Source organism: Hwangdonia sp., assembly GCF_048381975.1.
Lineage (GTDB): Bacteria > Bacteroidota > Bacteroidia > Flavobacteriales > Flavobacteriaceae > Hwangdonia > Hwangdonia seohaensis.
Map to the genome: position 1 here is coordinate 1 of NZ_JBLWYT010000012.1, position 57,671 is coordinate 57,671.

Here is a 57,671-nt window from a genome sequence, read left to right on the forward strand (position 1 = left end):
TCATTTCTGAGAGGTTTAAAACCACAAACTTGCAGTTAAAAAGTGCGGGCGGGGAGACTCGAACTCCCACACCTCGCGGCACTAGATCCTAAGTCTAGCGTGTCTACCAATTCCACCACGCCCGCTTTTACTCCGATAAATATCGGGATGCAAATATAAACAAGATTTTTAAATTGCAAACTTCTTTACCACTAAAAACATTCTTTTTTTATACTTTTGGAAATAACTTTATAAACTCACTATGACCAACGTAAAATCATACATTAAAGAACATAAACAACGCTTTTTAAACGAACTTATCGAGCTGTTAAAAATCCCATCGATTAGTGCAGATTCAGCCTATAAAAACGATGTACTTAAAACTGCAGACGAAATTAAAATCAGTCTTGAAAAAGCGGGATGCGACCATGTGGAAATTTGCAAAACCGCGGGCTACCCCATAGTTTACGGCGAAAAAACAATAGACAAGAATTTACCAACCGTTCTGGTTTACGGGCATTACGATGTGCAACCACCAGACCCCTTAGATTTATGGCACTCACCACCTTTTGAGCCCATTATCAAAAAAACCGAAACACACCCCGAAGGCGCTATTTTTGCGCGAGGCGCTTGCGACGACAAAGGCCAAATGTACATGCACGTAAAAGCCATGGAGTTTATGACTACCACCAACCAACTGCCCTGCAACGTTAAATTTATGATTGAGGGCGAAGAAGAAGTGGGCAGCTCAAACCTTGCCATATTTGTAAAAGAAAACCAGGAGAAATTAAAAAACGATGTCATTCTTATTTCCGATACGGGAATGATTGCGCCCGATGTACCATCCATCACAACCGGACTTCGAGGGTTGAGCTATGTTGAAGTTGAAGTTACGGGCCCAAACCGCGACTTGCACTCAGGCTTGTATGGCGGTGCCGTGGCAAACCCTATCAATGTATTGGCTAAAATGATTGCATCGCTTCACGACGAAAACAATCACATCACGATCCCGGGATTTTACGATAAAGTTGAAGAACTCTCTAAACAAGAACGCCAGCACATGGCAAAAGCACCTTTCAATTTAGAAGAATATAAAAAAGCATTGGATATAAATGCGGTTTACGGCGAAGCAGGCTACACCACAAACGAGCGCAATTCCATCCGCCCAACCCTAGATGTTAACGGTATTTGGGGCGGTTACACGGGCGAAGGCGCCAAAACCGTAATTGCCAGTAAAGCTTTTGCCAAAATATCCATGCGCTTAGTGCCCCATCAAAATTGGGAAGAGATCACCCAACTGTTTAAAACCCATTTCGAAAGTATAGCGCCCCCAGGCGTAACCGTAAAAGTAAAGCCGCACCACGGCGGGCAAGGGTACGTTACCCCAATCGATAGCATCGGTTATCAGGCGGCAAGCAAAGCCTATCAAGACACGTTTGGCAAAACCCCAATTCCGCAACGCAGCGGCGGCAGCATCCCCATTGTATCGCTGTTCGAGCAGGAATTAAAAAGCAAAACCATTTTAATGGGCTTCGGGCTAGACAGCGACGCCATCCATTCACCAAACGAACATTTCGGCATTTTCAACTATTTAAAAGGCATCGAAACCATCCCATTGTTTTATAAATATTTCACCGAATTATCTAAATAATTTTTTGGGTGTTACCCCGCTTTTAATGGCGGGGTCGCGCTTTCCACTATATCTTTTTAAAAGGTCATTGCGAAAAAAGAACATCTGTGGCAATCTGCTTAATTTTAGTTTTATGCTAACTTGTTTACTATCAATTTTTAAAAAGGATGCCGTTTCAATCGCTAACACGACAGCCATTACCTAATGAAAAACCAACACAACCAACATCTTTTTCTACTTGTTTTAGCAACACTTTTTATAAGTACTTCGGGCGCATTGGGCAAACATATCGATATGCCAACTCCTGTTATTATTTGGTGGCGTGCCAGTATTGCCGGGGTTATTCTATATGTGTTTTGCAGATATAAAAAAATTAGTTTAAAAATAAATTCAAAAAAAGACCTAGTTCTTTTTATTTTAAGCGCCCTACTTATGGCAGGGCATTGGCTTACGTATTTCTATGCCTTAAAACTGTCAAACGTCGCCATTGGTATGCTATCATTATTTGTTTATCCAATACTTACGGCATTTTTAGAACCGCTATTCTTTAAAATAAAATTCGATTCCATTTATATATTCCTCGGAATTTTGGTGCTCGTTGGTATTTATATATTAGCTCCAGAATTTGATTTGGAAAGCACACACGTAAAAGGTATTTTATTCGGGTTGGTTTCGGCCTTAATGTATGCGTTGCGCAATATTGTTTCAAAAAAACTGATAAGCAATCAGTACCATGGCACCTCAATAATGCTATATCAAATTGGTATTGTTACTTTGGTTTTGTCCCCTGTTTTGGTTTTTATGGACACCTCCGGTATAATAACTCAGTACCCCTATGTTTTAACTTTAGCTATTTTAACTACCGCCATTGGGCATAGCATGTTGGTTAATAGTTTAAAACATTTTACGGTAAGTACCGCCAGCATAATTAGCAGCATTCAACCCATTTTAGGAATTGTAATTGCTTTCATTTTTTTAAATGAAATACCAACTTGGAACACCTTTTTTGGCGGACTCATTATTCTTTCAACCGTAGCTATTGAAAGTGTGAGATCAAGCAGAAAATAGATATCCTACTTCAAATCCCACAGGTCTTTTTCCAATGATAAACCATGTTTTTTTTACTCTACAGTTGTAGAATTAAAATTTTTATTCTACATTTGTAGAGTTAACTCTAATAGTGTAGAACATGCAACTTTCAAAAACCGAAGAAGATTTAATGAATTATTTATGGAAGCTCGAAAAAGCTTTTATGAAGGACTTACTGGACGCTTATCCAGAGCCAAAACCAGCAACCACAACCGTCGCCACCCTTTTAAAACGGATGACAGACAAGGGTTTTATCGCTTATAACTTATTTGGAAAATCTCGCGAATATTATCCGTTGGTTAAAAAGAAAGACTATTTCTCAAAACATGTAAACGGACTGATTAAAAACTTTTTTAACGATTCCGCAAGTCAGTTTGCATCGTTTTTTACCAAAGAGACGAATTTATCGAAAGAAGAATTAGAGCATTTAAAAGCCCTAATTGATAGCGAAATTAAAAAGAAGTAAATTATGGTATTATTCATCCTAAAATCCAGTGCCTGTTTAGCTGTTTTTATGCTGTTTTACAAGTTGTTTCTTGAAAAAGAAAGCGTGCATCATTTTAAACGTTTTTATCTTTTGGGTGCTTTGTTGGTTTCCATGGTTATTCCGTTTATAACCTTTACAGAATATGTTCAAGTTGAACCCGTTCAAGAATTTATGCCGTTTCAACCCTTAGCATTTACCGATGCTACTGTTGAAAAAAATACGTCATGGCAAGATTATACTCCAAACATTTTATGGAGTATTTATGCTTTGGGAGTCATTATATTTTCAATTCGATTCTTAAAAAATCTATTTCAATTATTCCAAAAAATAAAAACCAATCCCAAATTTAAAAATCAAAGTTTCATTAATGTTTTATTAGTCGATTTAGTACATCCGCATACCTTTTTTAATTACATCTTTTTAAATAAAAACAAATACGAGCACAATCGTATTCCAAACGAAGTGTTATGGCACGAACAAACGCACGCCAAACAAAAACACGCTTTGGATATTTTATGTATTGAGCTGCTCCATATTATATTTTGGTTTAATCCGTTGCTTTATTATATAAAAAAGGACATCAAACTCAATCATGAGTTTTTAGCAGATCAGGCCGTTTTAAAACAGGGTATCGACACTAAAAATTATCAACAGTTATTGCTCGCATACTCATCTCCCAATAACTATCGGAATGCTAGAACTAATCAGCTAGCAAATGCCATCAATTATTCATTAATCAAAAAACGATTTACAGTTATGAAAACACAAACATCAAAAAAAGCCTTTTGGCTTAAAGGATTACTTATTTTGCCCATTCTCGCTATTTTAATTTATGGTTTCAGCAAAAAAGAAATTGTTGAAAAAGAAGTAGCTTCATTTGAAACCTTAACGACCCAGGAAACCAAAAAAGGTGCTACCGAAGCTATGATAACGGAATACCGAGCGTTTATTACCGAATTTGAAAAAACAAATACTGTTTGGGCACCTAAATTAAATAGAGCTATTGCCATTTATGATTTAATGACGGACGAACAACGCGCAACCGTTAAAAAATATCCAGAATCGCCGCTTGCTAATTTGGCCACGATAAAATCAAAAATCCCAACCGAAGCCTTATTCAATTCATGGAAAAACAAAACAGAATTTGCCATTTGGATTGATAGCAAACATGTACCCAATGAAACTTTAAACAATTACAAAGCTTCAGATTTTAAATATTACACCAGCAGTTTTGTATATAATAATTCTAGAAGCGAAAAATTCCCTCAACCCTATCAAAATCATTTATACACAAAAAAAGGTTTTGAAGCATCTTATTTAAAAAAGAATGTAGCTCATTATAACAGTCTGAAAAACGACTATTTAAAAGCTGAAAAAGAATTTATAAATTCTGGCAAGAAGGATGATTCTGAATTACGGATTTTAAAAGTTAGATTGAATAAAGTTTACAATAAACTTTCTAATGCTGAGATTAAGAAATATGATGTTAAAGAGGTAACCACACAAAAGCAATCATCTGTTTATCAACAACAAGCAACCTCTAAACAAATTGCCGAATACAACAAACTAGCTAAACAAATTAGCAAACAAATAAAAAATAAAGGAACCATCAAGCTCCAACAAGTAAAAACGCTAAAGCATCTTTTTAGCTTAATGAGCAATAGCCAAAAAGAACAAGCGGAGCCTTACCCAGATTTATCTTTGTTACCACCACCTCCACCACCAGTTCCAAAACCCGCGAAAGCAGAAGGAACTGAAGTCCCAGCGGCTCCACCACATGCTCCAAAGCCTCCAAAATCGGAAAAAGCAAGAGAAATTACCGAGGTTCCGCCACCGCCTCCTCCAGTAATGAAAAATGCGGATGATAATATGAGCAATCATTCTAAAGAATTACAAAAAGCATGGAAAAAATTTAAAACAGAAGGCGATAAATATGGAAATGCTGTAAATAATTATTTAAAAAATAAAGAAGGAACATCAAGCGCGTTAAAAGAACAATACAAAGAAGTTATGAAACTTTACAATGCCTACCATGACATTGCAAAAAAGGAAAAGGCACATACGGTACCGCCACCGCCGCCTACAATGGACTCAATTTCTACTTACAATAGCCTAGCGCAAAGAACTAAATTTATTCCTACAAATAGAGAAAATAACATGTTGCGTTTAAGGTTACTTTATGATAAAATGTCGGATTTAAAAAAACCCAAAGTTGAATCCCCAAGCAGCATCGACAATTATATCTTACGATTAAATAGTTTAACAGAAGAACAAACTAAAAAAATCTACGAACATTTAAACAGTATAAATAAAAAAGCTAAATCTGAAGGTAGGAGATTTTATTCGGCAAAAGAATACAAAAAATTAGAAAAACTTTATTCAAGTTTTCTTATGGAAAGAAATTAAGATTAACCCATAGGTTAATCAAAACAAATAAACACTAGACCTGTTAGTTTATAAATCTAACAGGCTTTTTTTGTTAAAACATGTAACAAAACCATACTTTTTGCGTTCTAATAAGCATCAATCAAAAAATCAATCAAATCATGTTAAAGCGCTTTTTTATTATCTGCTCGGGCAGCGATACCGATATTTTAAATTCCTGTTCGGTTGGCGAACAAAACAAATACGCCGGCATTGGCGCTACCGTTTTCTTTACAGCCGTTATGGCGTTTATCGCGGGCAGTTATGCTCTTTACACGGTTTTCGACAACCTTTATACAGCCGTTTTCTTTGGCGTCATTTGGGGCTTGCTCATTTTTAATTTAGACCGCTATATTGTTTCAACCATAAAAAAAACGGGGAATGTTATCGATGAAATCATTCAAGCGTCACCAAGAATTATTTTGGCCATTATTATAGCCATTGTGATTGCAAAACCTTTAGAATTAAAAATTTTCGAAAAAGAAATCAATCAAGTGTTATTGGAACAAAAAAACGAACTCACTTTAGCCAATCAAAATCAAATAGCACAACAATTCACGCCAAATATCGCAGCACTCCAAAGCGACATAACAAGTTTACAGCAGCAAGTAGACACCAAAGAAGCCGAGGTTAATGCACTGTACGACACGTATATTGCCGAGGCAGAAGGAACAGCAGGTACCAAACTATTGGGCAAAGGGCCGGTTTATAAAGAGAAGCGGGAAAAACACGATGCTTTATTAGCGGAATTACAACAGTTAAAAACCGAGAACAAAGCCAAAATTGCCAACATTGAAAATGAAATTACCACACTTAAGGGTACTTATGAAACACAGGTTGCAAATACCCAACCCATCATCAGTAATTTTGATGGTTTAATGGCACGTGTAAATGCTTTAGGCGAGTTGCCTTGGCTGCCATCTTTCTTTATATTCTTATTGTTTTTAGCTATTGAAACCTCCCCTATTTTTGCGAAATTGTTATCGCCAAAGGGCGCTTACGATTTTAAACTTGAAGACCAAGAAACCGCTATAAAAACCACAGTGCTTCAAAATAAAAACCAACGTGAAACCTTGTTAAAAACAGATTCTGCCATAAACGACCGTATTTATAGCGATATTGAAAATGAGGAAGAATTATATACTTACAAGCGCAAAAAAGCTAGAGAGCTCATGCAGCTGCAAGCCGATGCTTTTATTAGACATCAAAAAAATGCGCTGTAACAACTATGCCGCGGTACCTGATGCGTCCGATTTAAAATGCTCGTATAAATCCTTGCAACCCAATCCGATTATCGACATCTTCTTGTTTTTAGATAAGGCTTCGTAATGCAATTGCGCCAAGGCGTCTACACCGTATTTATCCATCCACTCAATATTTTCAATGCTAATTGTAAGGGCATCTACGCGCTCGAAAACATTATCGAACGCTCTTTTAAACACATCTAAATTGCGCTTATTAAGAATGCCTTTCATTTTAAAAAAGTTGTTGTAGCTTGTAATTTCCAATTCCATAACTAAGTTGTTTTAAGTAGTTTAACAATAAATCTGAGGGAGACTAATCAACTGATTATCAAATAAAAGTATATAACTTTAAACGGAATTGCAGTATTTAATCGATGAATAGATTTCAACTTTAGATAAAAATATAATAAATGTCAAAATAATCGATGAGCAACCACTTTTAAAATAAGATTTTGCTATTTTTACTCTTATAAAAAACACTTTTATGAAACATATTATATTATTATTATGCCTAGTTTCTTTTTTGAATGGCACTGCACAAGCAACAGAAGATGAAGACAAAAAAAGCATTGAAAAAGTTTTAAAAAAGCAAAGAATTGCCTGGTCTAAAAATAATATCGAAGAGTTTATGGAGGGCTATTGGAAAAGCGATTCGCTTAAATTCTATGGCAAAAACGGTGTAACTTATGGTTGGTACGATACTTTAGATCGCTATAAAAAGGCCTATCCCACCGAAGACCACACCGGTAAATTAAGTTTTAAATTAAACGATATTTCTAAAATAAACGACGGAGCATATTTTGTTTTGGGCGAATATCATTTAAAGCGAAACGTTGGAAACGCAACCGGGATTTTTATGGTAATATTTAAAAAAATCAATGGGGAATGGAAAATTATTGCCGATACATCGAGTTAAATTATGCACCCAATAGTTAGAAAAGCGACTTTAAAAGATGTCCCTCTTTTATTAGAGTTTGAACAAGGTGTTATTGAAGCCGAAAGACCTTTTGACCCCACCATAAAAACTGGTCATATTACTTATTACAACATTCCTGAATTAATTACAAGCCCTACATCCGATGTTTTTGTTGTTGAAATTGAGAACGACATTGTGGCTTCCGGCTATGCAAAAATTAAATCGGATAGGCATTACTTAAAACATAAAAAGCAAGGGTATTTGGGGTTTATGTTTGTTTCGGAAAAACACAGAGGCAAACAGCTTAACCAACTTATAATTGATGCCTTATTAAAATGGTGTAAAACTCGTGATGTTTTCGAAATTAAATTGGATGTCTATCAAGATAATATACCGGCAATTAAAGCGTATGAAAAAGCAGGTTTTATAAAACACATGATTAATATGCGCTTGGATATTACGGATTTGGATTTATAACAGCCGCTAGTCTTCTTTTATAGGATAAATTTCCACATCATCTCCCAACCACGCGCTTAGTTTATCATATATTTTTTGTTGGTCGTTCTCTGAAAAATCTTTAATTCTAGTTCCGTGATGCCCGCCTTCCAAAACCATTTTTAAAGCATCCACACTGGGTTTTGGCGTTGGCGCACAGGCACCCCAAGGGTCGTTAGCCCCATAAATATATAAAATATGATCGCCTTTGTTTTCAACAAAATCCCTGACGTTTTTAATGTATTCCGGATTATAGGTTAAATCGACATCATCTGGCGCAAATCGCATATTTGAAGACGATTTTACAACTTTAAGCAAATCCTTTACAGGCTCTAAATCAAAACCATAATAGCCCAATTCTACCATATGCTGATAAAAAGACGGCAAATAATGATGGAACCCTTTATCGTTATACAAACCCATGCCGGAAATTTTAATTAAATACTGAAAACGTTCGTTTGCCGTAGCCGCCTCAGTTGGAATATCCTCACAATTACCGCCCCATTGCCAAAACGAAAACGGAAATTCCAACACCGCATATTCCAAAGCTTCTTCCATAGGCACTTTGGTAAATTGCATGGCTTCCTTTTCAGCGTAAGCTTTCAACGCTTTTAAAACAGTGTCTCTTTGTTTTAAAATAGCTCTTTGAAATGCTACAATCTTATTTCGACATTCATCAGTTCCGACAGAATTTATTAAATTTTCAGTTCTAATATCTTCTTGGGTGTTTATTAAAGGCGCTACGTAAGGCACCGCTACATCCACATCGTTTGGGTATTTTGATTTATAGATTAAAACCGTTTCGCCGCCTTTACTTATGCCTGTGGAAATCCATTTATTTGTGTAAAGCTGTTTTAATTTCGAAACGATGCTGTGGTAATCTTCAATCGCTTGATCGTTTTTTAAATACTGCCACGGAATGGGTTCTGGTCTGGATTTTCCGTAAAACCGATACTCAACCATAACCTGATTGGATTGTAAAACCTTGCTCAACTCGTACGTTTTATGTTTTGCATTATAGCCTTCAGTCACTAAAACGGTAGGTTTCGAATAATCGGTATGCGACACATACACAAAGTGATTAAAAGTGCCCGCTTCTAAATTATTATGATTTAAAGGTTGCTTTATAATAAGCTGATAGGCTTTTTTAAAATGGTCTTCAACTTTTATCGGACTGATTTCTGCTGAAGGAAATAACACTTTTAACTGTTCTTCGAAAGCCAATCCTTCTAATTTAACTCCAGATTCTTTACAGGAATTTATAGCTAAACTTACTAAAAACAGAATGAGTATTTTTTTTATGGCATGCATTGTTAATCGTTTTAAGTTTTAAAGATAAGCTATTATAAAAAGTAGATGCCTGTACTATATTATCCAAAACAAGTATGATTTTAGTAGATTGATAAATAATATTGAATTAAGATACCGAATTTGGTTATTTTTAACTTATGGAAAATATTTTACAAATAGACACCGATTTTATTGAAAATAACACGGTGTTTTCTGAGTTAATTGAAGCGTTAAAAAAAGGATTTTGTAACGATAACACCATGATTCCCATGCGGCATCATCACGATTTCCCGAACCCAGAAGTTAATGCCGATTCTACGTTGTTATTAATGCCGGCATGGAACCCAAGTAAGGATGCCGGTGTAAAAATAGTTACGGTAAGTCCAGAAAACGGACAGTTTAATTTACCATCAATTCAAGGCACATACATTTATTTTGATGCCGTAAAAGGCAGTATAAAAGCCATTTTAGAAGCTAAGAGTTTAACCGTAAAACGAACGGCTGCGGCATCAGCTTTAGCCTCATCGTTTTTATCGCGAAAAGATTCAAAGTCCATGTTAATGATTGGCACGGGCGCTTTATCAATCAACCTCATCAAAGCCCATGCAGCGGTACGCCCCATAAAACAAGTGTTTATTTGGGGGCGAAATTTAGAAAAAGCACAAGCCATCGCTTCTTCATTAAAAAATGAAAACTTTAGCGTACACGCCATTGAAACCATAGAAGAAAAAATAGCTGAAGTTGATATTATTTCAAGTGCCACACTATCTAAAGCACCATTGGTTTTTGGCAAATATTTAAACGCAGGACAGCATATTGATTTGGTGGGCGCCTATAAAAAAGATATGCGCGAAGCAGATGATGAAGCCATTAGCAAAGCCTCCGTTTTTATTGATACATTTCAGGGCGGATTAAAAGAAAGTGGCGATATTGTTATCCCGATAGAAAATGGCGTTCTTAATAAAGAAGCTATAAAAGCAGATTTATTTCAGTTGTGTTCAAATAAAAAGAACGGTCGCACTTCCGAAAAGGAAATCACCGTTTTCAAATCGGTTGGTCACGCCCTCGAAGATTTAGTCGCCGCTGGGTATTATTACAATAAATTTAAAAATGAATAACACCTATCAAAATATTTTAGATAAAACCAATTTTGAACCTCCAAAAGATTGGTTGCAAATTAAAACCATCGACATGCATACCGGAGGTGAACCGCTACGAGTTATTGTGGATGGTTTCCCCGAATTAAAAGGCAATTCCGTTTTAGAATACCGTAGATATTGTAAAGAAAATTTTGATTATTTACGTGCTACCTTAATGTTTGAACCGCGTGGGCATGCCGATATGTACGGTTGTATTTTACTGCCACCAAACGACGATGATGGTGATTTCGGAATTATTTTTCTGCATAACGAGGGCTATTCCACCATGTGTGGACATGCCATTATTGCCATTTCCACCTTGGCCGTCGAGATGCAATGGATTGCCGTAAAAGAAGGTGATAACCTAATCAAAATTGATGCGCCTTGTGGCAGGATTACGTCGTTTGCACATGTTAAAAACGGAAAGGTAACTGGAGTTCGGTTCCACTGTGTGCCCAGTTTTGTGGTTGGATTGGACAGAACGGTTTATGTTGAAGGCTTGGGAAAAGTAACTTACGATTTGGCCTATGGCGGTGCTTTTTACGCCTATGTCGATATGGCTAAAAATGATTTTAATTTCAATTTAAAACCAGAATCTTACCGTACTTTAATTGCAAAGGGTATGGCTATTAAACGTGCCGTTATGACAGCGGATAAAGAAATTTTACATCCTTTTGAAGACGACTTAAGTTTTCTTTACGGCACTATTTTTATAGACAACAAAAAACAGATGTCGGGCAACGACAGCAGAAATGTTTGTGTTTTTGCCGAAGGCGAAGTCGATAGATGTCCCACAGGCTCAGGCGTTTCGGGCAGAATGGCCATTCATAGATTAAGAAATGAAATCGATTTTGGCGAAACCATGACCATTGAAAGCATTACGGATTCCGTGTTTAAAGGCTCTGTTGTTTCAGAGAAAGATTACGGCCCTTTTAAAGCCGTTATTCCTCAAGTTGAAGGAACAGCGCATATTACCGGCATGCAGACCTTTGTTATTGACCCCAACGACCCTATGAAAGACGGTTTTATTTTAAGGTGAACGAGCTACGATATACCAAACGGATTTTCGATACTATGCATGGGCTTTGTAAACCATTTTGGGCCTGCTTCGGTCATATAAATATGATCTTCATGACGAACACCAAACTCATTTGGAACGCAAATCATGGGCTCGTTGCTAAAACACATTCCTGGTTTTAAAACAGTTTCATCGCCTTTAACAATATACGGGTATTCATGAATATCCAAACCTATGCCATGACCTGTTCTATGCGGCAATCCAGGAAGTTTATAACCCGGTCCCAAACCATGAGATTCCAACATTTTTCTGGATGCCAAATCTACGGAAGCGCAGGTGTTTCCCAACTTCGCAGCATCAAAAGCGGCTTGTTGCGTTTCTTTTTCTATATGCCAAATGCGACGTTGCAAATCATTCGCTTCTCCAAAAACATAAGTTCGGGTAATATCGGATAAATAGTCATGTAGCATACAGCCCGTATCGACAAGTACCATATCGTTCATTTCCAAGTTTTTTGGCGACTTTACACCATGCGGAAATGAAGAATCTACGCCAAAAAGCACGATGCAAAAATAAGAGCCCGATGGAATGCCGTAGTGTTTATGGGCTTCATTGATAAAATCCGTAACCTCTTTGGTGCTAATACCAACCCTTAAAATTCTAGCCACTGCCTTTTGAACTTCTAAAGTTATATTCATAGCATGTTGTATAATGGCTATTTCTGCATCCGACTTAATCATTCTACAACCCGATATAATGGGTTTTGCATTGTTTAACGTGTAATCAGATGTTGCTTTTAGAATACCGTTGGTAATAAAAAAAGGTGTTGTTTCATCAATAAAAATAGTGCCTTTTGTCACACCATTATTTTTAAGAATTTGATTAAATAATTGATAAGGGCTCTCGTGCTCTTCCCAACAATGGACGTCGCCTTCAATAATCATAAAATCTAAAACAGTGCCTTTTTCGAATAGAGGTGCTATGTAGTGAACTTCTCTATTTGGAAACAATAATGCACCAACCATTCGCTCGCTGGGATTCCAACGCGTTCCAGTAAAATAATACAAACTGGTTCCGGCATTCAGGTAAATCGCTTGAACATTTTGGGCTTGCATAAGTTTGCACGCTTTATTTATTCGAGCTTGATATTCTTCTTTTTGAATGGGTTTTACTAAATGTGCCTTAGGGGTAATGGCATCTAATTCGGCTTCAATGGTAGATCCTCCAATTCCTTTTATATTCATCATATCATCTTTTTAATTATTCATTAAAGCTTCAATAACTTCAATTTCAATAGGCATCGCTTCGGTTAAATTAATGTTTCCGTTTTCCGTGATTAAATAATCGTTTTCCAAACGGCAACCAATGCCTTCTTCCGCAATGTAAATTCCGGGTTCGCAGGTTAATACCATGCCCGCTTCAAGGGGGCGCGAATACAAACCAACGTCGTGTACATCTAACCCAATGTGGTGCGCGGTACCATGCATAAAATATTTTTTATACAAGGGTTTTTCCGGGTCTTGTTTTAAAACATCTTCGGCATTTAACAGGCCTAATTTTATCAGTTCCGTTTCAATTAAACTGGCCATTTGTTGCTCATATTCAGATGGTATCACTCCCGGTTTCAACAATTTACTACCTGCCTTTAAACAATGTAAAACCGAGGCATACACTTCTTTTTGTCTGTCGGAAAACTTACCGTTTACAGGAAAACAACGCGTCGTATCACTATTGTAATTGGCGTAACAAACGCCAAAGTCCATTAAAATCATATCGCCATCTTTACAAGTAGCATCGTTGGTGTTGTAATGCAGTGCACAAGCGTTTTTACCCGAGGCCACAATGGGTTGAAAAGCGTGTCTTTTCCCACCAGACTTAATTAAATTATACGTTAATTCGGCTTCCAATTCGTATTCCTTAATATTGGGTTTGCAAGTTTTTAAAACACGTTTAAAGGATTCAACACTTATATCCGCAGCTTTTTTTATCAACTCAATTTCTACATCAGATTTAATTTGACGCAACGCTCTTGTAATTTTGGCAGCCCTAAAATAATCGTGCAAAGGGTATTTTTCTTTACACCAAGCAATCATTCTATCTTGCTGTGTTTGCTGGTTTTTGGTTACGCGCTTTGCATGTTCGTTATGGCCTAAATAAAACCCATCGGCCTCAAAAGCCATGTATTGCAACACCATTTCGAAATCCTGAATCCACTCTATGCGCTTAATCCCTGAGATTTCGGTAGCCTGTTCTTTCGTTAATTTTTCACCATCCCAAATTTTAATATGTTCGTTAGTTTCTTTTATGAATAAAATTTCCCGGTTTTCTTTTTTGTAAGCTTCCGGATATAACACCAATATGGTTTCCTCTTGGTCAATTCCAGAAAGATAAAACAAATCGTTGTTTTGGGTAAATCCCATCACATCATCAGCATTGTTGTGCTGCACATCATTTGATGTTAAAATGGCAATGGTGTTTGAATTCATTTTATAACAAAAACGTGTTCTGTTTTTAATAAATAAGGCGTTTGAAATTTGATTGTATCGCATAATTTAAAATTTTCTATCGGGATGATAATGAGCTAGTTCCAATGATGGTTTTTGTTCTGAAATAATTTCAGAAACCAGTTTCCCGGTTGCTGTTCCCATGCTCCAACCCATCATCGCATGACCTGCGGCAATGGTTAAATTTTTACATTTTGATGATTTACCAATATACGGCAAACCATCGGGAGACACAGGGCGTAAACCACAAGTGGCATGGTTTTTTTCTTCTGATGTTAAATTGATTTCAGGGTAATATCGTTTAGCGGCATCAGCAATAGCTTCAACCCGTGTTTTATTTATTTTGTGGTTAATTCCAGCTATTTCCATGGTGCCGGCAAATCGTGTAAATCCATGCATAGGGGTTACGGCTACTTTGGCTTCGGTTAAAATGGCAGGCATTAAAATACGGGTTGGCTTGGTTGTATTTATGCTATAACCTTTTCCTGCTTGAACCAGTAATTTCAGTCCTAATTTTTTATTTAAAAAAGCACTCCAAGAACCTGTTGCCAAAACAAATTCGTCGGCCTCTAAAACTTTTTTGTTCGTTTTAATAGCTGAAATTTTATGATTTTTAAAGTCTATGTCCTCAACCTTTTCATTTGTATAAAAAACAACACCATTGGTTTTTAAATAGGTTTTCATGTCGCCCATAAACTCATGTGGCGTGGTATGCGAATCGCATTTATAATAGGTCGCTCCTTTAATATTCAACTCGACATGAGGCTCTAATTGTTTTATTTGTTCAAGCTTTAAAACTTGGGCATCCAAACCTTCTTGCTTTGCTAAATTTGCTGTTTTAATTTCGTCCTCTAAGGCTTTATCCGTTTGGCACAGCATGAGCAAGCCTTTCTTTTCGTAATGAAATGAAAAATTTTCATCGCGCTTAATATCATCGTATAAATCTTGACTTAAAAGCGAAATGGCTTTGATTGTTGGAATGGCTTTCTCAACGTGTTTTGAGTTGCACGATTTATTAAAAGCCAAGGTCCATTTTAAAAAATCCAGATCTAACCGCGGTTTTATATAAAGTGGACTCGATTTATTGAACATCCATTTCAGCCCTTTTTTCATCACACCCGGAGCAGATAACGGGATAATATGGCTAGGAGCCAAATAACCCGCATTAATATATGAAGCACCGGAATCTAAATTTGACTGATCGACAATAGTAACTTGATGCCCTTCTTTTTGAAGATAGTAGGCAGAACATAAACCTATAATGCCGCCGCCAATTACTATAACACTTTTACTCATTTATTCCCATTTAAAATCCCAAATTGGTTTTGTATCCAAAAGGTGTTCGATAAAATAATTCCACCTTTTTTTAATAAAATAATGTCTCGCTTTACCTTGAAAACCATGTCTTTGACTTGGCAATATTAACAAATCGAAATCTTTATCGGCATTCACTAAAGCTTCAGCTAATTTGAAGGTTGCTGAAGGATTTACATTTTCGTCGATACCGCCGTGAACCAATAATAATTTGCCCTTTAAATTCTTGGCATTCGTAATATTAGATACTTTCTCATACGTATCGTCTACTGGCCAACCTTGATACATTTCTGGCCACCACGCTTTTTCCATTCTAAAATCGTGATCACCAGCACTAGCAACGCCTACTTTATAAAAATCCGGAAACCCTAACATGGCTCTTCCAGTATCGTATCCTCCTGCTGAATGACCAAAAATCCCTACTTTATCAATATCTATCCAAGCGTATTTATTTGCTAAATACGTAATGGCCAACACATGATCTTCAAGGTTGTTTTCCATGTTTTTATATGAATGGTTATGAAAGGCTTTTGAACGACCTGAAGTCCCCAAGCCATCAACTCCAATGACAATAAAGCCAAATTCCGCTAACGATTGGTTATTAAAAGCACGATCAAACGATTTTGGGAAAACTTGCGTATGAGGCCCCGTATAAGTGGCGTCAATGATTGGATACGATCTATCGGAATCAAAATTCGTTGGCTTCCACATCGCTCCATAAATGGTGGTCTTTCCATCCTTAGCGGTGAGCTCAAAAACTTCTGGAGATTGCCATCCTTTTGAAAGTGCTTCATCAACATTTACCTGTGTTAATTCGGCTAAGATTTTACCATTTTTTGAAGACCGTAAAACCGTTTTGGTTGGAATATTTATAGTTGAATAATTATCAATAAAATGCTTTCCATCTTTTGAAAAATTAATACTATGATGTGTGTTTTCAGGTGTTAACAACGTCATCTTTCCTTTAAAATCAACTCGAAAAAGTTGCTGATGATAAGGATTCATTTCCTTGTACTTTCCAGATGCCAAAAAGTATATGTCGCCTTTATCCTCGTTAGTGTGAACAATCGAATTAATATAATAATTACCGTTAGTTAAAGCTTTTGTTTCTTTGGTTTTTACATCAACCATGTACAGTTGTCTCCAACCACTGCGTTCGGATAAAAAAACAATTTTTTGTGTATCATCGAGTTTTTTAAACCAAAAATTATCGATATTGGTTTCACTGGTTTCTTCAATTAATGTTTCTTCCGTTCCATTATTCAAATTAACATGTTTAAGGATTTCCTTTTTATAACCTCGTTCTGAATAGTTCGCTAAAAGCTCTCCCGGATTTTTCATCCACTCTATGGCAACAGAGTTAATGTGAGTTCCCGTCGGCAAATTTGTTTTAACTTCTTTTTTAGTCTCAACATTAAAAAAAGCAGGCGTAACGTGCACCATTGTAGTATCGCCTGGCGATCCGCGATAATAAGAAAGTAATTTTGATTTATAAAGTGTATCAATACTATGGTCTAGCAAATACATTTTTTCAGCATTTCTAAAATCGACAATATGTGCTGAAATCCACTTCGAATCGTCCGACCATTTTACATTAAAGCGCTTTGGGCGTTCGGCATTTTCACCTTCCATAATATCATACCAGCCATAATACGTTGCATATTCGTAACCTTTTTTCCCATCAAAACTCAATTGATGGATATCGCTAGTTTCGGTTGATTTAATAAACAAGTTATAATTTTTGGTATAAGCAATCCATTTTTTGTCTGGAGATTTTGATTCGAATTCATTGCGCTCTTCTTCTTTTTCTTCCTCCTTTAATTGAAGCTCATAAGATTTTAAATTTAATGTATATGTTTTTCCTTCAAAGTTTACATCTAGGTTTCCATCTTTTATTCTTTCAATATTTGAAAATGAAAGATTATGGGCTTCAAAAGATTTTTCAGATAATTTACTCAGCGCGTTAGCCAGCTTTTCATGATTAAATAAATCGACTACTTTGTAGTTTTTGAAATTCACCGTTTTATAGGTTTTCTTGTCTTTACCATAATCTATAAACCAAACTCCAGAATTATCTTTAAACCAATGTACATTTGTATGGAGGTTAAATGCCGTTTTATTATTGTAGTTGTTATACATAAAACCGACCGCACGTTTATAATCTTCTTGCGTAACTTCTTGTGCACAAAAAGGTGCGGAAGCTAACATTAATGCAAATAGTAAAATTGAAATCTGTTTCATGTTATTTTATTGTTTTTAATTCCTAAGACTCCAAAATAAGTTTGGGATGATTTGACTCTGTACTTCAACTGCGCTCCAGATGACAAAATCAAATCACTTGAAACCCATGTGCATAGGGGTCGTCTTCATCATCTATAAAAATGGTGTTGTATCCGTAAATTTTCGCCCAACCTTGAACACTCGGAACAATGGCTAATTTACCATCTAAATTAGTTTCTTTTTCAACACGACCAATAAATTTACTGCCTATAAAACTTTCGTGGATAAATGGCTCGTTAAGTTTTAATTTCCCTTTGGCATACAATTGTGCTAAACGCGCCGATGTCCCTGTGCCGCAAGGACTTCTGTCGATAGCCTTATCGCCATAAAACACGGCATTTCTCCCAGATGAATTTGAGTCAATGGGGTTTCCCGTCCATAACATATGACTGACATCTTTAATCGTTTCGTTTTCTGGGTGAATAAAAAAATCAGGATACTTTTGGTTGATACGTTGCCTGACCACTTGCGAATATTGAATAATTTTTGAAGCTGAAAAATCCTGAACGCCTGAAAAGTTTTTCTGCGGATCTACAATCGCGTAATAGTTTCCGCCATAAGCCACATCAAAAGTGATTTCGCCCAATTCGGGACAATCAACAGTTAAATTTTCCGCTGCCAAATAACTTTTTACATTGGTTAATTTTACCCACTCTACTTTATTGTTGGTCTGTTTATATTCAATTTCAACCAAACCAGCTGGTGCTTCCATCCTGATTTTCCCTGGTGTTTTTGGTGTAATCAAACCTTCTTCAATAGCAATTGTAATGGTGCCTATGGTTCCGTGACCGCACATGGGCAAACAACCGGAAGTTTCAATAAAAAGAATTGCAAAATCATTTTCCGGGTTATGCGGCGGAAACAAAAAACTGCCACTCATCATATCGTGTCCCCGAGGTTCAAACATCAAACCTTTACGAATCCAATCGTACTCCTTTAAGAAATGTTGGCGTTTTTCATTGATGTTTTTGCCAACTAATTTTGGATGCCCTTGGGTAACTACCCTTACCGGATTACCACAGGTATGCGCATCAATACAAACAAACTTTGTGCGTGCCATTTAGATTTTAGCTGTGGTTTTCACATTGTTAACCAATCTGGAAATACCCAAAGGGTTTTCGTTTTTCAATTCATCGGGAAGCAGCTCATTCGGCCAATCTTGATAACTAAATGGACGCACCCAACGTTTAATGGAATCTACCCCAACGGCCGTAAACCTCGAATCGGTTGATGCCGGATACGGGCCTCCATGTTGCATGGACGGGCACACCTCAACACCGGTTGGTACGCCATTAAAAATAATACGTCCCACTCTATTTTGTAGGGCATTGACAACATTGGAATATTCTGAAATTTCGTTTTCATCAGAAATAATTGTTCCTGTGAGTTGCCCTTCTAATTTTGAAATAATGGTTTCCAATTGCGCTTTATTTTCACATTGAACGACTAATGAGAACGGACCAAAAACTTCGTGATGTAATGTGGGGTTGTTTAGGAATGTATCGCCTTCAACAGTTGTTACAACTTGTCTGGCATAATTGGGTTCTACGCTGTTCTCGTAACCAGCCAAAACTTTAAGTCCGCTTTGAGCCAAGGCATTTTCTTTATTGGTTTCATAAGCCCCTGCAATATTTGGATGCAGCATACACGACGGTTCTATTTTTACAATATCTTCGGCTAAGGTATTTACAAAACGAGTTAAGCCTTGAGATTTTATCCCTATGATTAATCCAGGATTTGTACAAAACTGACCCGAGCCCAATGTAATGGAGCCCGCATAGGTTTTGGCAATGGCATCAGCTCTGTTATTTAACGCTTTTGGCAACAAAACAACTGGATTTATGCTTCCCATTTCCGCAAATACAGGAATGGGTTCGTCGCGTTTTGCCGCTAAATCATAAAGCGCTCGACCGCCTTTTATACTTCCAGTAAAACCTACGGCTTTTACTTTTGGATGCTGCACCAAAGTCTGGCCAACCTCGATACCGCTACTGTTTAAATTTGAAAACACGCCATTTGGCATGCCTGTTTTTTCTGCTGCTTTTATCACTGCAGAAGCTACCATTTCGCCAGTGCCTGCGTGCATGGGGTGCGATTTTACAATTACGGGACAACCTGCTGCCAATGCCGCAGCGGTATCGCCACCCGCAGTTGAAAACGCTAACGGAAAATTTGAGGCTCCAAAAACCACAACGGGACCCAATGCGATATTCATTTTTCTTAAATCTACTTTTGGTATTGGTTCGCGATCTGGTTGTGCGGTATCGATAGATGCATCGACCCAATTGCCTGCTTCAACATGGTTTGCAAAAGCGCGTAATTGCCCCAAAGTTCTACCGCGTTCGCCCATTGCTCTTCCATTTGGCAACCCGCTTTCTGAGGAATAAACCTGTAATAATTCGTCGCCCAAAGCTTCAATTTCGTTAGCAATTTCTCTAAGGAATGTTGCTTTTCTGGCGCCTGAAATTTTAGAATAGGTTTTAAATGCTTCTGAAGCCAATTGCACTGCTTGATTAACCTCGTTTTTTGAAGCTTCGGTGATATCCCAATCATTTTCAATATTCAACAACGGGTTAAAAGTTTTAAAGATTTTATCGCCTGTTGCCGATAGTTGATTGCCGATATAGTTTTTTCCTGTTATCATTTTTCTCCCTTTATCCCTCTTAAAGAGGGCTATTTTTAGTTATTAATTCTTTTTAAATGTGCTTTAACATCTACTGGTTTGTGAACCACTTTTGTTGATATTGGATATTTTTCCAATAAATTTTTTGGGCGAATGGGGCGTTTTTCGAAGCCACCTCCGCAGTTTGGGCAAACGTGTTTTAAAACATGGTTTACGCAATCTTTACAAAAGGTGCATTCAAATGTACAAATCATTGCTTCACTGGAATGGTAAGGCAATGATTTGTTGCAGTTTTCGCAAGTTGGTCTTATTTGTAACATGTTTTTGTGTTCGTCATTATTATAAAAATATAAAACACTTATTAATTTAAACTTTCTTGTTCATTTTGCCTTGATGCAAAACGAACCAAAAAATCATATTGAAATGAGGAATTTCTCTTCCCGATTTTTATCGTGAAGAAAACCAAAAATAAAATCTAAATTTTTTCCAAGGCTTCAAAAATTCTTAACGATTTTATTTTTTATTCTGCATTTCAATGTCAATTCCTTGAATTGATTCGGGACTTGACTATTTGCTAACTTATTTTTATGCCTGCAAACTAGCTTACACAACTGATTTTAAAAAAAACAACACTAAAAACATAAAACCGCTCTTATAAAAACTCCATTTTTATTAGTGGATTCCTGCTTTTACAGGAATGACAAAAACAAAAGATATAGCCTTTCGACTACACTCAAGACAGGCTGCAAGCCCGACAGCTTTTTTTTAAGCGGTAACACCCAAATTATTTAGACTAAAGTACTTAAATTTTTATAATTTGGCAGTGTTGGCCGTACTTTTAATGCGGCTTCAATTACGCTTATTACGTGTTGCCTTTCGTTGCCGTGAAGTGGCAAACGCGGGGCGCGAACATTTTCGGTCCCAATGGCTGTGTACACTTCGGCGAGCTTGATATTTTGTACCAATTTTGGATTTATATCCAGCTCTAACAATGGCATAAACCAACGGTAAATCTCGATGGCTTCCTTAATTTTTCCTGCTTTTTGAAGCTCGTAAATGGCAACGGTTTCGGCGGGAAATGCACACACCAAACCGGCCACCCAACCGTCTGCTCCCATAAGCAAACTTTCTAGTGCGATGGTGTCTACGCCTGTCATGATTTTTAGTCTATCGCCAAATCGGTTTTTAATTCTGGTCACATTGGTAATATCTCTGGTGGACTCTTTTACGGCCTCAATATTATCGCATTCTAGGAGTTCTTCGAACATATCCAAAGTCACTTCAATTTTATAATCTACGGGATTATTGTAAATCATTATAGGCAACGAGGTACTGTTCGCCACGGCCTTAAAATATTCAACGGTTTCGCGGTCTCCAGATTTGTAACGCATAGGCGGCAATAGCATTAATCCGCTTGCGCCGTCCTCTTCGGCTTTTTGAGCTGCTGCGATAGCCGCTTTTGTAGATTGTTCGGCCACATTAATTAACACCGGAACCTGCCCATTTACAATATCGACCGTTGTTTTGGTTAAAATACTTTTTTCTTCATCTAATAACGTGCTGGCCTCACCTAATGTGCCGCCTAATACAATACCGTGCACGCCGGCATTTAATTGTGCTTTAATGTTGGTTTCGAACATTTTTAAATCCAAAGTATCACCATCTGTAAACTTTGTTGTAACTGCTGGCATAATGCCTTCCCATTTTAAACTCATTGCTTAATTATTTAATTTTTACCAAAATTATAATTTGTTTTGCTTGATTGATAATATGTGTTTATCCAACATTGATATTTTATTATCCAAATATTATTTTTAAATTAGATAATAGAATAGTATTTATGTATTTTTATGCGCTCTAATTCTATTGAGTCATCTCTCCAAAAGGGATAAAACAAAACATAATTAAAATTGAAAGTTTTACCATTTAAAATACCAAAACCAGAAAATGATGCCTTTATTTTTCAGGTAGATTATGCCGATGCGTTTTACGATAAATTGCACCAACATGAAGAGATACAAATAAGTTTTATTGTTGCGGGCGAGGGCACTTTAATTGTTGGCGATACCATAAATTACTATACTAAAGATGATGTTTTGGTAATTGGCAGCAACATTCCGCATGTGTTTAAAAGCGATTTGAATGCTTCGGGCACATCGCACATGCTGTCTTTGTTTTTTAGTAAACAGTCTTTTGGATCTCATTTTTTTGAATTGGATACCTTAAATGAATTGGGACTTTTTTTTAAGCGCGCCAAACATGGTTTTAAAGTTACATCGAAAAAAAATCAGTTTAAAAATTTGTTTCTCAAAATTGAAAATTCAACCAAATTAAACCAGTTTATCATCCTGCTCCAGCTTTTAAAATTGGCTTCAACCTGTAACTATAAAAGTTTATCTTCATTTATTTATGATAAAAAATATTCGGATAACGAAGGTCACAGAATGCGAAATGTATTTACGTACACCATGGATAATTTTGAAAGTGACATTACTTTAAACACCATTGCCGAAGTTGCAAACATGACTAAAAATGCGTTTTGTAAATACTTTAAAAAACGAACCAACAAAACTTATATTCAGTTTTTAAATGAATTGCGCTTGGAGCACGCTTGTAAGCTTTTATTATCAAATAAAGATTTAACAGTCTCTGAGGTTGCCGAAAAATCGGGGTTTAATAACATGTCTAATTTTAATAGGCAGTTTAAGGTGGTGAAAGATATGAACCCTTCGGAATTTAGAAAACAGGCTCTTTAAAATGAAAACCAAATACACAAATATGATATTAATACTTGCGCTTATAATTACCCTTTTTGGCATTATAACGGGAAAGTATCTTTTTGTTTTTTTATTGGTCCCTTTGGGATTTGGTTGGTTTAGAAAAAAGGATAAAAGCGGATAAAAAAATTCTTAAAACAAACTATCCTAGAGGCAGAGCCTCGAGGAATTCTTTTCGATTAAACCTTCTTTACATAGTCGGTAATAATAACGATTTGTTGCGCGCCCACTTTACCCTCGATATACTTATCGTTGTCCCGATCCAAACGAATGTTTCTTACGGCAGTGCCTTGTTTGGCCACCATACTTGAGCCTTTCACCTTTAAATCTTTTATTAAAACCACCGAGTCTCCAGCTTCTAAAATAACGCCGTTTACATCACGGTGAATTATTTTATCGCCTTCTTCAACACCTTCACCAGTCGCTTTTGCAAATTCTAAAACATCGTCTTCCAAATACATCATATCCAACAAATCCTGTGGCCAACCTTCTTTTTTTAGTCTGCTCAACATTCTCCATGCTACCACTTTTACGGCTTGATGCTCGCTCCACATGCTATCGTTTAAACAGCGCCAATGGTTTGCATCGGTCGTTTCAGGATTGTTTATTTGAGAAACGCAGGTATTGCAAGCCAATAAACTGCCGTCGACTCCCGCGGTTGATACGGGTGGTACTTCGTAAATCTCTAAATGTTCGGTAGCTGCACATAATTCGCAGGCAATATTGCTTCTTTCTTTAAGTGTATCTAATAAACTCATGGATTAATTATGGTTTTTGGTTTTGCAAAAATACGCTTTAATAAAAGGTTCCACAAGTTTGGATTTTTAACAAAAAAAAAGGATGCCAAATGGCATCCTTTTTATGGTGAATCTGTTAACTTTTCTTAAAGCTTTATTATCGTATAAAGGTAATCGCCATGGCTTTTAAAATATTTACCAAATGCTTTTGATTCTTCTTCGGTAAAAACTTCTTTCATCAACTCTACATTTCTATCGAACAATTTATGTAAATCGCCCAAAGACTCTAAAATTATGGCTTCGTTCATGTCTCTTCTATCTGCTCCCCAAGCATGTATTGACGGGTAATACGCTTTAATAAATTCATTTTTATAAATTACGCCATCAAGTAGTTTTTTACGTAATGCTTGAAATTCTTTAAAAGTACCATCTTGAGTATAGGTCATTTTGCTTTGTCGCAAATACAATACCATATCTTTTTCGGGCGCTTTTTCCATATGCTTAGCACCATCCATGGTTGCGTAAATTTCATCTGAATGAAAAATGGAGTATGCCCCGTTTAATTTCTTTAAAAAGGCTTTTCTAGCTTCTTCGTCTGGCCATGCTTCTTTTTCTAGTTCACTATTCCTAGCTGAAGCTTTATCTAAAGCCTCCCAATTTGGGTAAGATTGTACATAAAGAACCTCATTACTGTTTTCTGTAAATAGATGCGTATAATACCCTGCACCAATTACATATTCATTTTTTTTGGTGACTTTATCCATGTATTCCTTTTCGTTGGCTCTCCATTCTTCTGGAGTGCCTTCATAGTTTTTATTCCAATACATTTTTGTTACTGAAATGTATTCCGGCCCTTTAGGAGCATCATCTTGGGCTAAAATTGTTGTTGGACTAATTAACAATAGTGCTAGTACTATTGCTGTGAGAAATTGGTTGGTTGTTTTCATAATCTTTAAAAAATTTAATTAATATAAATGATTAATAATAAAATACTATATCAAGATTATGGAGCAATAAACAAGATTTGGAATAACCTATAATTCGCTAATAATTAAATAAGTGTGGGTTTAGAGAGAGTATCAAATATACAACAAAAATCTATTTTTTTGTTAAATAATTAACTTTTACGCTAAACTAAGTTGTCTCTTAATTTTTTAGGCAGGGTTTTTACAACCATTTCATAAGAATGATCGATGAGCTTTAAAACGAGTTTGGTTTCCAGTTCACCTTCATCAATATATACCGTATTCCAATGTTTTTTGCTCATGTGATACCCTGGTCGGATGCTGCTGAATTCGGCACGCAATTCTTCTGAGTAATCGGGGTCTGCCTTTAAATTGATAGCGGCTTCACCTTTTTCCCAGCTATCCAATCCTGTGAGCACAAACATTTTACCGAGTACTTTAAACACCAAAACGTTATCGTCAAAAGGAAATCCTTCAGAGGTTCCTTTTTTGCTTAAACAATAGTTGCGGAGTTGTTCGATGTTCATAAAACTAAAATATATAAATAGTGAATTTCTGCCTTTATTTCGACTACGCTCAGCATAAACTCCGGAATGACAAACCTCAATGTTATTTCAGTTTCTTTATTTTACTTTCTTCAATTTTTAAAGCCGAATAATCCAATGTCCAACCAATGGTTTCAACAATGGTTTCAATAAGCAATATAGTGTCCAAGGCTTCCTTTTGCGCGATTTCAATTAAACCACTTTCTGGAATCTTATCTTTAATGTGTTGTTTAGATTCGGTTTGCAATCCTGTTAAATCTGCTGCTTCAAACTTATTGAACAAGCCATCCGATTTATCGTAATAGTTCAAATTGGTTTCGATGGACAACACTTCGGGTTGCGGAAAATGTTCTAGTATAATTTTCTTTTTATCCTTATCGGGTTTAAGCTGAATTTTATTCAAATCGTAGCCCACATAAGCCTTGGCATTTATAACCACCAATGCTTTCTTTTTGCTGGAAATGAGTTTTAAAAACCGTTGTTTTACATCTTCATAATGATATATCTCGGCAAAATCGCCTTCAACGGTTATAAACTTACAAACGGTTTTTATTTTATCTAAAAGCAGTACCGATTGGGCATTTACCAATTGCTTTTTCTTAAGCGATTTTAAATAAGTTACAACGCCTAAACTGACCAAAATTCCAACAATGATTCCTAAAAATACTTCCATTTACTCAATAATTTTATACAAAACAGGTTTGCTTGGTGTGGCATCATTCTCGAAAGGTGCAATTTGAAGGTTTAAAAAATAAGTCCCGTCGGCAACATGGTTTGGCACAAAAATCAACTCGGTAATGGTTGCGTTTAATCTTAGTTTACCTTTAGTATTCCAAAAGGCATTGTGCGCCAATAATTGGCAATCGTCCTTTTCTTTATCTACACTTGGCAAATCTATCAGTAAATGTTTTATGCCTTTTTCACGTAAATAAATAGCGGCATCCTCCAATAAATAAGGTGGGTTGGTGTGCGAATATTGCGCCGATAATTTCTCGTTTGTATTAGGTATCGTTCTTAACACAATAGCATCGCGTTTTTTATTACCGATAGCAAATTGCAATTGCTTTTTCGAAATTACAAAATCGCCCTTCAGCTTTTCGGGAGCAACAGTAAGCACTTCTGCAAAAAAGAAAAACTGCTTTAAATTCTGGTTTATAGAATGCATTTCTTCAGTAATATGCCCAACACATTCGGTATGGGTTCCGTGGGCATGCGGATTAAAATTGATATTATTGAAATTGATGCAAGCCCCTTCTTTTACAGCGGCAATCCATTCGCCATCCGTTGCCGGTTCAATTTTTGGAGGGTCCACATACCAAGCATTCACATTGTCTTTCGAAGCTCGTAACGGCATTGAAATATCTATGGGCTGTGTTAAATCTATTTGAAGTTTTTTTGATTTGTATTGTATTGTTGCGATCATATTCAAATATAATCAAATCATAAACAATTCCGAGGCCATCCCATCAACTAAAAATTTTCCTTTTTGGGTGGTTTTTAAAATTGAAGACTGAGATTCCTCACTAGGGTTCGAAATAACAAGCAAACCTTTTTCTATATATTTTTCTGAAGTCTTTTTTAAATGAGTTAAATACTCTTTGCCAAAATCGGATTCAATTTTACTTAAAGAAACGCCCCAAATGGTGCGCAAACCCGTCATAATATATTCATTATACTGGTCTTTTACAGAAAGCGTTTCAACAGTATTTGGTAGCTCATTGTTTTGAATGGATTGAATGTATTTTGAATTATTTGACACATTCCAACTACGCTGTGTTATACTAAACGAATGCGCCGAAGGACCAATACCTATATACGGTTTCCCTTGCCAATAACTGGTATTGTGCTTTGAAAAATAGTTGGGTTTACCAAAATTGGAAATCTCGTAATGCACAAAACCTTGTGCGTTTGTTTTTTCTACTAAATGATTAAAATGATGTAAAGCCAAACGCTCGTCTATTGGCGGATAGGTTCCTTTTTTTATAAAGGCGTCCAAAGCGGTTTTTGGCTCGACGGTTAAGGCATAACTTGAAATGTGTTTAATCCCAAAACCAAAAGCGATTTCTAAATTTTCGTTCCATTTTTCTAAACCCATATTGGGGATGCCGTAAATTAAATCGATGGTGATATTATCGAAATGCCGCGTTGCTTCTTCTAAACATGCTTTGGCTTCCTTGGCGTTATGCGCACGATTCATGCTTTTTAAATCGTCTTCAAAAAACGATTGAATACCGATACTTAGGCGATTTATTGGACTTTTAGATAGTTGGATTATAAGATTATTGGATAAATCGTCTGGATTGGCTTCTAAGGTGATTTCCGGATTTTCAACGGCTTGATAGTTTTTATAAACCGCATCAATCAACCATTGTAATTCTTCAACAGACAATAAAGAAGGTGTGCCGCCGCCAAAATAAATGGTTTCGATAGATTGGTATTTAAGCTCGTCTTTTCGTAATTCCAATTCTTTTACCAAAGATTGAATCAATTCGTCTTTCTTTTTTAAAGATGTTGAAAAATGAAAATCGCAATAAAAACAAGCTTGCTTGCAAAATGGGATGTGGATGTATATTCCTGCCATTATTTTTTTACACGAGATTCATTCTGTTTAACAAAAGCACTCCACCCCGAATAACTTTTACCAACCGTAATTGTTCCTGAGTTGTAAAAATGACAAACGGCTGCCGCTAAACCATCGGTAGCATCGAGATTTTTAGGCAAGGTTTTTAATCCCAATAAGTTTTGAAGCATTTTGGCAACCTGTTCCTTACTCGCATTTCCATTACCGGTAATGGCCATTTTTATTTTTTTCGGAAGGTACTCGGTAATCGGAATTTCGCGACTTAAACCGGCAGCCATGGCAACACCTTGTGCGCGACCCAACTTGAGCATGCTTTGCACGTTTTTACCATAAAACGGGGCTTCAATGGCTATTTCGTCTGGATTGTGGGTGTCGATAAGTTCTATGGTGCGCTCAAAAATAAGTTTCAGCTTTAAATAATGATCGCTATATTTTTTCAAATCCAATTCATTTAGCTGCATAAACTCCATATTCTTTCCAACCACTTTTATAAGTCCGAAACCCATAATAGTCGTTCCCGGGTCAATGCCTAAAATAATTTTTTCTTTGCTCATTAATCACAATATTGACAACCACTAAGCGAAATAGATGCGCCAATAGTCAAGGTTAATAGGTTTCCGTTAAACGATCCAAATCCACTTGAAACAGGATTAAAATCTTTTCCAAATCCCAATATATAAGAGGCATCAAAATACACCGAAAGCTTATCCGAAACACCATAATGAAACTCAATGCCTGCCATTGTATTTAAAAATGAGGTGTCGTTTTCGGTATAATTCCCCAATGGTTTAATGCCTGTAAAACCTGGACCAGCATGTAAAAAGGTGCCCATGCGCTCTGGCAAAAAGCTAAACACACTCGTTGCATTGTAAACCAATTGTGCATTAATCCGTGTATAGTTAATTTTAAATTCCGCTGTGTTGTCCATATTTGAAAAGCGGTTGTAACCAAAATCCAATTTCGCGCCCCATTTTGGCTTAAACATATATTGAACACCCAAATTAATACTGGGAAAATCCACAGATTTAGCCTCAAAATTTGCAACAAAGCCGCTAGCCGACGGACTATTGACACCCAATGCAAACTGCGCTTTAATCGTACTTGTATCACTTTGTGAAAACGTAAAAAAACTAAAACAAGTAAAGAGTATTGAAAATAATATCGGTTTAAATTTTAGAGGCATAAAATAATATTGGTTTAATTTGCTGTACCCTTTTATAATTATGAATAAAACGCTGCCATACAAAACTAAGCAATTCTTTTTTGTGCTGATTAAATTAAGTGTTGTAGTTGGCGCATTTTATTTTATCTATAATAAATTGGCAAACAACGAGGGTTTGCAATTTTCCAATTTTGTTGATTTTCTATCAAAAAAGAACATTTTAACATCAAAAAACATCATTTTATTGCTTTTTTTAAGTGGTTTTAATTGGTTTTTCGAAATTTTAAAATGGAAAACTTTAGTCTCTTTTGTTAGAAAAACCACTTTTAAACACGCTTTCGAGCAAAGTTTAGGCGCCTTAACAGCCTCGTTATTTACACCAAATAGAATTGGAGAATACGGTGCAAAAGCCATTTATTATACCCCAAATTTCAGAAAACGAATCGTTCTCATTAACCTGTTAAGCAACGTATTGCAAATGGCTGTAACCATTATTTTTGGTGTGATAGGTTTATATTTTCTTGCAACTAATTATGAGGTAAATGTAGATTATCACAAATTAGCAAGTGTCTTGATCATTGGTTTAATACTCGTGTTTTTAATAGGTTTTGGCGTAAAACAAAGCAAGTTCACCATCAAAGGGTTTTCGTTGGAAAAGGTGAAACAATTCATTTTAAAATTTCCCAAAGAAAAAATCGTGCTTGGGTTTTTACTTTCGTTATTGCGCTACCTTATTTTTTCGTTTCAGTTTTACTTTTTATTACAGCTTTTTGGGGTTGAAATTTCATATTTTAATGCCATGGCAATAATTACTTCTATGTATGTATTGGCATCCGTCGTTCCGTCTATTTTTATTTTTGATGTGGTTATAAAAGGAAGCGTCGCCCTATATTTGTTTGCTTTTATTAACGTAAACGAACTCACTATTTTAAGCATAATTACCATCATGTGGCTGTTAAATTTTGTATTGCCAAGTGTATTTGGAAGCTATTATGTGCTCAATTTTAATCTACCAAAAACCGAAGATTAATTATGGTTTTAATCAGTATTATTATAACACTTTTATACTTAGTTTTAATAGGAAGTTTTGTTATTGGATTTGATAAAGTCCCTGTTTTTAAGCTGAAGGACATTAAAGCGAAAACCACTTTTTCCGTAATAATTCCTTTTAGAAATGAAGCTGAAAATTTACCACATTTATTAGCTTCAATCGATGCTTTGGCATACCCGAATCATTTATATGAAATTATTTTTGTTGATGACGAATCGGATGATGAGTCCGTTGATATAATTATGAGATTTCTCACTAATGTTCGAAATGACATCAAAGTAATTTCAAACAAAAGAGTATCAAATTCCCCAAAAAAAGATGCGATAACCACAGCTATAAGTCAAGCTAGAAACGACTGGATTATCACGACCGATGCCGATTGCATTTTGCCCAAATATTGGCTGGATAGTTTTGATGAATGCATTCAAACCACAACAAGTAAATGTATTGTTGCCCCCGTAACTTTCCATGCTAAAAGCGGCTTTTTAAATCGGTTTCAATTACTCGATATGTTAAGTTTACAAGGTGCCACCATTGGCGGATTTGGCATTAAAAAACCCTTTTTGTGCAATGGCGCCAATTTTGCCTATCAAAAAGCATTGTTTATTGAATTAAACGGATTTGACGGTAACAAAAATATAGCCAGTGGCGATGATATTTTCCTCTTGGAAAAGGCTGTAAAAAAACACCCTAAAAACCTTAATTATTTAAAATGCGAACAAGCCATTGTTACCACAAATGCACAGCCAAATTGGAAGGCTTTAAAAGCACAACGCATCCGGTGGGCAGCAAAAACCAGTGCTTACAACAATCTATTTGGCAAGTTAACAGGGGTAATGGTGTTCCTCATGAATGCTTTAATTATGTCACTCTTACCATGGGTTTTACTATACGTATTCGGCATTAAAATCTTTATTTATCTTTTAATAATCAAATTTAGCATCGATTATTTATTGATTTTTAAATCGGCTACATTCTTTAATCAAAAACAGGTTTTAAGCACTTATGTTTTCGGATTTTTGCTCTATCCGTTCTTTAGCGTTTATATCGCATTTGTTTCGCTATTTAAAGGTTACAAATGGAAAGGTCGGGATTTTAAAAAATAAATACGATTGATTTATTTTTAGTAATTTTACATACCTGTGCTTAGCGCAGTTAAAGTATAACCCACATCTTATAAACCTATGAAAAAGATACTTTTTTTACTTGTGTTAACCACCTCATATTTGTCACTATCCGCACAACAACAATACACCATTAACGGAAAAAATTATGAGCTTAAAACCGCCGTTGAAGGCCATTTGGATTTACTTTGGAACACCGTCGACAAACAATTTAGGTACTTTGTAAAAACCGGCGATGGCAACATTTCCGAACTACTTAACACCAAAAATTCAAACAACAACTTTAACGAAGAATACAAAACACAGCTTAAAAACCTAACCGAAAACACCTCAATTTCGGTAAACGATTTAAAATTCACATTAACCGATTTAACGCAGTTTATCAAACAGTACAACACAGCCGTTGGAGATTCGGCGTATCTCGACGAAAAACCAACCCTAAAATCGCGTTTGGGCTTATTTGGCGGCATTACAAACCATCCTTTTGTAAGCAACCCCAACAATACCACAGTGCCATTTTTTGGTGCCGAACTCGAAATAATATCGTCACTTAAAACCTCAAGGCATGCTGGTTTTTTTAGTGTCGAGCACGCTTTGGACAACACGGATTTTAAATACACAAGCACGCAACTCGCTTTGGGTTATCGGTACCGTTTTATTAACAAACCAGCGTTTAATATCTACGGAAACGCCCTTTTGGGCACTTATAATGTCTCAAAAAACACCATCGAATTAATCGGTTTGCCCCATGAAGTTGTAAAAAATTCAACCTTTAAAACTCCATTTGCGTTCGGTTTGGGAGCCGATATTAAAATTGGCAACACCGGTTTTATTACACTGGCCTACAACGAATTATTTGCCATATTTACAGATAATAACAAGCATTTTCCGGTCGATTTTGCTGTTGGCTACAAGTTTAATTTATAGTATAATTATTATAAAAACGGTCGTTTGGTTGTAAGTTTTTGGGCGTTCCCCTGCGCTTCGAGTACCTCAGCGACCGTCGGGTTGGGCTTTCCGTTGCAAGTCCTCGCTCGTGCCTCGCTGTGGGCTTTCCACTGCAATCCCTAACGCACTATCCACCATTGGCATTACCCGAATCCAAATTGCATTAAATCTGCTAATTCACCTTAATAATTATGGGCAGTTTAAATTCCGTAGTCACTTGCTGCCCGCGTTTTGAGGCCGGAAAAATTTTAGGAAGCGAATCCAGACTTTTGGTAAGTAAACGTTTAATATTCGGGATTTCGGCCATAGTCAACGAATCTATTTTGGCATCCATTAATTTTAAATCCCCCGTTTCAGACACTCGAAAATTAATCACGATCGTGTCACTAATATCTTTGGTTACAATAATAATTTCATCCTGTAAAAATTCAGAAATATGAGTTGTTAAAACCTCTTGAAAACAGGCTTTCCTTTCTTCTTTAAGCGTTAAGGAATCACAAACCGAAAAACTTGGATAGGCATCAACATCGTTCCAATTAAAAGTTTGCAATTCTTCTTTTAAAATAGCCTCAGAAGATGTTTTTTTTACCTTAAAATACTCGCAAGATGTAAGCGTTAAAATAAACAGAAAAACACAAATTTGTCTCATGGATTAAAACTGAAACCGAAAAGTACAATTTTTTTAGATTTTAATATCTAGTTTAGTATTGATATTATGCCAAATTAAAACAACACTAAAGTTTTAGTACATTTTAATTAGGAAAAACGCATTAAAATCAACACCCTATTTTTAGCCGAAAATCTTGCCTTCTTAAAAGAAACATTGGTCAGCAAAATTAAAAACCTGAAATCATCTAGACCTAACAGGTTTTTAAAACCTGTTAGGTCTAATCAATGAAATTCGTGGCTTAATATTTTAATCTGCTTTCTTTTCTACTTTAAGAAACTTTTCCTTTTTAAGGCTTGAAATCCGTTCATCTGCATAAGCTTTCAATTTACTATTTGGGAATTTTTTCTTAAAATCCTCATACCCTTTAATCTTGGCATCGTAATCGGCGTAATAAGCTTCCAGCGTTATGGCCAAATGAAAACTAGAAAACTCGTTGGCGGGGTTTTCCTTAACGGCTTTTTTTAAAGCTTCAATGCCTTCTTTGTATTTTTTTTGCCGATTTAAAACCGTTGCTAATTTAGCATATTCGGCATCCAGTGGTTTGTCTAATATGGATAACGCCTTCGAAATATACTTTTCTGCATTTTTAAAATCATCTATTTTTTCGTAATAGGTCCCTATCACATAAATGGACGTGGCATCTTTCGGGCTGAATTGTAAAGCTAATTCTCGTTGTATTATTGCTTTTTCAAATTCATATAATTGGGCATAACTCAAACTTAGCTTTTCATGTATAAATTCTGAGGATTCGCCTAATTCCAAAAGCTTTTCAAACCAAACAATGGCATTTTCATATTGATTTCGCACATAATAATTTTGCGCTTTCAAACTTATTAATTGCTTGTTGTTTTTATAAGACGATAAACCAATATCTATGTATTTATCTGCCAGTTTATTATGCCCTTTTTTAAGATGGTGCCTAGCAATTTTATAAATGGCTTTTTGGTGTGTGCTGTCTAATTGAAAGGCACTAAAAAACCTATTTTGTGCCGTGGAATCTTTTAATTGTTCTAAACTCAAGCCCAACTCGTAATGGAAATTCGGATTTTTATAATCTGTATAAACCAATTTATTGAATATTTCTGCGGCTCTTTTAAAGTTTTCGGTTCGGTATAAAAATTTACCAAAATCATATTTCAGCAAGGTGTTTTTCGGGTTGGTTTCTACGCCTTTTTCGTAGTTAATTAAAGCTTCGTCGTAATTGCCAATGGCGATATATGCTTTTGCTATTTTATGATAAACCTCAGGCGGGTTATCGTACACTTTATATTGGGCAATGGCTTTACTATAGTTACCGTGGGCAAATAAACTATCGGCAATGTTTAAAACCGAAGTTTGCGCTTCGGTTTTAAATACTAATAATAAAAATATAAAAATTAGTCTAATCATATTTAATCGGCTACTTGGAAAATTATTGGTAAAGAATATGACACATCTACCTTTTTGCCTTTATGTTTACCAGGAATTAATTTAGGAATAGATTTAATTACTCGTATGGCTTCAGCTTCTATATCTGGATGCGGCGCTCTAGATTTTTCAATTACAATATCTCCCTTTTTTGTGATTTTAAAAACAATATTAATGCGTTGTCTTCCTTTTAAACCTAAACTTTTAGCTAAATCAGTATTAAAGTTTCTATTTACAAACTTTGAAACTCCATTCGTTGTACATTTTCTTCTTTCTTTTTCAGTTTCTAAAGCTTTGCATTCTGGTAAAGTTGGTGCTTTATCAACAATAGCAAAGGGCAGTTCATTTGATGTATTTGATTCATTGTTAACAATAAATTCATCAGGCCTTTCTGTATTTTCAACCTCAAAAATTATGGGTAACGAATACGGCACAGTTACAGCTTTACCACGTTGCATACCCGGTTGCATTTTTGGCAACGCCGAAATAACACGTATGGCCTCGGCCTCTAAAGCTGGATGAGATCCTCTGGAGCGCACGCCCGTTATGTTGCCTTTTGTATCAATTTTAAAAATAACATTAATGCGTTGTCTGCCACTTAATCCGTATTCACTTGCTTTTTTAGTGTTGAAATTATTATTCACAAATTCGGTGATTTTTTTGCTCATGCACGTTTTCTTTTCGGCATTGTTTCCTTCCTCACAACCGGGATAAACGGGTACGTTCTCGAGAACTGCAAAAGGGACTTCTATATCTTCTTCGAGGTCTTCTCCAAAAATATCCTTTTTCTTATTTTCTTGATAAGCAACAGTTTTAGTTTTATCGTCAGCCGTTTTATCTGCCACTTGAAATATTATGGGCAATGAATATGGTACCGTTACAGCTTTACCTTTTTGCTTTCCCGGAATCATTTTTGGCAAGGTTTTAATAACCCGAATGGCCTCTGCCTCTAAATCGGGGTGTGGCGCTCTAGAACGAATACCTTTAATTTGGCCCTCAGTATCAATTTTAAAAATAACATTGATGCGCTGTCTGCCAGTTAAACCCAACGTGTTGGCTAAACCGGTATTAAAGTTGCGCTGTACATGTTTTGAAATGTTTTCGGATATGCATTTTTTTTGATCTTCCCTAGATAAACTTTCGCATCCGGGATAAACTGGCACTTGGTCTATGACTGCAAATGGGACTTCAACATCGTTTAAAACATCAGCAAATAATGGATTGTTAAAACCATCATCACTTGTAAAAACAAGTAAACTTTTTAATTCTTTTACTTCCGCATCGTTTAAATATCCTTGCACTTGAATTTGCTCAAACACTGCCGAGATTTTTTCAACCAATTCTGTTTTTGATTCTTGATTTGTAAAACTTTGTACTTCTTCTACCAAATTAGCATTAAAAGTTTCTTCCTTTGCGATGTCCAGTAACAGACTTAAACCTTTTTCTTCTTCTTTATTTACATGACCTTGAACTGCTATTTGCTCTTTTACCGCTTTTATTTTCTTTATTAAAGGACTCTCCTTTTTTTGTTCAATATTAATGTTGCTTTTTTTGTTTTGTGCATTTAGGGGTTGCGTACAGGATGTATAAACCAACATCCCAAAAACCAGCGGAATTAAAAGTGCATACTTAAATAAATTAACTTGTTTTGATTTTGTTTTTGATAACATAACGATTCGTTTTTTGATTAATGATTGTTTAAAAAAGGTATTGATGAATGATATATTTTTGGTTTCAAAAACCTCAGCCAAAAGGTTCTGATAGTACTGTGCTTTATTTTGATGTTTTACCGCATGGGCATCAGCAATAAACTCATGCAATGTTGCCATTCGGCTTTGATACATATACACGAAAGGATTAAACCAGAATACAATGCGCAATACTTCAAAAAACAATAAATCCAAAGTGTGTTTTTGTTGGGTGTGGATGAGCTCGTGTTTTAAAATAGCGTCTTTATCTTCTGTTTTAATGCGCGCTCCTAAAAAAATATAATGGAAAAACGAAAATGCCGCGGTGCTGTTCAACAATTCAACCAACACTATATTGCCCACAGATTGTTTTGGGTTTTTAATAACCAAGGCAGCAATTTTAATGATTTTAAACACAAACAGACCAAACGCCACGGATAAACCCATGTAGAATACCAACTCCCAAATTGAGAAGGTATTCTGCTCTAAAACCACCGCGTTTAAAGCCATGGTGTTATTCGCATTTGCAGCAGATTGCCCCAAAACCACTTCGGGCAATGTGATGATATAATTTTGCGGCACAACCTTTTTAAAGCTTTCCAATTTTATAAACGGAAGGACTAACGATAGCAATGCAGTGGCCAAAAGGTATAATCTGTTCCATTTAAAAAAGGTTTCTTTTTTTAAAAACACATCGTAAGCCAATAAAAAGATGAGCTGAAACGCTACGGTTTGCAATATATAATGTATCATTTTTCGTTGTTTTTATTGATTTCCTTTAAAACCGATTCCAATTCGTTTAAACTAATATCGTTTTTCTTTACAAAAAAAGACACCATGCTTTTAAACGATCCCTGAAAATAATTATCGACCAGCTTATTAATGGATTGATTGCTGTATTCGTGCTGCGGAACTATTGGAAAATACAAATGTCCTTTTCCTTGTTTTTCGTAATCTACAAAGCCTTTGCTCTCTAAAATCCTTACAATGGTCGATACGGTATTGTATGCTGGTTTTGGCTCCGGAAACTCTTCGATTATGGCTTTTACATTGGCTTTTTTAAGTTGCCAAAGTATTTGCATAATATCTTCTTCTGCTTTGGTGAGTTGTTTCATTTTTATCAAATTTCATTATTCAACTAATGTTTTAGTTAAACAAATATAACTAAAAAATTAGTTTGAACTAATGTTTTAGTTTAAAAATGTAACAACTTGTTTATATTAGCGTCATACTAGTGCATATTTTAAACATATTTATGGATATTATTTTAGTTATTGTGGCTGCCTTATTTATAGTTTTAGGTATAATAGGCAGTTTCCTTCCGGTTTTACCCGGGCCTTTAACAAGTTGGATTGGGCTGTTAATCGTTCATTTAACAGAGGCCATCCCCATGGATAGGTCGTTTGTAATTATAACCCTTGTTATTGCAATACTTATTTGGGTTCTGGATTATATTATACCTGCCATTGGCACGAAGCGTTTTGGCGGCACAAGATCGGGGATGATTGGTACCACCTTGGGCTTAATTGTTGGGTTGTTTGCCCCAATTCCCGGTGGTATTATTATTGGTCCTTTTGTTGGCGCACTAATTGGCGAACTGTTAAACAATGCCGATTCTAAAACAGCTTTTAAAGCAGCATTTGGTTCGTTTATTGGGTTTTTAACTTCAACTTTTATAAAGTTTATAGTGGCCGTTATATACTTAGGGTTGTTTATTGGCATTTTATGGGAGTATAAAAGTGCCCTATTTTCATTTTAAAAAAACGTAATGATTTAAAAAGAAGAACCCTGTGGGTCTCTCACCTCCACAGGGTTTTGTAAATTGCTATTATCAACAAAAAAATTGAGGGATTAATTAATTTGAAGTGTTGATAGGACAAATATATATATAACAAATGGCTTTGAACTGCGGAAAACCCACAGCAGTTTTACGGTTAAATGATAGAGTTTAAGTATAGCAATGCTTTTGAGGTCAAAAAAAAATGATAAAAAATGAGATTAAAATCAAAAAAAGGCCCCTAAGTAATATTTAAACTACACAAACCCTTCTTTTCGGGCGTTTTCTATTAAAGTTTCGTCTTGCCCATCGTGCACCGAAAACAGTTCCCTGAGTTGTTTTTTTCTCTTTTCTATGGCACTTATGGATATATCTAAATGAGATGCCAAATTTTTTGTCCGTACCCCTTGAGATAGTAAATGGAGTATCTTTCTGTTTTTATCATCAATTACAATATTGCTTGTAATCGTTTTTCTTATATGCCTATTTACGGTACCACTGTAAAATGGCGGATTGTTAAGTACAGCTTGAAAGGCACTGGCCAGTTCGCTTGATGTTAGATCGCTTTTAATTAAAAACCCTTCCGGATCTATGGTTTTTATAATATTATGAATACGGAAAGATTCGTTAAACATGGTTAACACAATAATTTTGGCGTTTGGTAAAATTTTGCGCGCATATTCTGCTAAATCTTCGCCAGATTGCATAGTACCATCCGATGATGGCGGTAAGCTAATATCTACAAATAAAACGTTATACGGTACGCTTTTTTCAATCGATTTATTCATAAAAGCCAAAGCCTCGTCACAATTATTTGCTATATCAATCGATAATTCCTGGTTGTCTTTTTTAGTAAATAATAATGTGTTCTGATAGCCCTCAATAATCATGGGGTGGTCATCAATCATTAATATTTTAATATGCTCAATCATTTAATTATAATTAATCTGTTTTAACCTTTATTTTTATAGTTGTGCCTTTATTTAATTCTGATTTTATAGTTAAATCACCTTTAATTTCCACAACTCTAGAGTTTATGTTTTTTAAGCCAATGCCTTTTTTCGCTTTATTGACATCAAACCCAGTACCGTTGTCGTTTATGGTTAAGCAAAATACGTTATTTTTAACTTCAAAACTAATTTTTACAAGGGTTGCCTTAGCGTGTTTATAAATATTTTGAAGTGATTCCTGTATGATTCTGTAAATGTGAATTTTAGTTTTGTTTGACGCTTCTTCCCAATCAATTTCATTATTATTTAGTTCATAATCAAATCCATAAGCTTTGGTTTGTGTTTCTATTAGGGTTTTTATTATATCCATAAAACCGGACCCGGCAACAAAATCGGTATTTAATTCGTGGGATACTTTTCTAATATCCTCCTCAATGGTTTTAAGTTCGCTAATATATTGGCTTCTGGTATTAATGGCTTCAGCACTAGTGCCCATGTTTAAACTATCTAAGCTTAACCGGGTTCCAAACAAACGGCCTAAAACACCATCGTGTAATTCTTGCGAAACACGTTTCTTTTCCAATGTTCTAGCCTCTTCAATATTATCTTGTTGCGAAAGCATGAGGTTATAAATCTCTTCGTTGGTTTCTTGTTGCTGTTGTATAAATTTTAATTCTTTGTTTTTGTTTCTTTGAGTTACCACAGAATATATTAAAAAGGACGTTATAATCAATATGATTGAAATAATTAAAAGCCACAGGCGCTCGCGCGCAATTCTGATGTTTTCTTGTTCTATTTGATTGGTTTCATACTTAATTCTCGCAAATTTATTTCTTATGGTTCGTTCTGCTTTTTGCAGACTATCGCTAAGTGCTATATAATCTTTTAAATATTTTGCGGCCGCGTTTCCTTCTTCAATTTTTGAAAGTAACAAAAGTGATTTCAATAAATCATCATTATGATATTGTTCAGAAATATCTTTGGCCCTATAGGCATAGTATTTTGCTGAGTCTTTTTGATTTTTATCATTGTAATATTCTGCTAAATGTTGATTTATAACTATTGAATTATAACTTGCCGCACTATTATCCAAGCTATCGCAAATCCTTAATGCTTTTAGATATAATCCTGGTAATTCGTCCTTTTTTTTTGATAAGTATAAAGTGTGCGCATAATTATCGAGTACCAATGCGTAAAAATCCGGTCGTTCATTAACCAAGTTTTTATTCTTTAAAATCTGTCCGTAAAAATCCAATGCTAATTGAAATTGTCCAGAATTTTTATATGATAATGCTAAATTGTTTTTAGAATTATCAATGGTTGCTTTTGTATTACCTTTCAGTGTTCTTTTTAAGGCTAAAGCATTTTTATGATAAGCTATGGATTCGTCATACAATTCTAATTGGTCAAACACCAAGCCTAAATTATTGAATAAAAACGATTTATATTTATCTACTTCATTTGTTTTTTCTAATTGATTTAATAAAGCAATAGCTTCAACAGAGGTTACTTCGCTGCCCGTAAAATCTTTTTCGTCTTTTTGAATTACAGCTATACCATATAGCGTTATGGCAATTTTGAATTTCTTTTTAAGTTTCCTGTAAATTTGTTCGGCTTTATGGTAATGATAGTATGCACTATCGGCTAAAATTCTATACCGATACCCTTCGCCAATTTTATAATGGGCATTCGCGAATAATAAGGAATCCTGAAGATTGGCTAACCCATTTTTCTGAACGGAATCTATTACTTTAAAACTTTTGGTTTGTTGCGCCTTAGCAGCTATTACACAAAAAAGAATACTTATGTAAAAAAATAAAATTTTCAATTAAAGGCTGGATTAACTATTTCATCAAATGTATTTATAATTTTTTAATTTTTGTCAATAAAAAAAGGCTCTATCTAAATAAGACAGAACCTTTAATATATAGTCAATATTTTTTTAGTCATTTACTCCACCTCCTGTGTACGGAGTCGTATCTTCTGTTTGGTCACCATCATTTAAAACATCGTCTTCGTTTAAATCTTGTTTGGTACATGATGTAAATGCAGTTAAAAGTAATGCTAGTAATAAAGTAATTTTTAAAGCTTTCATAATTAATTCGGTTTTTAGGTTAAAATTATTTTCTTCTATTATATTCAGTTTATTCTATTAATTTTCAAATAATTAAAATATTATCAAGATTCCCGATTTTCAAAAAATCAAAATCTTGAGAGAGAAAAAATGGATAATTAACTTAAAAATCGAAACGCACAAAAGCGTATAGATTTTTTTCTTACTGTAAAATAAATTTTACAAACAAGTTTTAAAATGGATTAATAAATTTTATTAGCTGAGGGAGTTGATTTGGGTTGCTAATTTTGAGGATGGCTAAAGTAATCTGAAATTGTTTAATATTGGAAATTAATCGACGAAATGTTGTTTTTTATCGACAAAAAGCAAATCATTGTAGCTTTATTATACGATTATCTGTCGAAAATTTATAAAGTAGACCCATTTTTAACCAAACTTGTTTTAACAATTTTAGTTTTAAAATCATATGGTTCGCCGGTTATATTCTGTAATCTTTTTATGAGCATTTTAGCTGCATTGGCTCCAATTTCTTTAGCATGCTGCCTTATGGTAGTTAGCCGAGGTATGGAATGATTAGATACAGATTGGCTTGAAAACCCTATTACCGATATATCTTTTGGCACTTTAAGCCCAAGGCTTGTGGCCACATTAATAGCAATAACACCCGAAGCACTATCGGCGGAAATTACGGCATCAATATTTTTATGCTTTTTCATAAAAGCTATTATTTTATCTTGGGCATTATCTTCTTTTTTAATATTTAAGACCAACGGTTTGTAATCTTGACTTTCCAATATAGCTTTATTGTATCCTCGTTCTCTTAATTTACCAACACTTAAATCATCAATATTGCTCATAAATGCTATTTGCTTTCTATTTTCATCTAATAAATTTTTTGTAGCCCGGTAAGTGGCATCAAAATCATCTACTATTACTTTATCGCAAAGTACATCGTGCGCCACCCTATCAAACATGACTATTGGCAAACCTTGCTTGATGGTTTGTTTAAAATGTTCAATTTCATTTTTAATTTGGGTTTCTTCTGATACGCATAGAATAAACCCATCTACACTTCCGTTGGCCAATAATTGCAAGCTTTCCTTTTCTTTTTCTAAGGATTCGTTTGAAATACACGTCATTATATTATAGCCGTGCAATGAAGCTTCGCGCTCTATACCAAACAATACTTTTGATAAAAAATGATTGAGTATATCCGGTATAATAACACCAATGGTGTTGGTTCTGTTTTGCTTTAAACTTAATGCAACTTTATTGGGTTTGTAATTATATAGCTCCGCAAGTTCTTTGACACGCTTAATAGTTTCCTTGCCAATTTCCTCACTATTGTTTAATGCTTTTGAAACCGTAGATATTGAAACATTTAACTCTTTTGCTAATTGCTTTAAAGTAACCATTACATTTTAAAATTTATTTTAAAAGAATGCAATTTACAAAATTACATGATGCAACATGTAACACACTTGAAGTTCTTTTAATTTTAAAAAACATCTTTATTAAACCAAAAACACAATTGAAGAATTAATAGGTTTTGAGAATTAAATTGGTCTTTCTGTAACATTTTTACAAAAAACATATCTACTAATTAAAATTTTAACTCATTAAGTAAACTTTTTTTATTACATTTAATTTATATTAGTATATTTAAACTTGGGGTTTTTGTGATATACAAATGCATAATTGCTATTATTTTGTTCTCTTAGTTAAATTTTTGTTAATACCATCTATCGGCAGTTCATTGTTGTTCGTCATTAAAAACATGTTGTATATATATTATTTTTTATATCAAGACTATTATTAAATATTTTGCATACTTATATATTATATAATGTTTAAAACATTAAAAATTAACTTAAACCATTTATAAATGATAAAAACTAACACCTAAACTAATTAAACCCTCAAGAAAAATCTTGAAGCAATCAAAATTAAAAACTAAATCAAAAAAAATTATGATTCAAAAATTACTAAAACTAATGTTTGTGTTTTGCTTGTTTAGCATGCAAAGTATTCAAGGCCAGAACACAATAACAGGTACTATTACAGATAGTGCAACTGGAATTCCACTTGGTGGAGCAAATGTTGTTGAAAAAGGCACTACAAACGGTGTCTCTACAGACTTCGATGGAAACTACAGTATTACGGTTTCAAGCCAATCGGCTATATTGGTTATTTCCTATATAGGTTATACCAATCGAGAAATTGCCGTTAACAACCAATCGGTTATTAACGTTTCCTTATCAGAAGACGCTAGTCAACTAGAAGAAGTTGTTGTAACGGCTTTGGGTATTAAAAGAGAACGTAAATCGTTAGGATATTCCGTTCAAGAAATCCAAGGGGCATCTATATCTGAATCGCGAGAGCCAAATATGGTTAACTCCCTATCAGGCAAGATAACAGGTTTACAGGTTATTAAGGGAAGTAATGGTCCTGCAGGCTCCTCTAAAATTGTATTAAGAGGATATAGCTCTTTAACCGGAGACAACCAACCATTAATTGTAGTTGATGGAACTCCTTTAGATAACTTCACGGGTTCTTCCAATGAAGGTTTCTGGAGTCCTTCTGCCGATTTAGGTAATGGTTTAGCCGATATAAACCCAGAGGATATAGCAACTTTATCTGTTTTAAAAGGTGCTTCTGCAGCCGCATTATATGGTTCGCGAGCTGGTAACGGGGTTATTTTAATCACAACCAAAACCGGTAAATCTAGTAAAGGCCTAGGTATTTCTTACTCAGCAACTACTGGGTTTCAAAGCATTTTCTCAGTTCCGGATTTACAGAGTAGTTTCGGACAAGGTTCTGTAGGTGCTTACGATGAATATTCTACTTCCAGTTGGGGTCCTAAAATTGAAGGACAAACTGAAACTGGTCCAGAGCAAGGATCGGTTGTTTTTGATAAGGCTTACGATAATATTGGAAACTATTATAAAAATGGGTTTAGTCAAAACCACAGTCTATCTTTACAAAATTCAACAGATTCTGGTTCTTTCTATGCTTCTGCTAATTATTTGGATGATGAAGGTATTTCGCCTTCAGCTACTTTAGAACGTTTAAACTTAACGGCAAGAGGTGTTTCTAAATTTGGAAATGATAAAAAATGGACTGCTGATACAAAAGTACAGTACAACAGAACAACGGCTAACAATAGACCAAGAACTGGTTTTGGTGCATTAAGCCAGTATCAAACTATTATCAATTTCCCGCGTTCGCGCGATATTGAACAATATTCTGCTGGAGTAGATGAGTTTGGCAATCAAATTTGGTTCGACCCAACATCCAATCAAATCAACCCGTATTGGGCAAACAAAAGGCGTTTGAGTTGGGACTCTAGAGATCGTTTTATAATAAACGGAACTTTAAAACATCAGGTTAATGATTGGTTGAGTGCAGAAATTAGAGCAGGTGCAGATTTGTATACCACGAATACGGAATCAAAAGTATTTGCTGGAACATCAAGTACATCTACCTATGGTTTAGGAAAAAACACCTTTATTGAGCAAAATTACAGTGCTTTAATAGCGGCTTCTAAAGATAATATTTTTGGAAAATTTGGAGGTTCAATTACTTTAGGGGGTAACTTAATGTCTACAGAGAGTAGCCGTATAAGCAGTAATTCAGGAGAATTATTGGTTCCTAATTTATTTAGCTTAAATAATGGGATTAACCCAGCAAGTGTTTCACAAGGGTTTAGCACAAAAAAGATAAATTCAGCTTATGGGCTATTACAATTAAACTATGATGGGTACTTATTTTTAGATGTAACGGGGCGTAATGATTGGTCGTCAGCACTAAGTGAGGCTAACAGGTCATTTTTCTACTCGTCTATAAGTACATCATTTGTTATTTCTGATATGATAACTAAAAACGGTGGCGATTTACCAAGTTGGTTTACTTTTGGTAAGCTAAGAGGGTCGTATGCCGAGGTAGGTAACGATTTAAGTCCTTTTTCATTGTATAACGCATTTTCTATAGGTAACGACCCACTTGGTAACACAACTGCTGGTACAAATAGTACATTAAGAAACCCAGATATTGTAAATGAGTTGATTAAATCTGTTGAAATAGGTTTAGAAGCTCGTTTTTTAAACAACAGAGTAGGTTTAGATGTGGCTTGGTATAAAACAAATGCTACCAATCAGATAATCGGGCTTCCTTTAGACCCTTTTAGTGGATACAATTCTAAATTGATAAATGCCGGTGATATTCAAAATAAAGGTATCGAGGTAACCTTAAAAACCAAAATTTTAGATAATGAAGATGGATTATCTTGGGATATGGACGTTAATTACTCATCAAACGAGAATACCATTGAGGAATTAGCCGACGACGTAACACAATATACTTTAGGCGGATTTGACAACTTTAGTATTAGAGCAGATGTCGGTGGAGATTATGGTGTTATCGTTGGCTCTAAGTTCAGAAGAGTTGAAGATGAATCTAGCCAATTTTTTGGAAGAATTTTAGTAGACGCCGACGGATTACCGTTAGCATCAACAGATAAACACATTTTAGGTTCTCAACAGCCTGATGCCTTATTAGGCATTACAAATATGTTTAATTACAAAAACTTTTCTTTTAGTTTCCTATTTAGTGCAAGCATTGGAGGCGAGATTTTCTCTGGGACAAATCATGCACTACAAAGATCTGGTTTAGGCGCCGTTACAGTAGTTAACGGAGAAAGAAACGATATTGTGTTTAATGGCGTTGTAGACGATGGAGCTGGCAACCTAAGCGAAAACACAACTGGAGCTACTCCTCAAAATTACTGGGCTGCCATTACAGGTCGTTCTGGAAACTTAGGTATTAATGAGGCGAATGTGTATGATGCTACACACGTAAGATTAAGAAATGTAAATTTAACCTATACTTTCGATAGAGCATGGTTAGACACAACACCTTTTCAAGGGTTATCTGTTGGTGTATCGGCCAACAATGTTTGGTTGATTACAGAGCATTTAAATGGTGTAGATCCTGAAGCAGTTAATGCGACAAACTCTAACGCCAATGGCTTTGAGAACTTAGCACCACCAACAACAAGAACTGTATTTTTAAATATAGCGGCTAAATTTTAAAAAAAGAAAAATTATGAAAAAAGTATTAAGTAAAAAACTGGCACTATTTTGTGCGACACTATTGATTTTTTCTTGTAGTGATTTTGAAGAAATCAATAAAGATCCCTTGGCTGCCACTGCAGAACAAGTAGAGGTTGAATTTTTTATCAACAGTTCTATTGGGGCAGCACAGCAAGATCCACACATTGCAGAACGTGTATTTGTATTATATTGGAAGGATGCTTCAAGAACCTCAAGGTTAGGCGTTCTTTCTGAAGGTGGTTCAAACGATGGATGGACTAACGATTACTTTAATGGTTACATATCTAAATGGCTATTAAACATCACGACTGCCATTACTGTTGCAGAAGAAAAAATTGCAACAGGAAATGTTAAGGAATATACCGAGAATTTATTGCACATTGCTAGAATTTGGAGAGTCTATATTATGAGCGAAATGACCGATGGTTTTGGTCCAATTCCCATAAATGGTTTTCAAGGTGAAAATCCAGACTATAATAGTGTAGAAGATGTATATCTTTTTATGCTATCGGAATTAAAAGATGCCGTTAGTAAGATAGACGCTTCAAACACATTTAAACCAGATGCAGATTTAGATCAAGCTTTTGGCTTCGATTACACAAAATGGAAACAGTATGGAAACTCTATGAGAATGCGTTTAGCTATGCGTTTATCGGAAGTGGCACCTGCTGTAGCACAACAACATTTTGAAGAAGCTGCCAACAGCGGCCTAATTATTGCCACACCTGCTGATGACATGAGAGTTATCGAAACTGGTGGCTGGAGCAGTTTTACCAATGTACAATCGAGAGAATGGAATAGCCATTATATGACTGCTGCTTACAGAAACACAGTGGTTGGTTTAGGTGGTGTAACATCTGTAGCTCAGTTGCCTGTTGACGATCAAATTAATATTAAACCCGCAAATTATATGGGGTTAAAATACGATGATCACTTTACACAACTTACAAACGACCCAGCTAAAGGTTTCTGGTTTGATGGTTTACCAAACACTATTGACCCGAGAGCTTATAAAACTTATCCAATTCCTGGAAATCTTGACGATGAGCAGTATAGCAACTTCCCAACTTGGGGTAATGGCCATACGGTAACTGAAAGAAATTTATTGGATGATAACGGAGATGTTTTACAAACTTTAGATTGCGCCTTTACGTATAATGCATTTGCCGCAGGCGACTGGGGCGATGTAGGTGCTAAGAACCAATTACGATCTTCTGGAACTTACCCACGCTTAGGACTTGATTTTAGAGGCAAAGGCAGATTCACTGAGCGTGTCTTTTTCCCATCTTGGGAAACACACTTCTTAATAGCTGAAGCAGCAGCAAGAAATTGGTCAACACCAATAAGTGGTAAAGAAGCTTACGAAACTGGAATTGCACATAGTTTTGAGTATTATGGCCTTTCGGAACATGTAGCTACTTACATTGCTTCTGAAGATTACAACAACGCCGGAACATCAGTAAGTTGGGATCATACCGCAGAGCCTCCTGCTAGCGTAACTATGGATTACATAGACGGTTATACAGGTGCAGCTGGAACTTTTGAATATACGTACCCAAATAATACTATTTATAAAGGAGGAACCGTTAAAAACGACCTTTTAAATAAAATTATTACGCAAAAATTCATAGCTTCTCAAGCGTGGATACCTCTAGAAATTTGGAATGACCATAGAAGATTGGGCTTACCATTCTTTGAAAACCCTGCGATTGAAAATCCAATTCCGGATTTACCACAGTTGAATGCTGGAAACGTAATGACAAACCAGGTAAATTTCTTTGGACAACGCATGAAATACCCTTCTTCTTTTGTTAACAATGTACCTGCTGGTCATGCACAAGCTGTACAATTACTAGGAGGCCCCGACACCGTACATACACCATTGTGGTGGGCTCAACAAAATTAGATTGCAGTATTAAAAAGTAAATTTGTTAAAAGGGAGAATCTTATAGATTCTCCCTTTTTATTTTTTATATTTATCATTAAAATAAATTATTAAAAAGTAGTGCTTTGAAAAAAATTTTTCTCTATACCGTCCTAAGTTTTATTCTTGTTAATTGCAACCAAAACAAATCATATAAAACCTTACATACCATAAAAAGTAAGCCATCAAATGGCACGACTCTTTTTTCTTTAATTCCCAACGAAAAAACAAGTTTCGATTTTCAGAATAATGTAAAAGAAACTGCAGATTTGAATTTTTTAAATTTTGGAAACATTTATAACGGCGGCGGAGTTGCTACCGCAGATTTTAATAACGATGGTTTGGTTGATGTATTTTTTGTTTCCAATCAAAATTCAAATAAGCTTTATTTAAACGAAGGCGATTTTAAATTTAAGGACATTACTGCAACATCGGGGTTAGCAGATGCAACGGGCTGGTCCAATGGGGTTTCTGTGGTCGATGTAAATAATGATGGCTGGCTGGACATATACATTTCTAAATCTGGTAGCCGGAATGAGTACGAATCAAGAGAAAACAGGCTTTATATTAATCAAAAAAATAACACCTTTATCGATCAAGCCAAAGAATGGAAAATTAACAACCCGGGGTTTAGCACCCAATCTTATTTTTTCGATTTTGATAAAGATGGCGATTTGGATATGTATCTGGTAAGTCACAGACCAGATTTTGAAAACACGGGTACCCTTAATATGCGCATAGAAAGAGATTATTCAAGATTCAGCTCCGATATCCTATACCGAAACGATGGCACGCATTTTACCGAAATTACACATCCTGCAGGCATGGTTAATAAAACGTTTGGATTGAGTGCTTCAATTGGCGATTTTAATAATGATGGTTGGCCAGACGTATATGTATGTAACGATTTCTTAACACCGGACATGCTCTATATAAACAATAAAAACGGCACGTTTACCAATGAGATTTTAGATAGGATAAAGCACACGTCATTTAGTAGTATGGGATCTGATTATGCCGATTTAAACAATGATTCCCATCCCGATTTGTTCGTATTGGAAATGGCTTCTGAAGACCACGTTCGCAGCAAGCAAAATATGGCTTCGATGAATACCGAAAATTTTTGGGCTTTAGTTAAAAACGGGTATCACCATCAATACATGGTGAACACCTTACAGCTTAATAGAGGCAATGGAAAGTTTAGCGAAATAGCACAAATAAGTGGTTTGGCCAAAACCGATTGGAGTTGGGCGCCGTTAATTGCCGACTTTGACAATGATGGATTGAAAGATATTTTTGTTTCCAATGGTATTCTAAAAGACATGGCCAATCAAGATTTTAGAACCGAATTAAGTAAAAGGTTTTCAGAAAAAAACAAACCAAGCTTTCAGGAAATTACCGATTTGCAACCCTCTACAAAACTTAGCAATTATAGTTTTAAAAACGAAGGCAACCTTAAGTTTACCAAAAATCCAGACCATTGGGGATTAAAAGAAAAAACACAATCAAACGGTGCGGCTTATGCCGATTTTGACAATGATGGCGATTTGGATTTGGTTATAAACAACATTAACGACACACCCCTACTTTACCAAAACAACGACACAAATAATTTTATACAAATTAAATTAAATGGTGATGCCAAAAATAAATTCGCCATTGGCACTAAAGTAACCATAACGGCAAACAACATCAAGCAGTATCAAGAATTATATACCAGCAGAGGATTTATATCATCTGTACAAAATATTGTGAATTTTGGTGTAGGCGATGCTACAAATATCGATGAGATTTTAATTGAATGGCCAAATCAAAACGTTACCAAACTCACCAATGTAAAAGCCAATCAAATAATTTCGGTCAATCAGGAAAGCGGCAAGCCGCTAGAAAACAAGAATCTAGAGAAAATTGAAACGTTCTTAAAAAGCGGCAACCCTTCGGAACAAGGTATCGTTTATAAACACAACGAAAACGAATTTGACGACTTTAAAGAACAAATCCTATTACCGCACAGTCAATCTACCAATGGGCCATTTATAGATAAGGCCGATGTAAACGGCGATGGATTAGAAGATTTTTTTATTGGTGGCGCTAAAGACCAAAGTGGAGAATTATATATTCAGAATGACGACGGAACCTTCAAAAAACAAACTGCAACGGTTTGGCAAAATGATAAGCAATACGAAGATTTGGGTGTGCTTTTTATCGATATAGACAATGATGATGACTTCGACCTTTATGTTGTTAGTGGCGGTGCCGAATTTGAAGAAAACAGCAGCCTTTACCAAGATAGGGTTTATATAAACGACGGCAAGGGCAACTTTAGCAAAGGCGAAAACATACTGCCAAAAATAAATGCTAGCGGACAGGTTGTAAGAGCTTCGGATATTGATAATGATGGCGATTTAGACCTCTTTGTTGGCGGTCGTGTGATACCCAATAAATACCCCTATGCGCCCGAATCGTATATATTAATAAACGAAAACGGTAGGTTTCACAACAAAACCGCATCAATAGCCCCTGCCATAAAAAACGTTGGCCTTGTTACGGATGCGATATTTACGGATTTTGACAACGACAATGATAACGACCTAATTGTTGTGGGCGAATGGATGCCAATTACCATATTTGAAAACAACAACGGAAAGTTTACACCTGTGGTTAACAATTCATTAAAAAACACCGAAGGTCTTTGGTTTAGTATCAAAGGAACCGATATTGACGACGATGGCGACATGGATTATTTTGTTGGCAATTTAGGATTAAACACCAAATACAAAGCCAGCACAGAAAAACCGTTCCATGTGTTTTGCGATGATTTTGATAATTCCGGAACTTTCGATATTGTATTAACTTCAAACTACAAAGGCACTTTGGTACCATCGAGAGGGCGCGAATGTTCGTCGCAACAAATGCCTTTTATAAAAGATAAATTCCCCACGTTTTATGAATTTGCCGAAGCTACTTTAGAGGACATCTACGGTAAAGAAGCATTAGATAAAGCGCTGCACCTTAAAGTCCACATGCTAAACAGCGTGTTTTTGGAAAACAATGGCGATGGCAGTTTTAACATTAAAAGCCTTCCGAAAATGTTGCAAATTGCACCAATTATGGATTTTGAGTTTGTTGATATCAATAATGATAATCGCAAAGAGATAATTGCTGTTGGCAACCATTACTTTGCCGAGGTTGAAACGGTGCGCTACGATGCGTCGTTGGGCAGTGTTTTATCCTATAAAGATAAAGGCTTTGAAGTGTTAGACCTGAAAGAAACAGGTTTTGTCAATGAAGGAAACTCAAAAGACATTATCACAATAAACAAAAAAAATGACACCATATTGCTAATCACAAATAACAATGATAAAGTTAATGTGTTCAACGTTCAAAAATGATCAATAACACGTCTTTTGTAACATTACAAATAACGGATGCTTTGCCATGAAAACGAGTTTCATCAAATTTAAAAACAAGGTAAAAGCGACTATTCCGTTAAAATATCACGTTATATTTTGGCTTAGCTATTTTGTTTTCAATGTTATCCGCTGGGGCAGCTATAATGACGATTTTATATATTCCATAAAATCCAATCTTGTAGAATTTCCCATTCATATTGTATTGGTTTATTTAAATATTTATTACCTCATTCCCAAATTCATTTTAAAGGGCAAATACTTTACTTTTATACTAAGCCTGTTCATCGCACTGCTTTTGGCCTATTTTTCGAGGCTGGGTTTAAATTTAGCTTTTGTATCGGACGAGATTTGGTCTGGTGGCGTGTATACCTCCATGCCCAATCAATCGATGTTTAATCACTTTATAGCAGAATTTATAGGTCAGATTTACGTGATTGCGTTTGCTACGGCCATAAAAATCATCGTGGAATGGAGTATTGAAAAAAAGAGAAACGAAAAGCTTTCGCAATTACAATTAAGCACCGAGCTAAAGTTTTTACGAACCCAAGTACAACCCCATTTTTTCTTTAATACCCTAAATAACCTTTACGCGCTATCACTTAACAAATCCAGTAGTTTGCCGCGGTTAATCTTAAAATTATCCAACATGATGGAGTATGTGCTTTATGATGTAACCGATTCCAAAGCGGATTTACTTGAAGAAATAAGCCATATAAACAATTACATAGATATTGAAAACCTTAGATTTAAAGACAGAATTGACACAGAATTGCTTATTACAGGCGACTTAGAAGATGTTAAAGTACCGCCATTATTGTTTATTACCTTTGTTGAAAACTGTTTTAAGCACGGTTTAAAAGGCAACGATAAAATTTCGATAAAAATGAGCTTTGAAATGGTTAATAAAAAATACCTCGAATTTAAAATTTCAAATAATTTTAATCCGTTGTTAATTAATGATGAAAAAAAAGGAATAGGAATCTCCAATTCGTTAAGACGATTAAAACTCTTATTCGCGAAAGATTTTGTGTTACAGCCCAGTGTTAATAACGATGTTTATAGTCTCTTTTTAAAAATTCCGGTAAAATGAAAATTAAATGCGTTATAATAGATGATGAACCTTTGGCAATAAGTGTTATAGAAAATCATTTAAAAAATTTCGACAATATTGAAGTTGTAGAAACCTTTAGCAATCCGGTAAAGGCTTTCGGGGTTTTGCAGCAAGAAAAAATCGATCTTGTTTTTTTAGACATCAATATGCCACAAATGACCGGTTTTACTTTTATTGAAAACTTAAATGTGAAACCCTTAATAGTAATAACCACAGCTTACCGCGAATACGCCGTAAAAAGTTTTGAGTTGGATGTGTTGGACTATCTAGTGAAACCCATACCCTTCAATCGTTTTTTAAAAACCATAAATAAGGTATATCAGCACGCCTATACCAATGCGCCCACTGGAGATGCTGCATTAAATCAAGAACCTCATATTTTTTTAAAAGTTGATAAAAAATTGATTAAGGTTAACCTCAACGATATTTTATTTATAGAAAGCTTGAAGGATTATATTAAAATCGCAACAACGCTGGGAGATTACGTAGTGCACAAGTCGCTAACGGCTATTTCGGAGGAGTTGCCACAATCAAATTTTATACGCGTGCATCGCTCCTATAATATATCGATAAATAAAATCGCTGCTTTAGAAGGCAATACCATTGAAATTGCAGGCCGAAGAATTCCAATAGGAAGAAACTACTTAAAGCAAACCAAAGAACGCATTTTTAACATTAAAGAAGGTAACGAAAGCTAAGATATGGATGTTAAACAAAGAATTGAATCCGTAGATATTCTTAGAGGATTTACCATTGCCGCAATGATTTTAGTAAACACTCCCGGAACATGGAGTAAGGTATATGCTCCGTTGCTTCATGCCAATTGGCACGGGTTAACGCCAACAGATTTAATATTTCCGTTCTTTTTGTTCATTGTCGGGATTTCAATTTCGTTTGCTTACAAAAACAAGCCAAATAAGGCGAATACTTATAAAAAGATTATCATCCGTAGTTTAAAACTCATTGGTCTCGGGTTATTTTTAGGGCTGTTTTTACCCTATCCGCCGTTTGTTAAGGATTTTGAAATTTTAAGATTCCCTGGCGTTTTACAACGAATTGGTGTTGTGTTTTTAGTTTCCGCGGTTTTATTTATGAATTGCAATTGGAAAACCTTACTAACCATCGGGCTATCCATTTTAATCGGGTATTGGCTACTCTTGGGGTTTGTGCCATTACCAGATGGCACGCTGCCAACCTTTGATAGAGCACCAAACAATTGGGCAAATTATATCGATTTAAACGTTCTGGGAAAACACATGTGGAAACCAGATTACGACCCCGAGGGTATTTTAAGCACCTTACCCGCTGTTGCAACCTGCATTTCTGGTATTTTAGTAGGCCGCATCCTTGCAAAGACGAATTTTAACAAATTGGCTTATTTGGTAATAACCGCTGTATTATTATTAGTATCCGGTTATGTTTTTAGCATTTGGTTCCCCATAAACAAGGCTATTTGGAGTAGTAGTTTTGTATTGGTTACCAGTGGTTGGGCAACTTTAATTCTAGCTTTTATTTACTATTTAACCGATGTGTTACAATTTAAAATCGGTACTGTTTTTAAGTATGTGGGCTCCAATGCCATTACTATATTTTTCTTGTCTAGTTTTGTGTCGAAATGTTTTTATTTAATAAAAGTAACCCCAGAACAAAGCATACACTCTTGGTTGTACCATACCATTTATGTTCAACCTTTTTTAGCCGATAAGCTGTCATCCTTACTTTATGCCCTAAGCGTGGTGCTATTTTACATGGCATTGGGGTATGTTTTGTACAAGAAAAAGATATTTATAAAGGTTTAAATAAACGTGCATTAAATTAAAAAAAAGAGCTGCAATTTCTTGCAGCTTCTCATTTCAAAAAAAAGTATGCAGTTCCCTGCAAACCTTTTTATTGATTAATAGCTATAGTTAGACCCTGTGTTTTTTAAGAAGTCACATGTGGTTATATCGCTAACACTTCAAAAAAAAACTAATGCTTTCTCTTTAATTTTTTTAAATTTAAGCTAAGATTTTCCTAGTATCCTGAACATGCCCGTTCCGCAAGTAGGACATTTACCTTTCATAGCATTTCTACCGTTTTTCATGGTTACTTCCGCAGCATCCTTAATTTCTTTTTTTTCTTTACATTTTACGCAATATCCTTCCATAATATTTTAGTTTTTTGGTTTTGTTAAACTTTAATCTTCTTAAAGATAAACTATATCCAGGGTGGGAGCAAATAAAAAGATAACAATTTTCTTACTATTTACAGCTTCATTTAAAAGCTAATTTGCTATTCAATCGCTTTTTGAAAACCTGTGGAAAATTTAATATCATCAATTCCCAATTTCCGTACCTATTAAAACAACACAAAATATTCTGTTGGCTTTACATTTATCTCTATTTAATAGATGCTTTTTTATTTAAACTATTGGCATGAAGACCAAACGCTTTATGAAGTTTTTCTACGGTTAAAGGTTTATTTATATAGCCCGAACATAAAGGATGGCTCTCCGCTTGGTTAATATCGATTAAACTCGTGGATGAAGAAAGCATAAATATTTTAAGATTTTGTGATTCTAAAAAATCTAGTTTGCTAAGCTTATCGAGAAACTGGAAACCATTACACTCCGGCATATTAACGTCTAAAATTAAAACATTTGGCCTTGTTAAATGATTTAGGTTGTTTGGGTGCAAAGAGACATTTAGATACTTAAGAGCCGATAAAGGGTTTTTAAAATATATAACCCTTATGTTTTCGTTATACCTTTCTATTATTCTCTGGTTGATAAATAAATCGATTCTACAGTCATCAACTAACATTATGTTTTTAATTGGTATCATTCTTTTTTGACTTTGTTTAATTTTATTTTAAAGCAAGTCCCCTCATTAACCTTACTAGTTACTTTTATTTTTCCATTCAAATCTTCGGTAATGTTTTTAACAATATATAGCCCAAGTCCAGAACCCGGAACATCTTCAATGTTTTCCCTGAAATACAAATTAAATACTTTTGATAAGTTCTTTTTTAAAATACCAATACCGTTGTCCCTTATTTTAATTTTAATGGCATTTGGAGTTTCTTTAACCTCAATTGCTATGATTGATTTTTCTTGACGATTCTTTGAAACTGTATATATAATGGCATTTTGAACTAAGTTTTGAAATAAAGAATAGATTAACTCAACACTTGAATAATATTGAATGGTATCAGAAATATCAATTTTAAATTCAATGGTATTGTAACCCTCCAACCCTTTAAGTGATTTTAAAACATCTCCTACTATTTTTTTGAAATCGATAAAAACGGAGTCCTTCTTTTTATCTGAAATCTCTGAGGCCCGCATTAATTTATCAATCATCTTTTTGCCTCTGTCCAGGGTAATATCAAGCATTGATGTTAAATTTGACACAGACTCATTTAAATCTTCTTCTTTAATGAGGTTTAGGAGTCCTTCGGCAGAAGATAATGGCGCTTTTAAATCGTGTGCAGATCTATACAGAAACAACTCTAATTCCTTTGTTTTGCTTTTTAAACAATTCTCTGTTTTTTTTCGGTTAGTTATGTCGAGCATCATGGCACAATAAAAATTTGAGCCTCCATTTTCCCAATTACTAATTGCGAACTCTACCGGAAATTCCGTACCGTTTTTTTTCAGGCATTTCATTTCAACCGTATCGCTCGATTTAAAATCTTCAAGTTTTTTTACCGCGTTTATCAATTCAAGCACACTGGTTTTTCTATTCTTGCTGGCAATTAATTTTGTTAAATACTCGCCTTTTATTTCGCTTTCTTTATATCCAAAGGCAAGTTCAGCACCTTTATTCCACTCGGTAATTTTCCCTTCCCCATCAACAACTACAACCATACCAACTTCCATCGATTGAAAAATAGCATGGTACTTTGCTTCATTCTCCATTAATTCTTGTTTAAGCTCACTAACACCTTTCACTTCTTGAGTAGACACAGTGGCAGAAATAACAACGCCTCTGTTATTTAGAACAGGCCCAATTTGCGATACAAAAATGGCATTTACGCCGTTAGAATTGATACCTATAGTTTCAAATTGATCTGGTTTCGCAGTATTGAAAACATTATTTATAATTTTTTTGACCTTGTTGTGAAAAATGGGGTTTATAAAACTGTATAAATTACATCCTGCAATTTCTTTCTCACATAGTTTTCCAAAACCTTGATTTGAGTTTACAATTTCAGCAAAAGCATTAATTGTAAGTACCGAATTGGAAATACTATCATAATAGGTTTTATCTGGGGTTTTGCTGCCTACAATGTTTAAGTTAACATCATATTTTGGTTTTACATTAAAATAAAAAGCAACAAACTTATCTATGTCCCCTTCGGCATTTCTTCCGGGAATTATAGTTGTGTCTACCCGATACAGTTTGCCCGAACTTGAATAATCGGTGAGTATTCCTTTCCAAATTCTCCCACTCCTTATCACAGTCCATAAGTCCTTATAAATTGGATTAGCATGTCGTTCAGATTTTAAAATTACATTTAATTCTCCTATGATTCTTTTATGTGGAATTTCAATTAACTCAGAAAACTTATCGTTGGCATAAATAGTTCTTCCAATGATATCAATTATAGAAATACTCGTATCGTTGGTTAAAAATTGTTCTAATATATTTTCTGGGTTTTCTCGCCAGATTTGTTGTTTCATTAATTTCATAACATTTTTGGTTTTGATTTAAAGTAACAATCAAAGACTTTACTAATATTGTTTATGCATGTTGTTTAATTCTTCTTTCGTGATGTCCTGGTTTGGTTTAGAAACATTTAAATACATGGTCACAAAACTTTCAATGTTACCTTCAACATCTACTAATGGCACAATTGTGGTTTCCAGCCAAAAGGAATCCCCGGTTTTTGTTTTATTTTTCAAAGTTCCTTTCCAAACCTGACCTCTTTCTATAGTTTCCCATAAATTTTCACAACAAGGGTCTTTGTAATTATCCTGATTGAACAGGCAATTCACCGCTCCCAAAAGTTCATTTTCATTACAACCCGTTATTCTACAAAAACGATCATTAGCGTAAACGGTTTTCCCAAATTTATCAGAGACCGAAATGGCTACATTGCCTTTTATGAATTTTAAAATGGCTATCTCTGGATTTATACGCCACATATAATGTTTATTTGCCTGCATCGAATATCTTTTTTGAGTTGATTGAATAGGCTAATGCTTCGTCAAAATCATTGAATATTTTAAATGGTGTATGGG

The 57,671-nt window shown here is 35.2% G+C and carries 51 protein-coding genes and 1 tRNA gene (1 of these 52 running past the window's edge); 20 read left to right on the plus strand and 32 right to left on the minus strand.

From position 1 onward, the window contains the following. Window positions 1-43: 43 nt before the first annotated feature. A tRNA-Leu gene (locus ACN5J7_RS15755) sits at window positions 44-125 on the minus strand. 116 nt (window positions 126-241) lie between these two features. On the opposite strand from ACN5J7_RS15755, the gene ACN5J7_RS15760 reads away from it, so the two are divergent. From ACN5J7_RS15760 to ACN5J7_RS15780, 5 genes are all read left to right on the plus strand, one after another. Further along, the gene (locus ACN5J7_RS15760) at window positions 242-1,630 is read left to right on the plus strand and encodes a dipeptidase (protein WP_311935243.1); all 1,389 of its coding nucleotides are present in this window, start codon (window positions 242-244) and stop codon (window positions 1,628-1,630) included. Window positions 1,631-1,813: 183 nt separating this feature from the next. Then, on the plus strand, window positions 1,814-2,677 hold the full coding sequence (locus ACN5J7_RS15765; protein ID WP_311935245.1) for a DMT family transporter: 864 nt from the start codon (window positions 1,814-1,816) through the stop codon (window positions 2,675-2,677). Window positions 2,678-2,798: 121 nt separating this feature from the next. Further along, on the plus strand, window positions 2,799-3,164 hold the full coding sequence (locus ACN5J7_RS15770) for a BlaI/MecI/CopY family transcriptional regulator (protein ID WP_311935247.1): 366 nt from the start codon (window positions 2,799-2,801) through the stop codon (window positions 3,162-3,164). Window positions 3,165-3,167: 3 nt separating this feature from the next. Next, entirely contained in the window at window positions 3,168-5,591 is a 2,424-nt protein-coding gene (locus ACN5J7_RS15775) for a M56 family metallopeptidase (protein ID WP_418604634.1), read from the plus strand. 140 nt (window positions 5,592-5,731) lie between these two features. Next, window positions 5,732-6,832, plus strand: coding sequence for a DUF4407 domain-containing protein (locus ACN5J7_RS15780; protein ID WP_418604635.1), 1,101 nt, complete (start codon window positions 5,732-5,734; stop codon window positions 6,830-6,832). Window positions 6,833-6,835: 3 nt separating this feature from the next. Here the strand turns inward: ACN5J7_RS15780 and ACN5J7_RS15785 are convergent, their stop codons facing one another. Further along, window positions 6,836-7,123, minus strand: a complete 288-nt coding sequence (locus ACN5J7_RS15785) for a hypothetical protein (protein WP_418604636.1) — start codon at window positions 7,121-7,123, stop codon at window positions 6,836-6,838. Between the two features lie 214 nt (window positions 7,124-7,337). Here ACN5J7_RS15785 and ACN5J7_RS15790 point away from each other — a divergent pair, with 214 nt between their 5' ends. Together ACN5J7_RS15790 and ACN5J7_RS15795 are read left to right on the plus strand one after the other, a co-directional pair. Beyond that, window positions 7,338-7,769, plus strand: coding sequence for a YybH family protein (locus tag ACN5J7_RS15790; protein WP_418604637.1), 432 nt, complete (start codon window positions 7,338-7,340; stop codon window positions 7,767-7,769). A gap of 3 nt (window positions 7,770-7,772) precedes the next feature. Continuing rightward, the gene (locus ACN5J7_RS15795) at window positions 7,773-8,246 is read left to right on the plus strand and encodes an N-acetyltransferase family protein (RefSeq protein ID WP_418604638.1); all 474 of its coding nucleotides are present in this window, start codon (window positions 7,773-7,775) and stop codon (window positions 8,244-8,246) included. Window positions 8,247-8,252: 6 nt separating this feature from the next. Here the strand turns inward: ACN5J7_RS15795 and ACN5J7_RS15800 are convergent, their stop codons facing one another. Further along, on the minus strand, window positions 8,253-9,575 hold the full coding sequence (locus tag ACN5J7_RS15800; protein ID WP_418604639.1) for a S28 family serine protease: 1,323 nt from the start codon (window positions 9,573-9,575) through the stop codon (window positions 8,253-8,255). A gap of 137 nt (window positions 9,576-9,712) precedes the next feature. Between ACN5J7_RS15800 and ACN5J7_RS15805 the strand changes: the two genes are divergently transcribed. Next, entirely contained in the window at window positions 9,713-10,672 is a 960-nt protein-coding gene (locus ACN5J7_RS15805; RefSeq protein ID WP_418604640.1) for an ornithine cyclodeaminase family protein, read from the plus strand. Further along, window positions 10,665-11,732 (plus strand): proline racemase family protein, encoded by a 1,068-nt coding sequence (locus ACN5J7_RS15810; RefSeq protein ID WP_418604641.1) that lies wholly within the window; start codon window positions 10,665-10,667, stop codon window positions 11,730-11,732. Before ACN5J7_RS15805 ends, ACN5J7_RS15810 begins: the two co-directional genes overlap by 8 nt. 5 nt (window positions 11,733-11,737) lie before the next feature. Here ACN5J7_RS15810 and ACN5J7_RS15815 read toward each other — a convergent pair whose 3' ends face one another. From ACN5J7_RS15815 to ACN5J7_RS15850, 8 genes are all read right to left on the minus strand, one after another. After that, complete coding sequence (locus tag ACN5J7_RS15815) at window positions 11,738-12,958, minus strand: M24 family metallopeptidase (RefSeq protein WP_418604642.1); 1,221 nt, start codon at window positions 12,956-12,958, stop codon at window positions 11,738-11,740. Between the two features lie 9 nt (window positions 12,959-12,967). Continuing rightward, window positions 12,968-14,260: an aminopeptidase P N-terminal domain-containing protein gene (locus ACN5J7_RS15820; protein ID WP_418604643.1), complete on the minus strand. Its 1,293-nt coding sequence runs from the start codon at window positions 14,258-14,260 to the stop codon at window positions 12,968-12,970. Window positions 14,261-14,263: 3 nt separating this feature from the next. Beyond that, window positions 14,264-15,511 carry an NAD(P)/FAD-dependent oxidoreductase gene (locus tag ACN5J7_RS15825; RefSeq protein WP_418604644.1) on the minus strand — a complete coding sequence of 416 codons (1,248 nt, stop codon included), beginning with the start codon at window positions 15,509-15,511 and terminating at the stop codon, window positions 14,264-14,266. Next, on the minus strand, window positions 15,512-17,770 hold the full coding sequence (locus ACN5J7_RS15830; protein WP_418604645.1) for a prolyl oligopeptidase family serine peptidase: 2,259 nt from the start codon (window positions 17,768-17,770) through the stop codon (window positions 15,512-15,514). 88 nt (window positions 17,771-17,858) lie between these two features. Next, window positions 17,859-18,869 carry a 4-hydroxyproline epimerase gene (locus tag ACN5J7_RS15835; RefSeq protein WP_418604646.1) on the minus strand — a complete coding sequence of 337 codons (1,011 nt, stop codon included), beginning with the start codon at window positions 18,867-18,869 and terminating at the stop codon, window positions 17,859-17,861. Then, a complete protein-coding gene (locus ACN5J7_RS15840; RefSeq protein ID WP_418604647.1) occupies window positions 18,870-20,453 on the minus strand; it encodes an aldehyde dehydrogenase (NADP(+)) in 1,584 nt (527 codons plus the stop codon). A gap of 35 nt (window positions 20,454-20,488) precedes the next feature. Continuing rightward, on the minus strand, window positions 20,489-20,752 hold the full coding sequence (locus tag ACN5J7_RS15845) for a DUF1272 domain-containing protein (RefSeq protein WP_418604648.1): 264 nt from the start codon (window positions 20,750-20,752) through the stop codon (window positions 20,489-20,491). A gap of 468 nt (window positions 20,753-21,220) precedes the next feature. Beyond that, window positions 21,221-22,147: a dihydrodipicolinate synthase family protein gene (locus ACN5J7_RS15850; RefSeq protein ID WP_418604649.1), complete on the minus strand. Its 927-nt coding sequence runs from the start codon at window positions 22,145-22,147 to the stop codon at window positions 21,221-21,223. Between the two features lie 195 nt (window positions 22,148-22,342). Between ACN5J7_RS15850 and ACN5J7_RS15855 the strand changes: the two genes are divergently transcribed. Then, complete coding sequence (locus ACN5J7_RS15855; protein ID WP_418604650.1) at window positions 22,343-23,188, plus strand: AraC family transcriptional regulator; 846 nt, start codon at window positions 22,343-22,345, stop codon at window positions 23,186-23,188. 200 nt (window positions 23,189-23,388) lie between these two features. On the opposite strand, the gene ACN5J7_RS15860 is transcribed toward ACN5J7_RS15855, so the two are convergent. The 8 genes from ACN5J7_RS15860 to ACN5J7_RS15895 all read right to left on the minus strand — a co-directional run bounded on the left by ACN5J7_RS15860 (window position 23,389) and on the right by ACN5J7_RS15895 (window position 29,220). Continuing rightward, on the minus strand, window positions 23,389-23,967 hold the full coding sequence (locus ACN5J7_RS15860) for a PhnA domain-containing protein (RefSeq protein WP_418604651.1): 579 nt from the start codon (window positions 23,965-23,967) through the stop codon (window positions 23,389-23,391). A 125-nt stretch (window positions 23,968-24,092) separates the two neighbouring features. Beyond that, entirely contained in the window at window positions 24,093-24,893 is an 801-nt protein-coding gene (locus ACN5J7_RS15865) for a hypothetical protein (RefSeq protein ID WP_311935293.1), read from the minus strand. Window positions 24,894-25,075: 182 nt separating this feature from the next. Then, window positions 25,076-25,438, minus strand: a complete 363-nt coding sequence (locus tag ACN5J7_RS15870) for an MmcQ/YjbR family DNA-binding protein (RefSeq protein WP_418604652.1) — start codon at window positions 25,436-25,438, stop codon at window positions 25,076-25,078. Between the two features lie 82 nt (window positions 25,439-25,520). Continuing rightward, window positions 25,521-26,129 (minus strand): DUF4230 domain-containing protein, encoded by a 609-nt coding sequence (locus ACN5J7_RS15875; protein WP_311935296.1) that lies wholly within the window; start codon window positions 26,127-26,129, stop codon window positions 25,521-25,523. Beyond that, entirely contained in the window at window positions 26,130-26,879 is a 750-nt protein-coding gene (locus ACN5J7_RS15880; RefSeq protein ID WP_311935298.1) for a cyclase family protein, read from the minus strand. Window positions 26,880-26,891: 12 nt separating this feature from the next. After that, window positions 26,892-28,037 carry a radical SAM family heme chaperone HemW gene (gene hemW, locus ACN5J7_RS15885; protein ID WP_418604653.1) on the minus strand — a complete coding sequence of 382 codons (1,146 nt, stop codon included), beginning with the start codon at window positions 28,035-28,037 and terminating at the stop codon, window positions 26,892-26,894. After that, window positions 28,037-28,591, minus strand: coding sequence for a crossover junction endodeoxyribonuclease RuvC (ruvC, locus tag ACN5J7_RS15890; protein WP_418604654.1), 555 nt, complete (start codon window positions 28,589-28,591; stop codon window positions 28,037-28,039). The genes hemW and ruvC overlap by 1 nt, the downstream gene beginning before the upstream one ends. Next, on the minus strand, window positions 28,591-29,220 hold the full coding sequence (locus ACN5J7_RS15895) for an outer membrane beta-barrel protein (protein ID WP_418604655.1): 630 nt from the start codon (window positions 29,218-29,220) through the stop codon (window positions 28,591-28,593). The genes ruvC and ACN5J7_RS15895 overlap by 1 nt, the downstream gene beginning before the upstream one ends. A 40-nt stretch (window positions 29,221-29,260) precedes the next feature. Between ACN5J7_RS15895 and ACN5J7_RS15900 the strand changes: the two genes are divergently transcribed. The 3 genes from ACN5J7_RS15900 (at window position 29,261) to ACN5J7_RS15910 (ending at window position 32,301) form a co-directional block, all read left to right on the plus strand. Then, entirely contained in the window at window positions 29,261-30,229 is a 969-nt protein-coding gene (locus tag ACN5J7_RS15900) for a lysylphosphatidylglycerol synthase domain-containing protein (RefSeq protein WP_418604656.1), read from the plus strand. A gap of 2 nt (window positions 30,230-30,231) precedes the next feature. Continuing rightward, window positions 30,232-31,356 (plus strand): glycosyltransferase, encoded by a 1,125-nt coding sequence (locus ACN5J7_RS15905; RefSeq protein WP_418604657.1) that lies wholly within the window; start codon window positions 30,232-30,234, stop codon window positions 31,354-31,356. A gap of 78 nt (window positions 31,357-31,434) precedes the next feature. Then, window positions 31,435-32,301, plus strand: coding sequence for a hypothetical protein (locus ACN5J7_RS15910; protein ID WP_311935308.1), 867 nt, complete (start codon window positions 31,435-31,437; stop codon window positions 32,299-32,301). Between the two features lie 193 nt (window positions 32,302-32,494). Here the strand turns inward: ACN5J7_RS15910 and ACN5J7_RS15915 are convergent, their stop codons facing one another. From ACN5J7_RS15915 to ACN5J7_RS15930, 4 genes are all read right to left on the minus strand, one after another. Continuing rightward, entirely contained in the window at window positions 32,495-32,971 is a 477-nt protein-coding gene (locus ACN5J7_RS15915) for a hypothetical protein (RefSeq protein WP_311935309.1), read from the minus strand. Window positions 32,972-33,238: 267 nt separating this feature from the next. Then, window positions 33,239-34,381, minus strand: coding sequence for a tetratricopeptide repeat protein (locus ACN5J7_RS15920; protein WP_311935310.1), 1,143 nt, complete (start codon window positions 34,379-34,381; stop codon window positions 33,239-33,241). 2 nt (window positions 34,382-34,383) lie between these two features. Further along, complete coding sequence (locus ACN5J7_RS15925) at window positions 34,384-36,840, minus strand: energy transducer TonB (protein ID WP_418604658.1); 2,457 nt, start codon at window positions 36,838-36,840, stop codon at window positions 34,384-34,386. Next, window positions 36,837-37,202 carry a BlaI/MecI/CopY family transcriptional regulator gene (locus ACN5J7_RS15930; protein ID WP_311935312.1) on the minus strand — a complete coding sequence of 122 codons (366 nt, stop codon included), beginning with the start codon at window positions 37,200-37,202 and terminating at the stop codon, window positions 36,837-36,839. Before ACN5J7_RS15930 ends, ACN5J7_RS15925 begins: the two co-directional genes overlap by 4 nt. A 140-nt stretch (window positions 37,203-37,342) precedes the next feature. Here ACN5J7_RS15930 and ACN5J7_RS15935 point away from each other — a divergent pair, with 140 nt between their 5' ends. Then, on the plus strand, window positions 37,343-37,846 hold the full coding sequence (locus ACN5J7_RS15935; RefSeq protein ID WP_418604659.1) for a DUF456 domain-containing protein: 504 nt from the start codon (window positions 37,343-37,345) through the stop codon (window positions 37,844-37,846). Window positions 37,847-38,121: 275 nt separating this feature from the next. On the opposite strand, the gene ACN5J7_RS15940 is transcribed toward ACN5J7_RS15935, so the two are convergent. From ACN5J7_RS15940 to ACN5J7_RS15955, 4 genes are all read right to left on the minus strand, one after another. Continuing rightward, window positions 38,122-38,796, minus strand: a complete 675-nt coding sequence (locus ACN5J7_RS15940; RefSeq protein ID WP_311935316.1) for a response regulator — start codon at window positions 38,794-38,796, stop codon at window positions 38,122-38,124. A 10-nt stretch (window positions 38,797-38,806) separates the two neighbouring features. Then, a complete protein-coding gene (locus ACN5J7_RS15945) occupies window positions 38,807-40,642 on the minus strand; it encodes a tetratricopeptide repeat-containing sensor histidine kinase (RefSeq protein ID WP_418604660.1) in 1,836 nt (611 codons plus the stop codon). A gap of 114 nt (window positions 40,643-40,756) precedes the next feature. Further along, window positions 40,757-40,909 carry a hypothetical protein gene (locus ACN5J7_RS15950; protein WP_311935320.1) on the minus strand — a complete coding sequence of 51 codons (153 nt, stop codon included), beginning with the start codon at window positions 40,907-40,909 and terminating at the stop codon, window positions 40,757-40,759. Between the two features lie 386 nt (window positions 40,910-41,295). Next, window positions 41,296-42,303, minus strand: coding sequence for a LacI family DNA-binding transcriptional regulator (locus ACN5J7_RS15955; RefSeq protein ID WP_418604661.1), 1,008 nt, complete (start codon window positions 42,301-42,303; stop codon window positions 41,296-41,298). A gap of 555 nt (window positions 42,304-42,858) precedes the next feature. On the opposite strand from ACN5J7_RS15955, the gene ACN5J7_RS15960 reads away from it, so the two are divergent. From ACN5J7_RS15960 to ACN5J7_RS15985, 6 genes are all read left to right on the plus strand, one after another. Further along, a complete protein-coding gene (locus tag ACN5J7_RS15960; RefSeq protein ID WP_418604662.1) occupies window positions 42,859-45,978 on the plus strand; it encodes a SusC/RagA family TonB-linked outer membrane protein in 3,120 nt (1,039 codons plus the stop codon). Between the two features lie 13 nt (window positions 45,979-45,991). Then, a complete protein-coding gene (locus tag ACN5J7_RS15965; RefSeq protein WP_418604663.1) occupies window positions 45,992-47,905 on the plus strand; it encodes a SusD/RagB family nutrient-binding outer membrane lipoprotein in 1,914 nt (637 codons plus the stop codon). A 104-nt stretch (window positions 47,906-48,009) separates the two neighbouring features. Beyond that, window positions 48,010-51,315 (plus strand): VCBS repeat-containing protein, encoded by a 3,306-nt coding sequence (locus ACN5J7_RS15970; protein ID WP_311935327.1) that lies wholly within the window; start codon window positions 48,010-48,012, stop codon window positions 51,313-51,315. Window positions 51,316-51,361: 46 nt separating this feature from the next. Then, window positions 51,362-52,426, plus strand: coding sequence for a sensor histidine kinase (locus ACN5J7_RS15975; protein WP_311935329.1), 1,065 nt, complete (start codon window positions 51,362-51,364; stop codon window positions 52,424-52,426). Then, window positions 52,423-53,145 (plus strand): LytTR family DNA-binding domain-containing protein, encoded by a 723-nt coding sequence (locus ACN5J7_RS15980; RefSeq protein ID WP_311935331.1) that lies wholly within the window; start codon window positions 52,423-52,425, stop codon window positions 53,143-53,145. The genes ACN5J7_RS15975 and ACN5J7_RS15980 overlap by 4 nt, the downstream gene beginning before the upstream one ends. 3 nt (window positions 53,146-53,148) lie before the next feature. Then, complete coding sequence (locus ACN5J7_RS15985) at window positions 53,149-54,246, plus strand: acyltransferase family protein (RefSeq protein ID WP_418604664.1); 1,098 nt, start codon at window positions 53,149-53,151, stop codon at window positions 54,244-54,246. A 203-nt stretch (window positions 54,247-54,449) separates the two neighbouring features. Here the strand turns inward: ACN5J7_RS15985 and ACN5J7_RS15990 are convergent, their stop codons facing one another. From ACN5J7_RS15990 to ACN5J7_RS16010, 5 genes are all read right to left on the minus strand, one after another. Then, a complete protein-coding gene (locus ACN5J7_RS15990; RefSeq protein ID WP_311935334.1) occupies window positions 54,450-54,593 on the minus strand; it encodes a DUF5679 domain-containing protein in 144 nt (47 codons plus the stop codon). Window positions 54,594-54,825: 232 nt separating this feature from the next. Further along, on the minus strand, window positions 54,826-55,269 hold the full coding sequence (locus tag ACN5J7_RS15995; protein WP_311935336.1) for a response regulator: 444 nt from the start codon (window positions 55,267-55,269) through the stop codon (window positions 54,826-54,828). After that, window positions 55,266-57,110, minus strand: coding sequence for a PAS domain-containing sensor histidine kinase (locus ACN5J7_RS16000; protein WP_418604665.1), 1,845 nt, complete (start codon window positions 57,108-57,110; stop codon window positions 55,266-55,268). Before ACN5J7_RS16000 ends, ACN5J7_RS15995 begins: the two co-directional genes overlap by 4 nt. A gap of 51 nt (window positions 57,111-57,161) precedes the next feature. Further along, a complete protein-coding gene (locus ACN5J7_RS16005) occupies window positions 57,162-57,596 on the minus strand; it encodes a PAS domain-containing protein (RefSeq protein WP_418604666.1) in 435 nt (144 codons plus the stop codon). After that, on the minus strand, window positions 57,583-57,671 hold the 3' end of the coding sequence (locus ACN5J7_RS16010) for a hypothetical protein (RefSeq protein ID WP_418604667.1). The gene runs 337 nt beyond the window's last position; only the last 89 of its 426 coding nucleotides appear in the window; its start codon lies off the right edge, out of view; the stop codon is at window positions 57,583-57,585. The genes ACN5J7_RS16005 and ACN5J7_RS16010 overlap by 14 nt, the downstream gene beginning before the upstream one ends.

What these genes read in the sequence shown, in the direction of transcription:
- ruvC (WP_418604654.1), bottom strand. Translation starts at nt 28,591, where the DNA reads ATGAGCAAAGAAAAAATTATTTTAGGCATTGACCCGGGAACGACTATT.
- ACN5J7_RS15765 (WP_311935245.1), top strand. Translation starts at nt 1,814, where the DNA reads ATGAAAAACCAACACAACCAACATCTTTTTCTACTTGTTTTAGCAACA.
- ACN5J7_RS15955 (WP_418604661.1), bottom strand. Translation starts at nt 42,303, where the DNA reads ATGGTTACTTTAAAGCAATTAGCAAAAGAGTTAAATGTTTCAATATCT.
- ACN5J7_RS15940 (WP_311935316.1), bottom strand. Translation starts at nt 38,796, where the DNA reads ATGATTGAGCATATTAAAATATTAATGATTGATGACCACCCCATGATT.
- ACN5J7_RS15800 (WP_418604639.1), bottom strand. Translation starts at nt 9,575, where the DNA reads ATGCATGCCATAAAAAAAATACTCATTCTGTTTTTAGTAAGTTTAGCT.
- ACN5J7_RS15815 (WP_418604642.1), bottom strand. Translation starts at nt 12,958, where the DNA reads ATGATGAATATAAAAGGAATTGGAGGATCTACCATTGAAGCCGAATTA.
- hemW (WP_418604653.1), bottom strand. Translation starts at nt 28,037, where the DNA reads ATGGCAGGAATATACATCCACATCCCATTTTGCAAGCAAGCTTGTTTT.
- ACN5J7_RS15910 (WP_311935308.1), top strand. Translation starts at nt 31,435, where the DNA reads ATGAAAAAGATACTTTTTTTACTTGTGTTAACCACCTCATATTTGTCA.
- ACN5J7_RS15760 (WP_311935243.1), top strand. Translation starts at nt 242, where the DNA reads ATGACCAACGTAAAATCATACATTAAAGAACATAAACAACGCTTTTTA.
- ACN5J7_RS15790 (WP_418604637.1), top strand. Translation starts at nt 7,338, where the DNA reads ATGAAACATATTATATTATTATTATGCCTAGTTTCTTTTTTGAATGGC.
- ACN5J7_RS15780 (WP_418604635.1), top strand. Translation starts at nt 5,732, where the DNA reads ATGTTAAAGCGCTTTTTTATTATCTGCTCGGGCAGCGATACCGATATT.
- ACN5J7_RS15930 (WP_311935312.1), bottom strand. Translation starts at nt 37,202, where the DNA reads ATGAAACAACTCACCAAAGCAGAAGAAGATATTATGCAAATACTTTGG.
- ACN5J7_RS15965 (WP_418604663.1), top strand. Translation starts at nt 45,992, where the DNA reads ATGAAAAAAGTATTAAGTAAAAAACTGGCACTATTTTGTGCGACACTA.
- ACN5J7_RS15895 (WP_418604655.1), bottom strand. Translation starts at nt 29,220, where the DNA reads ATGCCTCTAAAATTTAAACCGATATTATTTTCAATACTCTTTACTTGT.
- ACN5J7_RS15775 (WP_418604634.1), top strand. Translation starts at nt 3,168, where the DNA reads ATGGTATTATTCATCCTAAAATCCAGTGCCTGTTTAGCTGTTTTTATG.
- ACN5J7_RS15830 (WP_418604645.1), bottom strand. Translation starts at nt 17,770, where the DNA reads ATGAAACAGATTTCAATTTTACTATTTGCATTAATGTTAGCTTCCGCA.
- ACN5J7_RS15845 (WP_418604648.1), bottom strand. Translation starts at nt 20,752, where the DNA reads ATGTTACAAATAAGACCAACTTGCGAAAACTGCAACAAATCATTGCCT.
- ACN5J7_RS15875 (WP_311935296.1), bottom strand. Translation starts at nt 26,129, where the DNA reads ATGGAAGTATTTTTAGGAATCATTGTTGGAATTTTGGTCAGTTTAGGC.
- ACN5J7_RS15770 (WP_311935247.1), top strand. Translation starts at nt 2,799, where the DNA reads ATGCAACTTTCAAAAACCGAAGAAGATTTAATGAATTATTTATGGAAG.
- ACN5J7_RS15810 (WP_418604641.1), top strand. Translation starts at nt 10,665, where the DNA reads ATGAATAACACCTATCAAAATATTTTAGATAAAACCAATTTTGAACCT.
- ACN5J7_RS15850 (WP_418604649.1), bottom strand. Translation starts at nt 22,147, where the DNA reads ATGAGTTTAAAATGGGAAGGCATTATGCCAGCAGTTACAACAAAGTTT.
- ACN5J7_RS15860 (WP_418604651.1), bottom strand. Translation starts at nt 23,967, where the DNA reads ATGAGTTTATTAGATACACTTAAAGAAAGAAGCAATATTGCCTGCGAA.
- ACN5J7_RS15880 (WP_311935298.1), bottom strand. Translation starts at nt 26,879, where the DNA reads ATGATCGCAACAATACAATACAAATCAAAAAAACTTCAAATAGATTTA.
- ACN5J7_RS15950 (WP_311935320.1), bottom strand. Translation starts at nt 40,909, where the DNA reads ATGAAAGCTTTAAAAATTACTTTATTACTAGCATTACTTTTAACTGCA.
- ACN5J7_RS15925 (WP_418604658.1), bottom strand. Translation starts at nt 36,840, where the DNA reads ATGATACATTATATATTGCAAACCGTAGCGTTTCAGCTCATCTTTTTA.
- ACN5J7_RS15985 (WP_418604664.1), top strand. Translation starts at nt 53,149, where the DNA reads ATGGATGTTAAACAAAGAATTGAATCCGTAGATATTCTTAGAGGATTT.
- ACN5J7_RS15825 (WP_418604644.1), bottom strand. Translation starts at nt 15,511, where the DNA reads ATGAGTAAAAGTGTTATAGTAATTGGCGGCGGCATTATAGGTTTATGT.
- ACN5J7_RS15870 (WP_418604652.1), bottom strand. Translation starts at nt 25,438, where the DNA reads ATGAACATCGAACAACTCCGCAACTATTGTTTAAGCAAAAAAGGAACC.
- ACN5J7_RS15915 (WP_311935309.1), bottom strand. Translation starts at nt 32,971, where the DNA reads ATGAGACAAATTTGTGTTTTTCTGTTTATTTTAACGCTTACATCTTGC.
- ACN5J7_RS15980 (WP_311935331.1), top strand. Translation starts at nt 52,423, where the DNA reads ATGAAAATTAAATGCGTTATAATAGATGATGAACCTTTGGCAATAAGT.
- ACN5J7_RS15960 (WP_418604662.1), top strand. Translation starts at nt 42,859, where the DNA reads ATGATTCAAAAATTACTAAAACTAATGTTTGTGTTTTGCTTGTTTAGC.
- ACN5J7_RS15805 (WP_418604640.1), top strand. Translation starts at nt 9,713, where the DNA reads ATGGAAAATATTTTACAAATAGACACCGATTTTATTGAAAATAACACG.
- ACN5J7_RS15835 (WP_418604646.1), bottom strand. Translation starts at nt 18,869, where the DNA reads ATGGCACGCACAAAGTTTGTTTGTATTGATGCGCATACCTGTGGTAAT.
- ACN5J7_RS15975 (WP_311935329.1), top strand. Translation starts at nt 51,362, where the DNA reads ATGAAAACGAGTTTCATCAAATTTAAAAACAAGGTAAAAGCGACTATT.
- ACN5J7_RS15865 (WP_311935293.1), bottom strand. Translation starts at nt 24,893, where the DNA reads ATGAAAACAACCAACCAATTTCTCACAGCAATAGTACTAGCACTATTG.
- ACN5J7_RS15995 (WP_311935336.1), bottom strand. Translation starts at nt 55,269, where the DNA reads ATGATACCAATTAAAAACATAATGTTAGTTGATGACTGTAGAATCGAT.
- ACN5J7_RS16005 (WP_418604666.1), bottom strand. Translation starts at nt 57,596, where the DNA reads ATGCAGGCAAATAAACATTATATGTGGCGTATAAATCCAGAGATAGCC.
- ACN5J7_RS15840 (WP_418604647.1), bottom strand. Translation starts at nt 20,453, where the DNA reads ATGATAACAGGAAAAAACTATATCGGCAATCAACTATCGGCAACAGGC.
- ACN5J7_RS15905 (WP_418604657.1), top strand. Translation starts at nt 30,232, where the DNA reads ATGGTTTTAATCAGTATTATTATAACACTTTTATACTTAGTTTTAATA.
- ACN5J7_RS15990 (WP_311935334.1), bottom strand. Translation starts at nt 54,593, where the DNA reads ATGGAAGGATATTGCGTAAAATGTAAAGAAAAAAAAGAAATTAAGGAT.
- ACN5J7_RS15785 (WP_418604636.1), bottom strand. Translation starts at nt 7,123, where the DNA reads ATGGAATTGGAAATTACAAGCTACAACAACTTTTTTAAAATGAAAGGC.
- ACN5J7_RS15920 (WP_311935310.1), bottom strand. Translation starts at nt 34,381, where the DNA reads ATGATTAGACTAATTTTTATATTTTTATTATTAGTATTTAAAACCGAA.
- ACN5J7_RS15795 (WP_418604638.1), top strand. Translation starts at nt 7,773, where the DNA reads ATGCACCCAATAGTTAGAAAAGCGACTTTAAAAGATGTCCCTCTTTTA.
- ACN5J7_RS15935 (WP_418604659.1), top strand. Translation starts at nt 37,343, where the DNA reads ATGGATATTATTTTAGTTATTGTGGCTGCCTTATTTATAGTTTTAGGT.
- ACN5J7_RS16000 (WP_418604665.1), bottom strand. Translation starts at nt 57,110, where the DNA reads ATGAAACAACAAATCTGGCGAGAAAACCCAGAAAATATATTAGAACAA.
- ACN5J7_RS15820 (WP_418604643.1), bottom strand. Translation starts at nt 14,260, where the DNA reads ATGCGATACAATCAAATTTCAAACGCCTTATTTATTAAAAACAGAACA.
- ACN5J7_RS15900 (WP_418604656.1), top strand. Translation starts at nt 29,261, where the DNA reads ATGAATAAAACGCTGCCATACAAAACTAAGCAATTCTTTTTTGTGCTG.